Below are 54684 nucleotides of genomic sequence, written 5' to 3' on the forward strand. Positions count from 1 at the left end.
GCCTTGATCTCATATTCGCCGGCTTTGAGGCTACGGCGATTTTCGGCCGAACCAGCGTAACCGAGATTGACCGAGGTAACGTAACGGAAGACCCGTGCATCCTCGATGATCTCGTTGCGCTCCAGGCTTGTGGCGATCTCGGCAATACCTGCGCCTTCGCGCACGACGAAATTGGTATTGGCTGCAAGAGGGCCAGGGCTGTGATAGCTGGACAGCGCATAATAGAAGATCGCGGCACCGGCGAGGCACACAAGCACGATCATCGTCATCACGAAATTGAAGAAGATGATGACCTGGCTGCGGGCTTTCTTTGAACGTCGCGGCGGATCCGGCACGCGTTCCGGCTTCAGGGCTTCGTTCGGTGATTTGGGAATGATCGGGCCGCGGCTGCTGCCGTTGTTGGCTGCATTGCCACCGCTGGGCGGAAGCTCGCCACCATTATCGGAATTGCTCAACCGCACCCCCCTTTGCACTAATCGGAATCATTGCCCGCTGTTTGGCCAAGCAATACGGCAAAAAGCAGGTTCAGAATATGATGTCGGCTAGACGGTAATGTCCAGCCGACGATGGAGGCGATCACAATTACGCGTCGTAACGCTTCAAAACGAGCGACGCATTGGTGCCGCCGAAGCCGAAGGAGTTCGACAGCGCGACGTTGACGTCACGCTTGCGGGCCTGATGCGGCACGAGATCGATTGCGGTCTCGACGTCCGGATTGTCGAGATTGAGTGTCGGCGGCACGATGTTGTCGCGGATCGCAAGTGTCGCGAAGATCGCTTCAACGGCACCGGCGGCACCAAGAAGGTGGCCGATCGCCGATTTGGTCGACGACATCGAAACCTTCGAAGCCGCATTGCCGACCAGACGCTCGACAGCACCGAGTTCGATCGTGTCGGCCATGGTCGATGTGCCGTGGGCGTTGATGTAGTCGATATCGGAGGCAGACAGGCCGGCGCGCTTCAGAGCCATGGTCATGCAGCGGAACGCACCATCGCCGTCTTCCGACGGCGCGGTGATGTGATAGGCGTCGCCCGACAGACCGTAGCCGACAACCTCAGCATAGATCTTGGCGCCGCGGGCCTTGGCATGTTCAAGTTCTTCGAGAACCACGACGCCGGCGCCCTCGCCCATGACGAAACCGTCGCGATCGCGGTCATAGGGGCGCGATGCTTTTTCCGGATTGTCGTTGTGCTGGGTCGACAGCGCCTTGCAGGCGGCAAAACCTGCGAGACCGATACGGCTGACCGGAGATTCCGCGCCACCGGCGACCATCACGTCGGCGTCGCCGAAAATGATCAGCCTTGCGGCATCGCCAATCGCGTGGGCACCGGTGGAACAAGCGGTGACGACGGCATGGTTGGGGCCGCGAAGCTTGTGTTTGATCGAAACCTGTCCGGAGACGAGGTTGATCAGGCGGCCGGGAATGAAGAAAGGAGAGATACGGCGCGGTCCTTTGTCGCGGAGCGTATAACCCGCCTCGACAATACCTTCGAGACCGCCAATGCCCGAGCCGATCATCACGCCGGTCATGATCTGGTCTTCATCCGTCTGAGGATGCCAGCCGGCATCTTCCAGCGCCATATCGGCGGCGGCCATGCCGTAAAGAATATAGGGATCGACCTTGCGCTGTTCTTTCGGTTCCATCCATTGATCGGCATTGAATGTGCCGTTGGAACCGTCGCCGACCGGAATGCGGCAGGCAATCTTTGCCGGCAGATCGTCAACTTCGAATTCGGTGACTAGTCTCGCACCGCTCTGGCTGGCGAGAATGCGCTGCCAGGTAACTTCCGTTCCGCATCCAAGCGGTGATACCATGCCGGTACCGGTGATAACGACACGCCTCATCGCCAACAACCCACCCCGTATTTCATGATCAAATTGCTGAAACGGCCCGAACTAGCGGGCCGTCATGTGAGATCGATGCCCGCAAAACGCGGGCAATCGTCCCAGATATGTCGTCGATTAGGCCTGTGCCTTCTCGATGAACTTGACCGCGTCACCGACGGTCAGGATCGAGTCAGCAGCGTCGTCCGGGATTTCAACGCCGAACTCTTCTTCGAACGCCATGACCAGTTCGACGGTGTCGAGCGAATCCGCACCCAGATCGTCGATGAAGCTTGCGCCTTCAACAACCTTGTCGGCATCAACGCCGAGATGATCAATAACAATTTTCTTAACGCGTTCTGCGATATCGCTCATGTCGGTTTCCTCGACCTTTATCTTTCACCGGATACCCATTGAGGCATCCTCGTCCTGTTAAACCTTCAACTGCACCTTATCGGGTGCCGATGCCGGCAAACCCCGCCACCCCTTTTCCGGTTCCGTGCATCATTGCTCACGCAATATGACGACCTGAATTTCAGGGTGACTTTTCACAGTCATGGCCCGATTAACACGGTTTGACTGTTCCGAAAAGCCAGAATTTGTTCCCTCCCACAGCGCAGAACCCTTGTTCTCCACTGGTTTTACGAACAAAGCCCGGCAATCAGATCATTGCCATGCCACCATTGACGTGAAGCGTCTGGCCGGTGACGTAGCCTGCCTCGTCCGAAGCGAGATAGAGAACCGCCGCTGCGATGTCCGATCCGGCGCCCATGCGCTTCATCGGGATCGCGCCCATGATGGCTTCCTTCTGCTTGTCGTTCAGCTTGCCGGTCATGGCGCTTTCGATGAAGCCTGGAGCCACGCAGTTGACCGTGACGTTACGGGTGGCGATTTCCTGGGCGAGCGACTTGGAGAAGCCGATCATGCCGGCCTTAGACGCACAGTAGTTGGTCTGGCCAGGATTGCCGGTGACGCCAACGATCGACGTGATGTTGATGATGCGGCCGTGGCGGCGACGCATCATCGGATGGGTCAGCTCGCGCGTCAGGCGGAAAACCGAGGTGAGGTTGACTTCCAGGACCGCATCCCAGTCCTCGTCCGACATGCGCACGAACAGGCCATCCTTGGTGATGCCGGCATTGTTGACGAGAATATCGACGCCGCCGAGAACTTCCTCAGCCTTCTCGCCGAGCGCCTTGACCTCGGCACGATCGGAGAGGTTGGCCGGGAAGATATGGACGCGGTCGCCGAGTTCTGCGGCCAGTGCCTCAAGCTTTTCGACGCGGGTACCGTGGAGGCCGACGACAGCGCCCTGTTTATGGAGAAGGCGAGCGATCTCTTCGCCGAGGCCACCGGTAGCGCCGGTGACGAGTGCCTTGCGGCCGGTCAGATCAAACATATCGAAATCCTTTTCTTCAGCCGAGAATGGCAGCGATTGCCGCGTCGATATCGGCCGGGGTGTTGACGGCTACGCCAGAGATATTCTTGTCGATGCGGCGGGCAAGCCCCGTCAGCACCTTGCCGGAGCCGATTTCATAGAGAGTGGTCACGCCGTTCTGACCGAACCACTCGACAGTTTCGCGCCAGCGGACCTGGCCGGTAACCTGGGTAACAAGCAGCTGCGCGATTTCTTCAGCATCGGAAACCGGGGCGGCGCGCACATTGGCAACGACCGGCACGACCGGGCTCTTCTTTTCGACCTTGGCGAGCGCGTGACGCATGGCGTCGGCGGCCGGCGCCATCAGGTCGGAATGGAAGGGAGCGGATACGGGAAGCATGATGGCGCGCTTGGCGCCCCTTTCGGTCGCAAGGGCCGCTGCCTTTTCGACAGCTGCCTTGGAGCCGGAGATGACAAGCTGTCCGCCGCCATTGTCGTTGGCGATCTGGCAGACGCCTTCTGCCTTTGCTTCAGCGCAGATGGCGTCGACATCGGAGTGTTCGAGGCCGATGATCGCAGCCATGGCGCCCTGTCCGACCGGAACGGCCGACTGCATGGCATCACCGCGGATGCGCAGAAGCTTTGCCGTATCCGACAGCGAGAAGGTGCCGGCGGCACAGAGCGCCGAATATTCACCGAGCGAATGCCCGGCGACATAAGCGACCTTGTCGGCAAGGTTCAGCCCACGGGCTTCGAGCACGCGCATCGTGGCGATCGAAACGGCCATCAGCGCCGGCTGGGCGTTTGCCGTCAGCGTCAGCGTATCTTCCGGGCCATTCCACATGATATCGGAGAGCTTCTGGCCGAGAGCCTCGTCGACTTCCTCGAAAACCGCGCGGGCTTCCGGATAGGCTTCAGCGAGATCCTTGCCCATGCCGACGGCCTGGCTACCCTGACCCGGAAACGTGAATGCAATGCTCATTGGGATAATCCTTCCCTTATGTTTTGCCTCTCCATTCACATTTGAACCTTGAGAGTCAAGGGTAACACCCTGCGGCGGCCCTGCCATTCCAAAGCAAATCGGCCCGGAGCGGTGGTTTGTCGAAGCGGTTTGAGGCGAAATAGAGACCGGGGCGCGAAGTTGATCGCGTGATGCCCTTGCGATTCATCAACCGGGCGCTAAAGTCCCCCGCCTTGTCTTTACTCCCGGCCCCTCCCTCCCGGCCTCCTCATCCAGGACTGCATTGATGAAGTACAACAAACTCGGCCGCACAGACTTTTCCGTGTCCGAAATCTGCCTCGGCACCATGACCTGGGGCACCCAGAACACCGAAGCCGAAGCGCATGCCCAGATGGATTATGCCGTCGAACACGGCGTCAACTTTTTCGATACGGCTGAACTTTATCCGACAACGCCTGTCAGCGCCGAAACCTATGGCCGCACCGAACAGTATATCGGCACATGGCTGAAGAAACGGGCCAAGCGCGGGGATATCGTGCTTGCCACCAAGATCGCCGGCGCCGGTCGTCCGCATATCCGTGAGGGCCGCCCGATCGAGGCTGCGACCATTCGCGAGGCGGTCGATGCCAGCCTCAAGCGGCTGCAGACCGACTATATCGATCTTTACCAGATCCACTGGCCGAACCGCAGCCACTATCATTTCCGCAATTCCTGGACCTTCGACGCCTCGACCCAGGACCGAGAAAAGTCCATCGCCGACATTATCGAAAAGCTGCAGACGCTGGATGATCTGGTAAAGGCCGGAAAAATCCGCGCGCTCGGCCTTTCTAACGAGACCGCCTGGGGTACGATGCAATATCTACGCCTGGCGGAAGAAAAAGCGTTGCCGCGCGTCGCGTCGATCCAGAACGAATACAATCTGCTTTACCGTACTTTCGATCTCGACCTTGCCGAAGTCGCCCATCACGGAGATGTGGGCCTGCTCGCCTACTCGCCGCTGGCGGCCGGCCTGCTCACCGGTAAATATCTCAACGGAGCCCGCCCCGCCGGCACGCGCGCAACCGTCAATACCGATCTGGGCGGGCGGCTGCAGCCGAAGCAGGAACCAGCGGTCAAGGCCTATGTCGGTGTGGCAGCGAAACATGGGCTCGACGCCGCGCAGATGGCGCTGGCTTTCTGCCTCGCTCGCCCCTTTATGACTGCAGCCATCATCGGCGCCACCTCCATGGAGCAGTTGAAGATGGATATCGGCGCGGCAGATGTTTCGCTTTCCGATGAAGTGATGAAAGACATCGCCGAAATCCACCGGCAGTACCCGATGCCGATCTGATCCACCCCATGCCAACCTCCACGACAAGGTCGCCGGTCGTGTCGTGGAAGTGCCCGAGGACTACTCAACCCGCTACAATTGGCGACCCCTCTTTATGCAATCTATGATTGATTGCGCAAGCCATATGCAACCATTATCTATGATTGCATATAACGGGAGGATCACGCCATGGTAGACGTAAACGTCGAAATCAAAGCAGAAGATTCGCCGATTTCGAACGCGGTGGATCTGTATTACAGCCAACTATACGAGATCTTGAATCCGCAAACGGAACAAAAGATCGCGCTCAACAGCAGCCTCGTCACCTTCGACATCATTCCCCAGGCGCCGATGTTCACGGAATATGTTTTCCGCGCCTTTGCCGACAGGACGGTGACGATTTCCCCCACCGAATATGGTCCCGTCGCCCTAGGTGTAGCCAACACGAACGACAGGTATTCATTCTTCTTCACGGAAGTTCTGAAACAGGCCGTATTCAAGCTGGACACCGCGCTGCGGCAAGACATCGTCGACAAGATCGACCTTATAGACAGGGAAGTCCGCCAAAGCCGGCAGGAACTTCAGCTCTTCTACCAGACAATGTTCACCGCCTGGAACTCCTATGCCACGCAGAATGGCGTCGCCGCAGATGACGCCTACTACCTCGACAAACAAACGGCTTTTTTCAACACGAATAACTTCGCCGAACAGATCAGCTATTACAAGAACATCATCTCTGACGGCCTTGTCCGCATGCACATCCTGCGCGACGCACAATATCCGGATGTGGAGGCGAGGCACATATCCTCGCTGTTCAAATACGCAACGCTCGACCAATATCTGATGCCGCGGCCAAAAGATCCGATACTCGAAGAGATCAACAAATACGACCCGATCCGATTGGGGCAGGCATACATCTACAACAACCTGAACTATTTCGAGCCATCCGTCGAAATCCGTCCGTCCGGATATCTACCGAAATTCCTGACAAATATCGGCAAGCGCTCCGTGTCGATCGAAAAGACCGCGGCTGCGACCCACCAGCATGATGTCAGCTGGAGCGCCTCCGGAACGGCCCGGAAGTGGTTCTTTTTCAAGGCAAGTGCCAGTGTCTCGAGCGAGAGCCACCTCAAGGAAACCATTGCGGCGACCAACAGGGTCGGGATGGCTTTCGAGAATCTGGCGGAATACTGGGTCAATCGCGGCCCGTGGTTCTCGTCGGGCGTTTTTGCATACAAGAGGATCCGCGAGGTTCTTGCCGCAAATCCGATTTATGCCGGTCTCCTCGGACATGCCATCTCCTCCGTAATCCTTGGCCGCGGCCTGGAGCTGACCTTGCATTTCGACAAGGTGTCGACATTCTCCGAGTGGTCGAAATTCACGGCGTCGGCGAGCGGCTCATTTTCCGTTTTCGGCATGAATATTCCGGCTACGTCCGGTTCGATGTCGGATTACAAATTGAACACCCGCGAGTCCGAAGACAAGAAGAGCGTCACCTTTCTCGACGATCCAGCACATACCCGGCTGCTCGGATTTAGGGTCGACAAGCTCTTCGATGGGGCTGAAGAGTTTGCTCTTGCCGCATCCCCTTACATCGACGAGGTCGGCCCCGATGACAAGGCTATTTCATCCCTTGGAACGTGGAGTTCTGCAGTAGATACATCTGCCGAAAAAAGAAAAAACAAGCTGCTGAAAATCGCGACAGAAAAGCTCCTCGACTGAGGTTCGCAAAGATGCGTTTGCTGGCGAAAGTCGTTGTCTTGATATTGTCGGCCACCTCTGCGACCGAGGCGGCCGACATGCCCGAAGCGGGCAAAGGCACCCGTTGCTCCTGCGGCGAAAACACCGCGGCCCAGGCACCCGTTGTCACACGCTCCTATCCAATCTGCTATTTCAACAAGAAGCCCGGTGACGAGGAACTGGCCCGGCTGGAGCAGAAGCTGATCGAATTCATGAAGCCCTATATGCCAAGTGGCGTTCTGCAGACGGGAATGTCGCCAAACAATCGCTGGATCAGCGTGAAGGGAATGCAGTCGGGGCACGTCGCCCTGAAAAAGGTATGGCCCCAGATAGGCTGTTACGGTAACTACATAACCCAATCCGAATATGTACAGCACAAACGCTGCACGGGTTACCTTGAGCAGCTTCTGAAACAGAACTCCTATACGTTTTCAGGCGAAACAAGCGATGGAGAAGGCATTACCGGGCAGTTGTTTTGTGACGGAAAATGATCGCCCCTTGCCTTTCGCCTAAAAATCCGTATAAGCCGCCCTGTTCGAAACACCCGGTCTTCTGGCTGGTGGCTGTACGGAGGGCAGGTTCGCTCAGGCGAGCCTCAGGGACGAAAGCGTTCCGGCCTCCCGTGTCTCCGCTCTCGACCGTCTCGAAACAACAACTTTTCTTGCCGGCCTTTTGGCCATCAGGAGCAGTCGTTGAGGCTTAGCCGCCGAACCCGGGTGCAAAACAACCGCAAGAAAAGGCAAAGCTTACATGGCTCTTTACGAACACGTATTCCTTGCCCGGCAGGATATGTCCGCTCAGCAGGTTGATGCCCTCGTCGAACAGTACAAGGGTGTCATCGAAGCTAACGGCGGCAAGGTCGGGCGCGTCGAAAACTGGGGCCTCAAGTCCCTGACGTACCGCATGAAGAAGAACCGCAAGGCTCACTACGCCCTGATGGACATCGATGCTCCGGCTGCTGCCGTGCACGAAATGGAACGTCAGATGCGCATCAACGAAGACGTTCTTCGCTACATGACGCTTTCCGTCGAGAAGCACGAAGAAGGCCCGTCTGCCATGATGCAGAAGCGTGACCGTGACGACCGTCCGCGTGACGATCGTGGCCCGCGCCGTGACTTCGGCGATCGTGGCCCGCGCCGCGAATTCGGCGATCGTCCTCCGCGTGAAGGCGGCTTCGAGCGCGCACCGCGCCCGTCCGCTCCGCGCGAATCCTAATCTGGGCCTCAAGGAGAAAACACAATGGCTGACGTATCCTCGTCCCCGGCACGCCGTCCTTTCCATCGTCGTCGCAAGACCTGCCCCTTCTCGGGCGCAAACGCACCGAAGATCGATTACAAGGACGTTCGTCTCCTGCAGCGCTACATTTCCGAGCGCGGCAAGATCGTTCCTTCGCGTATCACCGCAGTTTCCCAGAAGAAGCAGCGCGAACTGGCCCAGGCCATCAAGCGCGCCCGTTTCCTCGGCCTGCTGCCGTACGTCGTATCGTAATTGATACCGGACCCGCTGATCAAAAATCAGCGGGTCTACTCCCTTCCGCGTTGGGCGCGGATCGGAAACGAACTACAAACCCCATGTTGGGGATGAAGTGCCTGTGAAAGTGATTCAGGCCCGTCCCCTAACTGCTTCATCCGGCAGGACAGCGAGAGCGTAATGAACAAGACACAGACAGTGCTGCCCACCGGCATTCTGGCCGGCGTCGTTGCCACCCTCCTCGTGATGGGTGCCGGCACGCAATCGTCTTTTGCCGCCGTTCTTTATGCCGCCTCTGCTCTTCCGATCTTCATCGCCGGCCTTGGCTGGGGTAACCGCGCAGCCATTACCGGCATCGTCACGTCGGGCATTCTCGGCGCAGTTCTCATCTCGCCGATCTTCGCCGTCACCATGGCGATCTTTACGCTGATCCCGGCCGGCTGGCTGTCGCATCTCGCCAATCTGGCGCGTCCGGCCTCCGAACTCGGTGGCCCCGACAATCTGCTCGCCTGGTATCCGATCTCCGACATCCTGCTGCATCTGTGCGGCCTCGTGACGATCGCCGTCATCGCGCTTGGCGTCGCCATCGGTTACGGACCGGAACTTGTCGGGCAGATCGTCGACGTGCTCGGCTCCGCGCTGCAGACGCAGGAACCCGGCCTGTCGCTTACCGCTGCCGATATCGGGCAATTGAAAAGCACGATGCTGCTCACGTTGCCGATGGTTCAGGGCGGCATATGGGTCATCCTGCTGTTTGCAGCCTTCTATTTCGCCATGCGCATCGTCTCGCGCTCGGGCCGCGCGCTTCGCCCGCGTGAAGACATGCCGTCGGCGCTGCGCATGAACCGCCATGCGATCTACATTTTCCTCGCCGGCATCGTCATGACCTTTCTGGGCGGCGTACCGGCAATGATCGGCGCCACAATCTGCGGTACATTCGGCGCAGGTTTCCTGATGTCGGGTTTCGCCGCCATCCATTTCCGCAGTCAGGGCAAGGACTGGCGCCTGCCGGTCCTCGTGCTCGCATACCTCTCCTCCATGCTCGTCATTCCTGCCTTCGCGATCCTCGCTCTCGGTCTCACGGACACCCGCCGGACCATCGCGCTGACGCCGGCAAAGGGCAGCACGGATCAGAACACAACCAATCCAGACAATTGAGAACTAGAAAGGAACTCCAACATGCAAGTCATCCTGCTTGAACGCGTACCGAAGCTCGGCCAGATGGGCGAAACCGTAAAGGTTCGCGATGGTTACGCTCGTAACTTCCTGCTGCCGCAGGGCAAGGCACTTCGCTCCAACGAAGCCAACAAGAAGCGCTTCGAAAACGAGCGCGCAACGCTCGAAGCTCGTAACCTCGAGCGCAAGGGCGAAGCCCAGACGGTTGCCGACGCACTCGCCGGCAAGACCTTCGTCATCGTTCGTTCGGCTGGCGAAACCGGTCAGCTCTACGGTTCTGTTGCTGCTCGCGACGTGATGGACGCACTGGCTGCAGAAGGCTTCAACGTCGGCCGCAACCAGGTCGACCTGAACCACCCGATCAAGGCAATCGGCCTGCACGAAGTAACGCTCCACCTGCATTCGGAAGTCGAGATCCAGATCTCGGTCAACGTTGCCCGTTCGGCCGAAGAAGCAGAACGTCAGGCACAGGGCGAAAGCCTCACCTCCGCTGACGCCATCTACGGCGTTGACGAAGACGCACTGCGCCCGGAAGACTTCTTCGATCCGGAAGCTGACCGCGACGGCGACGAAGAATAATAGACCTCTCGCAGATTCGTCTGCGACAGCGCCCGGCCTCACGAAGGCCGGGCGTTTTTTTGTCTCTTTTTGCGGGTAAGATAGCGTTTGCTCCGGTGAGTCGCGGCCTGTTCGCACCACTCCTGCGACGTCGGCCCGAATGAGGCACAGTCAACCGGATTTGTCGCTTCATTACGTTTTTTGTTTCGCGTAAATGACGCCCGCTGTGGATATCTGTGGGTAACATCCGAAGGCAAAATGCACGGTTTCGGTGCGGTCCAGTTATCACTAGAACCGAGGCCTTGAACGGACAGGACGGGTAGAAGATCATGAACGAAGTTCCGCGCAACATGGGGTCGCTCAGCAACAAGGATGCAGCGCCGCACTATCGCGAGGCGCCGAACAATATCGAGGCGGAACAGGCGCTGCTCGGCGCGATCCTGGTCAACAACGACGCCTATTACCGCGTCTCGGATTTCTTGAAGCCGCCGCATCTCTACGAACCGCTGCATCGCAAGATTTACGAGGTTGCCGGCGACATCATCCGCATGGGCAAGACTGCCAACCCGATCACGCTGAAGACCTTTCTTCCGGCCGATGACAAGGTGGGTGACCTGACTGTTGCGCAGTATCTCGCACGTCTTGCCGCCGATGCCGTCTCTATCATCAATGCGGAAGACTACGGTCGGGCGATCTACGACCTGGCGCTTCGCCGGGCGCTGATCACCATTGGCGAAGATGTCGTCAACATCGCCTATGATGCGCCGCTCGACATGCCGCCGCAAAGCCAGATCGAGGATACCGAACGCCGCCTTTTCGAACTGGCGGAAACCGGCCGTTACGACGGCGGCTTCCAGTCGTTCAACGATGCTGTTGCGATCGCCATCGACATGGCGGGCCAGGCTTTCGAGCGTGACGGCCAGCTCTCTGGTATCTCAACCGGCATCATGTCGCTCGACGGCAAGATGGGCGGCTTGCAGCGCTCCGACTTGATCGTGCTCGCAGGACGCCCCGGTATGGGCAAGACCTCGCTTGCCACCAATATCGCCTACAACATCGCCGCGGCTTACGAGCAGGAAATCGCCCCCGATGGCTCGTTCAAGGCCAAGAATGGCGGCGTCGTCGGCTTTTACTCGCTCGAAATGTCGTCCGAACAGCTGGCCACCCGTATCATCTCCGAGCAGACGGAAGTTTCGTCGTCAAAGATCCGTCGCGGTGACATTACCGAGGCCGATTTCGAAAAGCTGGTCGCCTGTAGCCAAATGATGCAGAAGGTGCCGCTGTTTATCGACCAGACCGGTGGTATCTCGATCGCCCAGCTATCGGCGCGCGCCCGCCGCCTGAAGCGCCAGCGCGGCCTCGATTGCCTGGTGGTCGACTATATCCAGCTGATGACCGGTTCGGGCAAGTCGGGTGAAAACCGCGTGCAGGAAATCACCCAGATCACCACGGGTCTGAAGGCGCTCGGCAAGGAACTCAACGTGCCGATCATCGCGCTGTCACAGCTATCGCGCGGTGTCGAAAGCCGTGAAGACAAACGCCCGCAGCTTTCCGACCTTCGCGAATCAGGCTCGATCGAGCAGGATGCCGACGTCGTGCTCTTCGTGTTCCGTGAGGAATATTATGTAAAGAACATGGAGCCCCGCGACTTGGCCGATCCGAAATACCCGGAATGGGAAGCACATATGGAGCGCGTCAAGGGTACGGCCGACGTCATCATCGCCAAGCAGCGTCACGGACCGACTGGCACGGTCAAGCTCGCCTTCCAGTCCGAATTCACGCGCTTTGCGGACCTCGCCGAGCCGAGCTTCACGCAATACGAAGAACCGTGATCGAACAGCCTCGCCGGCAGTACACCGGCGAGGCTGAGAGTCGCGGGCTAACTCAGGCCGCGTTGTAAAGCCGTCGCGTAACGAAGCCTGAACCGTTCAGAGCATTCAGGGTCTTGGCGATGGCAAGTACGGCCAGGTCCGCCAGCGGCTCGATCAGCACGATCGACATATAGGCAATACCGAACGTGCCGATCGCCACAAGATTTTCGCTTGCGAAACCGGCACCATAAAAGGCCCAGAAAGCCACCCAGGCGACGACACCGGCCTGATAGGCGGTCGATAGCTGGAGCGCCTGCCTATAGGTGAGATCGACATAGGCCGTGCCTGGCGAAATGATACGATCCGCCAGCGCTTTCACCGCAAACAACGGCACCAGCAGCGTCGTGACGTTCATTCCAAACTGCGGCAGGTCGGCCGGCGCAAAGAACAGTCCCTGTATCGCCAGACCAAGCGCCAGCCCGATTGCCGCCGGTGCTGCGCCGAACAGCAGGAACAATGTCGATCCGAGAATGAAATGCACCTCGGACACGCCGACCGCATAATGCGGCAGAAGTTCGAAGAAGGAAAAGACTGCTACAGCGGTGATGGCCGTACGCGCGGCCAATGATGCGAGACCCTGTTGCCGGATCGTGTCTCGCGCCAACTTCAACGTGAAAAGTCCCGCCCCTGCTGCAGTGGCGTAGCTCAGAATGATTTTGGCCCCGTCTACGAGGCCCGGTTCGATATGCATATGTGCTCCTGTCCGTCACACCCGACGGTCGTTGATTGATAAGATACACACGGTCGGTCTCCTGACTCGCGGGTCGATGCCTTGTCGAACCTTCCCATGGCGCGAGGCCACAGTGGTGTTTCGCAAAGCTCGCCGCTCACAGTCGCGGGGGCGGTCGGGTTCAACAGATGCTGCCCTTGTTCCCATGCGGTCAACGGATGTCGGCCGCACCATGTGCGGGAATGGGGTAGCAATTTCCCGCAGAGGCAGCAAACAACCGCAGCCGAAATCGCACCAATCTACCGCTGTCATAGGGTCGCATGCAGCAAGAATGGGTCATCGGCGTTGCTACGCGCACTCCTGGGCCTTCAGCCATTTGCGAATGCGCGCTCTTGCATTGGCATAGGGCGACGCGGTGTTGAACTGGATCATGCGCCCCTTGGTCCACTTGCCGTACCAGCCTTTGCCGTAAAGCTCGTCATCTGACCGGTTGCTGATTGTCGAGACCAGTTGCTCTTTCACCGTCCTCAGTCGTTCCAACCGCTCGGGCCAGTCCAGTGCGTCATGGTCTGCATAGAATTTTTGGGCAAGCGGCCCCAGTTCGTTCCACTTGAACCCCATCTCCGGAAAATCGACCGCTTCACCCCGGTCATCCCGATCGAGCCATTTCAGCACCAGTTCGTTCCAGCCGATGAGGTATGCGACGAGATCCGCCGGGCTCATCATCGAGCCTGCCATGTGGCCCTGCATGGATGCCTCTCTCGCCCGGACCTTCGGAACGCTGGCAAGATCGTCCCAAAGCCTGTTGAAGGTCGTGGAGATCGCCGCAAGAAGTTCCTGCCTGGAACCGGGTACAGCCATGGAGCGCCTTCAGATGCTGTTCGAATACAGCATCTAAGCTACGCTTCTGTCCACAGGATATGAAGCCGTCCGGCTGTCGCAGCCGGACACCGACCCTAGGATTGCTGCACTATTATTGTGGTGTCAAAAGCCTGTACGGAGAACCTTATTCTTCACCCGCGGCCTTTTTCCAGCCGGCAAAAAGGTTAGGATCGGCCACTCCGCCTTTCAAAAGCATATTCAATTGAGACCGCCATGACAGAACAGACCGATTTTGACAGCGACGAAACCTATCCGGATGATTTCGATATCGCGCCCGTGAGATTGACGGTCGATCTCGGCGCACTTGTCGACAACTGGAAGGAAATGGCGCGCCGCTGTGGAAAGGCTTCAACCGCCGCAGTCGTCAAGGCGGATGCCTATGGTCTCGGGCTTGAGGATTGCGGTACCGCGCTCTATGAAGCCGGCGCACGGGATTTCTTCGTTGCCGCGGTGCAGGAAGGCGTAACCTTGCGCACCTACGCGCCGGATGCCCGCATCTACGTGCTTTCCGGCATATGGCCGGGCCAGGAACGGATGTTTTACGAAAACGATCTGGTCCCGGTGATCATCTCCGAGGAACAGCTGGCCTTCTGGATGTCGGTCACCGCCGAACATGGCGACCATCCTTGTGCGCTACATATCGATACCGGCTTCAACCGGCTCGGCCTTCCCGCGGAAGAAGCGATCGCCTTTGCCGAGGATGTCTCGCGGCCGGCAAGTTTCTCACCCGTTCTCGTCATGTCGCATCTTCACAGCGGCGATTCGCCGGCCTCTCCGCTCAACCGATCACAGCTTGAGTCTTTCCAACGGGTTGCTGCGGCTTTCGAAGGCGTTCCGACAAGTCTGTCTGCTTCCGCAGGCATCTTTCTCGGCCCGGAATATCACTTCGACCTCACCCGTCCCGGCATTGCCGCCTATGGCGGCGAGGCGGTCAACGGCATGAAGGCGCTTAAACCCGTGGCCAAGGCGGAGGCACGCATCATCCAGATCCGTGATGCGCCGTCCGGTTCGACCGTCAGCTACGGCGCCACCCATCAGCTGTCGCGCAACAGCAGGCTTGCCGTTGTGTCGGCCGGTTATGCCGACGGCTACCTGCGTTCGCTGTCAGGTTCCGGCGTACCGCTTCGGGCTGGAGGCGCACCCGGCGCTTTTGGCTTCATCGCCAACAGGCGCGTGCCCGTGATCGGCCGGGTCACGATGGATCTGACGATCTTCGACGTGACCGACGTACCCGAAAACGAAATCCGCACCGGTGACTATATCGAACTGTTCGGCCCGAACATCGCACTCGACGACACCGCACGCGCCGGCGGCACGATCGGTTACGAACTTCTGACCGCGCTCGGGCTGCGTTATGAACGGCGCTACATTTATCCGGACGATTGATATCACCGCCGTCTTGTCATCACCCGCCAGTTTCGCTTAAAAGGCCATTGGTTCCGCTTTTGTTCTTGCGGGTATCCGAGATATTCAAGGCGGCGATCAAATCTATGGCAAAAACCAAAACCCAATTCGTGTGCCAGAACTGCGGCACGGTGCATAGCCGCTGGGCCGGCAAGTGCGACGGCTGCGGCGAGTGGAACACGATCGTCGAGGAAGACCCGATGGGCGGCATCGGCGGCGGTCCCGGCAAGGCCCCGAAGAAGGGCCGTGCCGTTGCGTTGACCACGCTGTCGGGCGAAACCGAACAGGCACCGCGTATTTTCACCGGCATCTCCGAACTCGACCGCGCCACCGGTGGCGGTTTCGTGCGCGGCTCCGCCGTGCTGATTGGGGGCGACCCCGGCATCGGCAAGTCGACGCTGCTGATGCAGGCGGCAGCAGCACTTTCACGCCGCGGCCACCGGATCATCTATGTCTCGGGCGAAGAGGCGGTGGCCCAGGTGCGCCTGCGCGCCCAGCGCCTCGGTGCAGCGGATTCGGACGTGCTGCTTGCTGCGGAAACCAATGTGGAAGACATCCTTGCCACAATTTCCGAAGGCAAACGCCCCGATTTGGTGATCATCGATTCCATCCAGACGCTCTGGAGCGATACGGCAGATTCGGCCCCTGGCACCGTCACCCAGGTGCGCACCGGCGTGCAGGCAATGATCCGCTTTGCCAAGCAGACGGGTGCCGCCATGGTTCTCGTCGGGCATGTGACGAAGGAAGGCCAGATCGCCGGTCCGCGCGTCGTCGAGCACATGGTCGATGCCGTGCTTTATTTCGAGGGCGATCGCGGCCATCACTATCGCATCCTCAGAACGGTCAAGAACCGTTTCGGGCCGACCGACGAAATCGGCGTGTTCGAAATGTCCGATAACGGCTTGCGCGATGTTTCCAACCCGTCCGAACTGTTTCTCGGCGAGCGCAATGCCAAATCTCCGGGTGCCGCCGTCTTTGCCGGCATGGAAGGCACACGGCCGGTTCTGGTCGAGGTACAGGCGCTTGTAGCAGCCACTTCGCTCGGCACGCCGCGCCGCGCCGTGGTCGGCTGGGACAGTTCGCGTCTGGCAATGATCCTTGCCGTGCTCGAAGCCCATTGCGGGGTCAGGCTCGGCCAGCACGATGTCTATCTCAATGTCGCAGGCGGCTACCGCATTTCGGAACCGGCAGCCGACATGGCGATCGCATCGGCGCTCGTCTCCTCGCTTGCCGGCGCGGCTTTGCCTGCCGATTGTGTTTTCTTCGGCGAAATCAGCCTTTCAGGCGCCGTACGCCCGGTGTCGCAGACATCCCAGCGCCTGAAGGAAGCGGAAAAACTCGGCTTTGCCGGCGCCATGCTGCCTGCCACCTCGGCGGAACTGCCGAAGAACGGCAGCGCCCGCTGGACGATGATCGAGGACCTTCCCGATCTTGTCGCCCGCATTGCCGGATCCGCCAAGAAACTGGGGAAAGGCCATGAAAATGCCGGAGAAGATGATTGATCTTCCGTTAATGAGTTGGCTGATGTAAGACACTGCGCCCAATGCTGGAATGCCGGGCGAAAATGCCGGTTCATCCGGCAGGTGTGGAACGGCAGGTTCTGGAGTAGAGTTTACATGCCCATTACGATCTTCGACGGTATTGTCATCGGCGTCACCCTGTTTTCTGCGGTGCTTGCCATGGTCCGCGGCTTTTCCCGCGAAGTGCTGTCGATCGCCAGCTGGGCCGGCTCGGTTGCCGCCGCCTATTATCTTTATCCGCTGGCTGTGCCTTATGCGGAAAAATACACGTCCGATCACCGTATCGCGATTGCCGCCTCTGCAGGCGTGATCTTTCTGATCGCGCTGATCGTGATCTCCTTCATCACCTCGCGGATTGCTGATTTCATCATCGACAGCCGCATCGGCGCGCTGGACCGTACGCTCGGCTTCCTCTTCGGGGCTGCCCGCGGCATCCTGCTACTCGTCATCGCAACGGCCTTCTGGAACTGGCTGGTGCCAGTCAAGGCGCAGCCGACCTGGGTGGTGGACGCCAAGTCGAAGCCTTTCCTCGATACGCTTGTCGGCCGTCTTGAAGCCGTATTGCCCGAGGATATCGAGCCGCAGATCCGCGCGCGCATCACCGGCAAGGAAGAAGCGCCGGCCGATGTTCAGCCCGGCCAGGAACTGCCGCCGGTAGGCGACGCACCTGCTACAAATAATTGACGCTGTGTTGCGCTTGATGCAGCGCAATTCGTCACCATTTGTGGTATGACTTGAATTCAGGTAGAGAGCGGGCTGGCACCGGGGACGAAAACTCCCCGGCCGGCCTTTCCATTTTAAGATCAAGGGCACAGGCTCACGATGGACCAGTCGGCTTCACAATCCTTCGACATCAACCACTCCAATGAGTGGGAAGACGATACGCTGCATGAAGAATGCGGCGTGTTCGGCATCCTCGGGCACCCGGATGCGGCAACGCTGACGGCGCTTGGTCTGCATGCCCTTCAGCATCGTGGCCAGGAAGCTGCCGGTATCGTTTCCTTCGACGGCCTGCGCTTCCATTCGGAACGCCGCATGGGCCTCGTCGGCGACCATTATACGGACCCGGCAACGCTCGCCAAGCTGCCCGGCAACATCTCCATCGGCCACGTCCGTTATTCGACGACCGGCGAAGTGGCGCTCCGCAACGTGCAGCCGCTGTTTGCCGAACTGGAAGTCGGCGGTATCGCGATCGCCCATAACGGCAATTTCACCAACGGCCTGACGCTTCGCCGTCAGCTGATCGCCGGTGGCGCCATCTGTCAGTCTACTTCCGATACCGAAGTCGTCCTGCACCTCATCGCCCGCTCCCGTTATTCCTCCACTGCCGACCGCTTCATCGATGCGGTCCGCCAGATGGAGGGCGGTTATTCGATGCTGGCGATGACCCGCACCAAGCTGATTGCAGCGCGCGATCCCACGGGCATTCGTCCGCTGGTCATGGGCGAACTCGACGGCAAGCCGGTCTTCGCCTCGGAAAGCTGCGCCCTCGACATTATCGGCGCCAAGTTCGTCCGTGACGTCGAAAACGGAGAAGTCATCATCTGCGAAACGCAGCCGGACGGTTCGATCAGCATCGACGCCCGCAAGGCCGGCAACGGTCAGCCGGAACGCCTGTGCCTGTTCGAATATGTTTATTTCGCCCGTCCGGATTCGGTCGTCGGCGGCCGCTCGGTCTATGTTGCCCGCAAGAACATGGGCATCAACCTCGCTAAGGAAGCTCCGGTCGATGCCGATGTCGTCGTGCCGGTTCCCGATGGCGGCACACCGGCAGCGCTCGGTTATGCTCAACAGAGCGGCATTCCGTTCGAATACGGCATCATCCGCAACCACTATGTCGGTCGTACCTTCATCGAGCCGACGCAGCAGATCCGCGCCTTCGGCGTGAAGCTGAAGCATTCCGCCAACCGGGCGATGATCGAAGGCAAGCGCGTCGTACTGGTCGACGATTCGGTCGTTCGCGGCACCACGTCTCTCAAGATCGTGCAGATGATCCGCGATGCCGGCGCAAAGGAAGTGCATCTGCGTGTTGCCAGCCCGATGATCTATTATCCCGACTTCTACGGCATCGACACGCCGGACCGGGAAAAGCTGCTCGCCAACCAGTATGAAAGCCTGGAAGCGATGTGCAAATATATCGGCTGTGACAGCCTCGAATTCCTGTCGATCAACGGTCTCTACCAGGCCGTCGGCGGCGAGGACCGCAACGACGCACGTCCGCAGTTCACCGACCACTATTTCACCGGCGATTATCCGACCCGCCTTCTCGACAAGGACGGCGAAGCGGTCGGTCGCAAGGTCTCGCTACTCGCCAGCAACGGTTGAGCCGGACGCGAAGACCGGTTTCCAACAACCGATAAACATTCTAGAAGGCTGCGGAAACGCGGCCTTCTTTTTTGGCCTCAAAATCAGATTGTCTAAGCGGGGCGGGAAACATGACCATCGATCTCAAAGGCAGGATTGCGCTTGTCACCGGCGCATCGCGCGGCATCGGCTATTTCACGGCGATTGAACTGGCAAAAGCCGGCGCGCATGTGATTGCCTGCGCTCGCACGGTCGGCGGGCTGGAAGAACTGGATGACGTGATCAAGGCCGCCGGCGGCTCGGCCACACTCGTTCCCTTCGATCTTTCCGACATGGACGCAATCGACAGGCTGGGGGCGTCGATCTATGAGCGCTGGGGCAAGCTCGACATTCTCGTCGCCAATGCCGGCATTCTCGGCGTCATCGCACCGGTCGCCCATGTTGAAGCGAAGACCTTCGATCGTGTCATGACCACCAATGTCACGTCCATGTGGCGGCTGGTCCGCTCTCTGGAGCCGCTGCTGGTCAAGTCTGATGCTGGCCGCGCCATCCTGCTTTCGTCGGGCGTTGCCACCAATCCGCGCGCGTTCTGGGGTGCCTATGCGATGTCGAAGGCCGCGGTCGAGACCATGGGCAGGATCTGGGCCGAGGAAATGGCGCACACGCCGCTCAAGATCAACATGGTCAACCCGGGCGCCACCCGCACCGCCATGCGCGCCCAGGCCATGCCTGGCGAAGACCCGGAAACCCTGCCGCATCCGTCAGAGGTCGCCGCAAAGATCCTTCCGCTCGCTTCACCCGAAACGATCGACAGCGGCCGGCTGTTCGTCGTGCGCGAAAACCGCTTCGTCGATTACCGGCTGCCGGAGTGAAGAAAGCACAGGGCGATAAGATCCGGCATGACTTTGGCTGCGGCTCCCCTAACTTGAAGGAGCAGACCTGAAGCATCGTGCCATGCCGGAGACTTGTCCTTGCCGTTCGAACATTTCTCGCTTGAACATCTGATTTCCCAATATGGCGTGCTCGCCGTGTTTTTAGGCGCAGCCTTCGAGGGCGAGACGGCGGTCTTTTTGGGCGGGGTCTTTGCGCACCGGCATTTCATGTCCTGGTGGGAAGCGGCGACGGCTGCAGCAATCGGTTCATTTGCGGCGGATCAGGCGTGGTTCTTCGCCGGGCGTTATGCCAACCGGCTGGCGCTGGTTCAACGCTTCCTGAAAACCGATGCGGCGCAGAAGGTCAGTCAGCTTCTCGAAGCCCATCCGACCGGCTTCATCCTCGCCTTTCGCTTCATCTACGGCATGCGAACGGTCAGCCCGATTGCAATCGGGCTAAGTTCGGTGCCGGCACTTCGCTTCGTTATCCTCAATTTCATCGCGGCCGTGGTCTGGGCCGTGCTGATCACCTCGATCGGTTATCTGTTCGGCAATGCGGTTGAGATGTTGTTCGGGCGATTGAAGCTGCATCTCCATATGCTTATCGCCATCGCCGCGATTGCAGTCATACTCACTGCTCTCGCCTATCTCATCCGCAGGCAGATGCGCGGAGGGTCGGTCACGCGCTGAAGACGGGCTTGTCTTTTCTTATCCGGTTTTCGTAAGGCCCGCCGCCACAAGCGGCTCGATCAGCAGGCAGGCATCGTCAATCAGCCGTTTAGACAGCGCCGGATGTTCCTGATCGAACTGCCTGATCGCTTTCAACGCATAAAGCAGCATCCAGGCGCGCTGGTCGATGTCGGCGGGCATAGGGCTGCCGTCGATCAACGCCAGGACCGCCGTCAGCTTTTCCAGCATCTGGCTGCGCAGGCCGGCGCGGCGAAGGGAACCATCCTCGCGGGCATCGGCCAGAACCAGGGCCGCCGCCCTCTCCGTCTGCAATCCGCGCATCATCGCCACCAGCGCCTGAGCCACGTCCCGCACCGATGCAGTTGAAGCGATCGCCACCACCTTTTCCAGCTCGTCGGTAAGATGCGCGCCATAACGGTCCATGATCGCCTGGGCGAGCGCATCCTTTGTCGGAAAGAAGCGGTAGAGCGAGCCGATCGCCGTGCCCGATTGCGCGGCCACTTCCGACATGGTCACGGCTCGATAGCCGTGCGTGGCAAACAGGCCGATCGCCGTCTCGACGATTGTCGCCACACGTTCATGACCACGTTTGCGCTTGGGTTCCACCGCCTTTGGCGGCTTCGCGGTTGACATTTGCGAGGCGATCCTCAAATAGGAGTTATGCGAGTACATCCTCGCATAACATGGTGCAGACCTCTCGTCATCCCGTCGCGGATTTCCCTCGCCGCCCTGCCGATCCGGCCTGCAGTTCATCTTGCACGCACTCGCGCTTCCTCGCCGAAAGACATCCTATGCTCGCACTCGATCCTAAAACCACCGCGCTCGTTCTCATCGATCTGCAGAAGGGTATTCTCGCCATGAACACGGCGCCGCATGCCAGCGCCGATGTTCTCGCCAAGGGCCGCCAACTGGCGGATGCCTTCCGCAAGGCGGATGCACCTGTGGTTTTCGTCAATGTCGATTTCGGCCCGGATTTTGGCGATGCGCCGCGCGGCCTCACCGATACCGCCGCCGGCCGCAACTATCCGGAGGACTGGACGGTGCTGGCCGAAGGCCTGCAGCAGCCGGGAGATCTCACCGTGACCAAGCATCAATGGGGCGCCTTTCACGGCACAGATCTCGACGTCAAGCTTCGTCGGCGTGGCATTCAAACCATCGTGGTCGGAGGTATCGCTACCAATTTCGGCGTTGAATCGACGGTCCGCGCCGGCTGGGAGCACGGCTACAACATGGTTGTCGTGGAGGACGCATCAACCGGCGTTGCCGCCGAATTGCATGACATGGCTTTCAAATTCATCTTCCCGCGCATCGCACGCGTAACCACCACGGCAGGCCTTTCACTTGACTGATCGCCCGATGTCCGAGGAGCCCGACGATGTGTCGTCAAACCACCGCTGGCTGAGGCGGGTCGCGGCGTTGCCGCCGGCGGCGCGCTGGCTGGTCCTTATTGCAGGTTCGCTGCTCCTCGGCTGGCTTCTCGAACTCATGCATCTGCCGGCCGCATTGCTGCTCGGCCCGATGGCAATGGCTATCGCCATGGCGCTTTCGGGCATGAGTTTCCGCATGCCGAAGGTGGCGTTCAACGGCGCGCAGGCGATCATCGGCGTGATGATCGCGGCCAACATGCCGCCGTCGATCTTCTCGGAGCTTGCGGCGCAGTGGCCGGTCTTCGCAGTCGGCATCCTCGCAACCGTGATCGCTTCTGCGTCGCTCGGCGCGCTGATGGTCAGGGCGCAGATCTTTCCGGGCACGACGGCAATATGGGGTTCTTCGCCCGGTGCCGCCTCGGTCATGGTGCTGATGTCCGAAAGCTATGGCGGCGACATGCGGCTCGTCGCCTTCATGCAGTATTTGCGCGTCGTCTGCGTGGCGCTTGCCGCGACCATGGTGGCGCGTCTCTTCGGCGTGACGCCGGCCGACTCGCAAAGCGTCGAGTGGTTCCCTGCCCTTTCGCCTCTTTCTGTCCTTGCGACGCTGGCTGTCGCCTTCGGCTCGGCCTGGATCTGCGGCCTGATGCGTATTCCCGGAGCAGCACTGCTCGGGCCGCTGGCCGGCTGTCTTGTCGCCAAGTTCGGCTTCGGCATGCCGCTGGTGCTTGCACCATGGATGCTTGCCATTGCCTATGCCCTGGTTGGCTGGGCGGTCGGCGGGCGGTTCACACGCGAGGTCGTCACTTACGCGGCACGCAACTTCCTGCGCGTGCTCGGCTCGATTGCCTGCCTTCTTCTCATCTGCAGCGGCTTTGCCGCCATGCTGGTATTTTTCGCCGGCATCGATCCACTGACGGCCTATCTGGCGACCAGCCCCGGTGGTGCCGATTCGGTCGCCATCATCGCCGCATCGACCAATGTCGACGTGCCCTTCGTGATGGCAATGCAGATCGGCCGCTTCCTGGTCGTGGTGCTGACCGGGCCGATGCTCGCCAAGGCGATCGTGCGCCATATGTCCCGCTGACCGCACGGCTCTTCCACTCTTGACCAAACAGCCGACGCACGCCATAACCGAGCCCATGAAAACGACGATTTCCATTTGTGGGAACATTATCCGCTAGCGTTCGCGCTGGTCCGGCCGTTTTCGTCTCTCGAAAAGCCTTGAAGACAAACGCCCCGGTCCGGTACCGGTTGCGGCATGTCTTGTTGACGTTGGGAGAATTTTTCGATGAGCGCCACGCTCAAGCTATACAATACCTTGATCCGCAAGAAATCGGCGTTCCAGCCGATCGATGCCGATAACGTGCGCATGTATGTCTGCGGTCCGACCGTCTATGATTTCGCCCATATCGGCAATGCCCGCCCGGTCATCGTGTTCGACGTGCTGTTTCGGCTTTTGAAGCATGTCTACGGCGACGCTCATGTCACCTATGCCCGCAACATCACCGACGTCGACGACAAGATCAACGCCCGTGCCCTGCGCGACTTTCCGCATCTGGCCCTCAACGAGGCAATCCATGCGGTGACGGAAAAGACGGCAAAACAGTTCCATGCCGATGTCGCGGCGCTGGGCTGCCTCGAGCCGACTGTCGAACCGCGCGCCACCGACAATATTTCACAGATGATCGAGATCATCGAAAAGCTGATCGCCCGCGGCCATGCCTATGTGGCGGAAGGCGAAGTGCTTTTCGACACCAAGTCGATGACCGATTACGGCCAGCTTTCCAAACGCCCGCTCGACGAGCAGCAGGCCGGCGCCCGCGTCGCCGTCGATGCGCACAAGAAGAACCCCGGTGACTTTGTCTTGTGGAAGCTTTCCTCCCATAACGAACCCGGCTGGGAGAGCCCCTGGGGTCGTGGGCGTCCGGGCTGGCATATCGAATGCTCGGCGATGAGCGGCCGTTATCTCGGCGAGGTGTTCGACATCCATGGCGGCGGCCTGGATCTGATCTTCCCGCACCACGAAAACGAGATCGCCCAGTCGCGCTGCGCCCATGGCACCGAAGTCATGGCGAATGTCTGGATGCATAACGGCTTCGTGCAGGTCGAAGGCAAGAAGATGTCGAAATCCGACGGCAACTTCATCACCATCAACCAGCTTCTGGAGACCGACACTTTCGGCGGCCGCAAGTGGCCGGGCGAGGTGCTGCGGCTTGCCATGCTGATGACGCATTACCGCGAACCGATCGACTTTTCGGTGAAGCGGCTCGAGGAAGCAGAAAGGCTTCTGGCCAAGTGGCCGGCGGTCGATCTGTCCGAGATCCCGGCAGGCACCGAGACCTGCCCGATCGTGCTCGAAGCGCTTGCCGATGATCTGAACACGGTGGCCTCCGTACAGCGCATCCACGCGCTGGCGCAGGAAGCCAATGCCGACAGGACGCTGTTGCCGATGTTTGCAGCCAGTGCCGCACTTCTCGGTGTGCTCCCGAAGAAAACGGAAGTCGATGAAGCGCTTGCGGGTGCCGTCGATGCGCTTGTCGCGATGCGGCTTGAAATGCTGAAGGCGAAGAACTTTGCCGAAGCCGACAAGATCCGCGATGAGCTTTCGGCCAAGGGCATCCAGCTGAAGGACGGCAAGGACGCGGCAACCGGCGAGCGGGTCACGACATGGGAGCTGAAGCGGTAGGCTTGCAGCTTCCGGGCGAGCGGCCCTATGCTGCAACCAAACGTCAAGGAGGAAGACATGGGTGCCGAACGGAATGCAGAGCGTCATGTAAAATTCTTCCGCAACGGCGGCGCTCAGGCGGTCGTGATCCCGGCGGAGTTCGAGATGGCTGGCGAAGAAGCAGTCATGCGCAAGGAAGGTGATCGGCTCGTGATCGAGCCGGTCAGCCAAAAAGATGACTTTCGCGAATGGCTGACAAGCATTGAGCCCTGGGATGAGGAATTTCCCGATGTCGATGAGGATCAGCCTCACGCGAAGGAAACCGACATCTTCAAGGATGCCGACCGGTGACCACGGACTGGCGCTACATGCTCGACACGAATATTGCTTCCGAGATCATCCGTCATCCGGATGGCCCTGTCGCGCAACGCATGTTCAACGTAAGTTCGTTGTGCTGCATCAGCTCGTTGGTAGCTTCCGAACTTCGTTACGGGGCCGAAAAAAGAGCCTCGGCAAGACTTATAGATCTTGTCGAGGCGCTGATCAGGCGGCTGGCTGTCGCTCCCTACGAGGATGTTTCAACTTTCCATTACGCGTCGATCCGCAACGATCTGACAGCAAAAGGCGCCTTGATCGGGCCAGTCGACCTCTTCATCGCCGCTCATGCAAGATCGCTCGACCTCACGCTCGTCACCAATAACATTCGCGAGTTTTCCCGCGTCGACGGACTAAGGGTTGAAAACTGGTTGGAGGAGGCTGCGCCATGACCCAGATCCATACCGGCGGCTGCCAATGTGGCGCCATCCGCTACCGCGCAGAAGGCGAGATCGGCTTTCCGCATGTCTGCCATTGCCGGATGTGCCAGAAGGCGGCCGGCAACTATTTCATGCCGTTCGGCGGGGTGAAGCATGAGAACTTCACGCTGACCCGCGGCGAGCCGGCATGGTTCCAGTCTTCCGACACCGTGCGGCGCGGTTTCTGTCGCGATTGCGGCACGCCGCTGTTCTATGACGGCGGGCACGATCATGTCAGCATCACGCTCGGCTCCCTCGATGCTCCGGAAAGCGTCAAGCCGGACATGCAGACCAACCTTGCGCGCAAGATGCCGTGGTTCGCAGAGCTTGAAAGCCTGCCCCATGAACCCGGCATGGATACGACGCCGCAACAGGCCGTCGAAATTGCCAGAAGCAGCCGGCAGCATCCCGACCACGATACGCAACATTGGCCGAAGACCGGATCGGAGTTCTGGATTTGACCCATCATCTCCATACCGGCGGCTGCCAGTGCGGTGCGGTCCGCTTCGTCATAGAAGGCAAGCCGAGCCAGTCGTCGATCTGTCACTGTCGCATGTGCCAGAAGGCGTTCGGCGCCTATTACGCGCCGCTGATCTCGACCCGCGGCGCAAGCTTTCGCTGGACGCGCGGAGCGCCGAAACAGTTTCCGTCGTCGAACCATGTCGTTCGCGGTTTCTGCGGCAATTGCGGCACGCCGCTCACCTATGAGGCTGCCGACGGGATTGCCGTATCGGCCGGTGCGCTGGACGATCCTTCGGCGCTGCCGCCATCGATCCAGTATGGCGTCGAGGCGAAGGTGCCGTTCGTCGATCACCTCGGCGCACTGCCGGCGCATCATACGATGGACGATATCGCGGAAGCCCCCTTCCTTGCCGATATCGTTTCCAACCAGCATCCCGACCACGATACGGACACATGGCAACCGGTTCCGGCCTCAGGTGGAACCACCAAGGAGGATGATGCATGAGCGAGACGACGAGATCAGACGCCCCGAGAACCGGCGGATGCCAGTGCGGCGCCGTGCGCTTCAGGATCCATGGCAAGCTTGGCCGTGCCTCGATCTGCCATTGCCGCATGTGCCAGAAAGCATTTGGCGGCTTTTTCGGGCCGCTTGTCTCGGCACCGCAGGATGGTGTCGAATGGACCCGCGGCGAGCCGACCTATTTCCAGTCGTCGGTCAATATCGACCGCGGCTTCTGCAAGCGTTGCGGCACGCCGCTGACCTATCGCCACCCGCAAGGCATCGAGATTGCCATCGGCGCCTTCGACGAGCGCGATGATCTGGCGCCGCAGGTTCAGGTCAACCACGCGTTCAAGCTGCCCTGGGTCGAAAAGATCTTCGACGCGCCGGTGCATGGCGACGTCGATTATTACGACCGGCAGGAGCAGATCATCTCCTTCCAGCATCCCGACCACGATACCGAGAACTGGCCCGAGAAAGGCTTGCATCTGTGACCGACATTCTGCGCACGCTCTATCCCGTCTCCATCCCATACGTCACCGGCACGCTGGATGTCGGCGACGGGCATGTGATCTACTGGGAACGCCATGGTCACAAGGGTGCAAAACCCGTCGTCTTCCTTCACGGCGGACCGGGCGGCGGGATCACTTCGATCCAGGCACGGCTGTTCGATCCGGAACTTTACGACATCCTCCTGTTCGATCAGCGCGGCTGCGGCCGCTCGACGCCGCATGCGGGGCTTGAAGCCAATACGACATGGCATCTGGTAGCCGATATCGAGCGGCTCCGCGAAATGGTCGGCGTCGACCAATGGCAGGTGTTCGGCGGCTCCTGGGGTTCGACACTGGCACTCGCCTATGCCGAAACGCATCCGGATCGCGTCACCGAGCTTCTTTTGCGCGGCGTCTATACGCTGACGAAGCCGGAGCTCGACTGGTACTATCAGTTCGGCGTCTCGGAAATGTTTCCCGACAAATGGGAGGCCTTCATCGCCCCCATTCCGGAAGCGGAGCGTCATGAGATGATGGCCGCCTATCACCGCCGCCTTACCGGCAATGACCGAGCCGAGCAGATCGCCTGCGCCAAGGCATGGAGCGTGTGGGAAGGCTCGACCATCACGCTTCTGCCGGAACCGGACCTCGCCTCGAAACACGACGAGGACCATTTCGCGCTCGCCTTTGCGCGGATCGAAAACCATTTCTTCATCAATGCCGGCTGGCTGGATGAAGGCCAGTTGTTGCGGGATGCGACGAAGCTTGCCGGCATTCCCGGCGTCATCGTGCACGGCCGCTACGACATGCCCTGCCCGCTCAAATATGCCTGGCAGCTGTCCAAGGTCTGGACGGATGCGGATTTCCACATCGTCGAAGGTTCCGGCCACGCCGTGTCCGAGCCGGGGATCACCGACCGGCTGATCCGCGCGACGGACCGGTTTGCGGGGAAGGTTTGAGCCATGTACCCGGTAGCCGACCCCCTCTGCCCTGCCGGGCATCTCCCCCACAAGGGGGGAGATCAGCTAGGCGCGCGGTCCCAACTCACAAATGATGTTTCTTCTGGGCGCTGTCGTGTTTCGGGAGCGGAGGTCCTGCCACTTGTGATCTCCCCCCTTGTGGGGGAGATGGTCGGCAGACCAGAGGGGGGTAACGCCGCCGCCAATATATACATACCGCTCTGGGAGGAGCATCCATGACGACCCGAGACCGCATATATCTCTTCGACACCACCCTTCGCGACGGGCAGCAGACGCCCGGGGTCGATTTTTCCGTCGAGGACAAGATCGCGATTTCGGCGATGCTGGACGAATTCGGCTTCGATTATGTCGAGGGCGGTTATCCCGGCGCCAATCCGACCGATACGGCCTTCTTCACCGAGAAGCGTACAATCAAAGCAAAATTCGTCGCCTTCGGCATGACCAAGCGCGCCGGCATTTCCGCGTCCAACGATCCGGGGCTTGCTACACTGCTGCAGGCGAAGAGCGATGCCGTCTGTTTCGTCGCCAAAAGCTGGGACTATCACGTCAAGGTGGCTCTCGGCTGCACCAATGAAGAAAACCTCGCCTCCATCCGCGATAGCGTCGAGGCTGCCAAGGCTGCGGGCAAGGAGCCGCTGGTCGATTGCGAACATTTCTTCGACGGCTACAAGGCCAATCCGGAATACGCGCTCGCCTGCGCCCGCACCGCCCATGACGCCGGCGCCCGCTGGATCGTGCTCTGCGACACCAATGGCGGCACGCAGCCGAACGAGGTGAGCGAGATCGTCTCCGCCGTCATCGCCACCGGTATTCCCGGCGCGTCGCTCGGCATCCATGCGCATGACGATACCGGCCAGGCGGTGGCCAATTCGCTTGCCGCCATCGAAGCCGGCTGTCGGCAGGTTCAGGGCACGCTCAACGGCATCGGCGAACGCTGCGGCAATGCCAACCTGATCACGCTGATCGGAACGCTCTGTCTGAAGGAGGCCTATGCCTCCCGCTTCGAGACGGCGATCGACCCGGAGCGGCTGTCGGGGCTGACGCGCCTGTCGCACGCCTTCGATGAGCTTCTCAACCGCTCGCCCAACCATCAGGCGCCTTATGTCGGGGCATCCGCCTTCGCCACCAAGGCGGGTATCCACGCCTCGGCACTCCTGAAGGATCCGCGTACCTATGAGCATGTGACGCCGGACAGCGTCGGCAACCTGCGCAAGGTCATGGTGTCGGACCAGGGCGGCAAATCAAACTTCATCAACGCGCTGAAGCGCCGCGGGATAGAGGTTGCCAAGGACGATCCGAAGCTCGATCACCTGATCTCGATCGTCAAGGAACGCGAAGCCTCCGGCTATGCCTATGAGGGCGCCGATGCGAGCTTCGAACTGCTCGCACGCCGCACGCTCGGCACGATCCCCGAATTTTTCTCGATCGACGGGTTTCGGGTGATGGTCGAACGCCGCTTCGACAGTCTCGGGCGCATCAAGATAGTGTCCGAGGCGGTGGTGAAGATCGTCATCGACGGCGAGAGCCATATGTCGGTGGCGGAAGGCGACGGCCCTGTCAACGCGCTCGATCTCGCGCTCAGAAAGGATTTCGGCAAATACCAGAACGAGATCGACGATCTGGTTCTCGCGGACTTCAAGGTGCGTATCCTCAACGGCGGCACCGAGGCCATCACCCGCGTCCTCATTGAATCCACAGACGGAAGCGGCGTGCGCTGGTGGACGGTCGGTGTTTCTGAAAACATCATCGATGCCTCATTCCAGGCGCTGATGGACTCGGTCATCTACAAGCTGATGAAGAACCGGGAACTGGCGGGCCGGATTGCTGCTGAGTGAACTCTATCGCCGCAGCACATCCGCCAGTGATGCCACCGCGATTGCCACTGTCGTATAGACTTTGTTCCAGTCCGGCGAGCGTTTGCCGAGTTCGAGCAGGCGCGACTGGGTAGCGTCGAGGGCCTTGAAGGCGTCGGCTCGGGTGCCGTCATGGCGGTCGGCTTTGGTGGCTACGTAATAGCGCCGTGTCTTGAAGCGCGGATTGGCGCCGGGTTTGACTTCCAGCCTGTCCTGATCGCCGTCAGCATGGGCGTTGATGATCGGCGCGACGGATCCGGCACCAGATCTCAGCGCCTCTCGCATCGGGCCGTAATCGCCGTGATAGGGTATGCGCCGCGAGGTCAATTCAAGCCCCTGGCGAATGCAATCCAGCCGATAGACGGGAGACGCCGCCATGCATTCGCTTCGCACCGAGGCCAGATCCCTCACGATGCTCTGTGTGACAAGACCGTTGAGGCTCTGGTCGTAATCCGACGCTCCGTCGCGGCCTTCGGCGCGGGCATCCTGCGCATGGACCGGTGGCGTAATGGACAGCGATTGAACCGACGCCATCACGATGAAAAACAGCAAGCCCCGAACACCCATTATCGCCCCTTCCGATTGCCATCGGAGCCTCATATTCGTGCCCTCGCACGTCAGTCGCCCCGCGCTTGATGCTAGCCTATCGGCGCGACAACCGGAACGGTTTTCGGGTGGTGGGAGAGGCGCCGCCCGAAAACAAGGGTTTCCTACTTGAGCAGGGTCCGGTCGAGGAAATCGTTCATCAGCGGCGCGATCTCGTCGAGCTTGTCTTCCAAGGCGAAATGGCCGGTGTCGAGTATATGCATCTCCGCATCCGGCAGATCCTTCAGATAGGGATGCGCACCTGCTTCCGGAAAGATCTTGTCATTCTTGCCCCAGACGATCAGTGTCGGCGGCTTGCGGTCGCGGAAGAATTTCTGGAACTGCGGATAAAGCGGCAGATTGGTGCGGTAGTCGTAGAACAGGTCGAGCTGGATCTCGTTATTGCCGGGCCGATCGAGCAGCGCCTGGTCTTGCAGCCAGTTGTCGGGGCTGATGCGAGAAACATCCCTCACCCCGTCGGTATACTGGAATTTGGTGGCGTCCAGCGTCAGTATGCCCTTCTGAACCTCGCGATCCTTTTCCGATCCGCTTGCCCAATAGGCCCTGATCGGGTCCCAGAATCCCTTAAGCCCTTCCTCATAGGCATTGCCGTTCTGGACGACGAGGGCCGTCACCCGCTCGGGGTGTTTCAGCGCCAGCCGGTAGCCGACCGGGGCACCGTAATCCATCACATACAGGGCGTAGTTCGTCGCGCCGATCTGGCCAAGGAGATCATCGACGATATCGGCGTAATGGGCGAAGCTGTAGGTGAACCGGGTGTGGTCCGGCGCATCGCTATAGCCAAAGCCCGGATAGTCCGGCGCGATCACCCGGTAGCGATCGGCAAGCAGCGGGATGAGGTTGCGGAACATGTGCGAAGACGTGGGAAAGCCGTGCAGGAGAAGCACGACCGGCGCATCCTTGCGGCCGGCCTCGCGATAAAAGACCTTGACGCCGTCCACCGTGGCGTAACGATAATGGATGACGGCGGGTGCAGGGCGCGCAGCCGTGATCATGTCTGCTGCAGTCGCAACGCCCGGGAGCGGCGCGAGACCGGCAAGAGACAATCCAAGGGCGATCACAAATCGATTCATTTCACTTCTCCAAGTGGTTGACATTACAATTGAAACTTTCGACGCTGCCGGATGTCCTTCGACCGGCTGCATGGGCGTCCGGCAAAGGCCGGCGGACGGGAAGACGATGGACCGCATAGAAGCGATGACGATGCTGATCAGGGTTGCCGACACCGGCAACTTTTCGGCGGCCGCAAGATCGCTCAACGTCCCTGTCACCACGCTTTCGCGCAAAATCTCGGATCTCGAAGCGGCGCTCGGAGCGAAGCTTCTCGTCCGCAGCACCCGCAGAACCGACCTGACGGATGCCGGCAGCAGCTATCTTGCGGCCGCCCGGCGGATCATCGAGCAGGTGGAGGAAGCCGAACGGGAGGCTGCAGGCGAGTTCACCGAACCGAAAGGCCGGCTGGTTGTCACCGCGCCGATCCAGTTCGGCCAGTTGCATGTGCTGCCGGTCGTCACCGACTTCCTCGCCCGCTTCCCTGAAATCGATATCCGCCTGCTGCTGCAGGACCGAAACCTGCAACTGGTCGAAGACCATATCGACATGGCCGTGCGTATCGGTCGGTTGCCGGACAGTTCGATGATCGCGACTTCAGTCGGATCGATCCGCATGGTGGTCTGCGCCAGCCCAAGGCTCATCGCGGCGCAAGGCATGCCGGAAACCCCGCTGGATCTTTCCCGTTTTCCCTCTGTCACGATCGAGACACCACTCTCCCAACCCGGCTGGCAATTTCGCGAAGCGGGCGACCGGTCGCCTTTCTCGGTCTCGCCTACCCCTCGCCTGTCGGTCACCACGGTCGAAGCGGCATTACAGGCGGCCATCCGCGATGCCGGCGTCATCCGCCTCTTCCACTATCAAGTGGCCGATGCCGTGAAGGCCGGCGACCTGAAGATCATCCTTGAAGATTACGAGACCGATCCTGTCCCGGTGAGCCTGATCCATGCATCACGGGGCCAGATGCCGCTCAAGATGCGCAGCTTTCTCGACTTTGCTCTTCCAAGGCTCAGGGCTGTCTTCCCGATCGAGGCTTAGGCTGGCCCAGCCTTGGCCCGAAGCGCCGCGTTTTCCTGTTCAAGTTCGGCGAGACGATCCTGCAGCGGCCGCACGGCGGCTGCGACTTCCTTTTCGGTGAAGCGCGGGGTGATATGCTGCGGGCAGTTCCAGTCGAAGGCTTCCAGCCGCACCTTGAAGATGCGCTCGGCCTTGCCGCGATAACCTGCGTCGGTAACGAGAGCGGTGATCGCCGGGTCTTCGTCCAGCGCCAGTTTTTCGACATGCGCATAGATCTTCAGCCGGGCGCGGCGCGGATAGTCCATCAGGAACAGGCAGGCCTTGTCGCTGGCGGCCAGATTTCCGGTGGAGATATACTGGCGATTGCCGCGGAAATCGGCGAAGGCGAGCGTTCGGTCGTCGACGACTTTCAGAAACCCTGCCGGTCCGCCGCGATGCTGGATATAGGGCCAGCCGGTCTCGGAAACCGTAGCCATGTAGAAGCTGTCGCGTTCACCGATGAAGGCCTTTTCGCCTTCGGTGAAGCGATCCATCGTGCGGTCGCCGGAAAAATCGGACCAGAAATGATCGATGCCCATTTCCGCCTGTGCTGCCCGCACGCTCGGTGTCGAGGCGATATCGAGAAATCCGTAGGACATGGCGTTCTCCCTTGAAACCTGAACCGGGGATCAATGGCGATCCCGTGCGGTTCGTTGGGAGAAATATGCCTCTTTTCATTCCTCGTAATAATCGGCCATTTCTGGAGATCATCTCTCCGGAAAATGGGCAGATGAAATCAGGGCTCGTCGAATGACAGGCCCCAGTCTTTCTCGCCATACCATTCCTCGCCTGTCGCCTCCGTCTTCCAGCGCAGGCTTCTTACCCTGCGCAGGCCACGCGCCCGGAAAGCGGCTTCCAGCCCGGCATGACGACCTTCCGGTACCGGCCTGGTACTTTCACCCCAGATGAAGGAGACGATCTGCAGGAAGCGCGCGCCAAAACCCTCAGCCTGACGGTCGATCATCAGGTAGCCCGCATGACGGGTGAAACCGATGCGGCTTTTTTCGATCGCCGGAATGCCGAGCGGGAAGATCAGGCGACCATAGGGCGCGAGTTTTTCGATCCAGGCTTCCGGCGGGTGGTCGAGGGCGAAATTGGCGTAGATGACATCGGCTTCTTCTCTCGGCCAGTCGAAGGCATCGCCCTGCACCACCTCGACATTTGCGTATGAGGCGAGATTCGCCGTTGCCCTTTGCGCCAGTGAGGCATCGTATTCCACACCGATCACCCGACCGGATGGGCCGACGAGTTCGGCCATGATCGCCGTATAATACCCGACGCCGGCGCCCATATGCACGACCGTCTCGCCCTCGCGGATCTTGAACGCGTCAAACGCCGCCGCATGCAGCGAGGGGGATCCGTTGTTGATGCCCTTTTCCGTCTTCAGCCCGACAAGCACATCCTGATAGAGCACAATGGGATCGGTCGAGGCGACGGGGCGGTATCCGCTACCGAAGATATCGTCGAATATCCAGGGCGGCGGGCCGACATAGTCCTCGCGCGGCACACGGGCAAAAGCGGCAAGCAGTCGCGCATTGTCGTCCACCCCGGCCTTGGCGAGGAGCTGGAGCGCATAGTTGCGACGATGCGCGGGCTGGTCTTCCAGGTTCATACGTCATTCTCCGGTCTGTTATCCATCATGCCGCGCTTTCCACCCGATCTGGCCTCTCGATCAGATTTGCGAAACAGCTTCGCGCGTGGGTGGCAGGATGGATGACTTGTCTCAATGCAAGGTTCAAAGAAATGAATTGGTAGCACAGGGCACGATCCTGTAATTGCGCCATGATAATTACAAACACAATTACAACAGAATGCCGGAAGCACCCCATGGCCACCGAAAACGCCGCGTCCCCCGCCAACACGCCTGTTGCGGTCAATGAAGATACGCCACGCGGTTTCGCCTTCGGCTTGACTGCCTATTTCATGTGGGGTTTTCTGCCCTTCTACCTGAAGGCGGTGTCTCATCTTCCGCCGATGGAGGTGCTGGCGCACAGGGCGATCTGGTCCGTCCCTGTGGCGGGTATCGTGCTCATCATTCTCGGCCGGCTGAAGGATGTCCGGGCAGCATTCGCCAATCCGCGCATGCTCGGCATGGCCTGCGTTACCGCGACATTCATCACCCTCAACTGGGGCGTCTATGTCTGGGCGGTTGCCGCAGGACACGCGCTCGACGCCGCTCTCGGCTATTTCATCAACCCGCTGTTCAGCATCTTTCTGGCCGCCGTCATTCTGAAAGAAAAGCTCGCACCGTTGCAGATGGCGGCAATCGGGCTTGCGGTCGTGGCGGTCGCCATTCTTGCCTGGGGCGCCGGCGGGCTTCCGTGGGTATCGCTGGCTTTGACCTTCACCTGGGGCATCTATGCGCTCTTGCGCAAGACGCTGCCGATCGGCCCCAACCAGGGGTTCTTTCTCGAAGTGCTTTTAATCAGCATCCCGATGCTGCCCTATGTCATCTGGCTCGAAGCGACCGGACAGGGCCACTTCCTTGGCGGAACCGGCTTCGACATGGGCATGCTGGCGCTTTCCGGTATCGTGACCGCGGGGCCACTGATGATCTATGCCAACGGCGCCAAGCTTTTGAAACTGTCAACCATCGGCATCATGCAATATATCGCGCCGACGATGATCTTCCTGATCGCGATCTTCGCCTTCGGCGAGCCGCTGAGCCCGATAAAGCTTACAAGTTTCGTCTTGATCTGGGCGGCGCTGGCGCTCTACACCGTCGCCATGCTGCGACAGTTGCGCGGCCGCTGATTTTCGCCACGGGTTCTCAAGGACAGACCTTCATGCAGATGTCAGACATTCCCTTCGGCACGACCGACTGGTCGGAGATCGAACCGACCGTGCACAAGGGCGACACGGGCCATTCGACCTGGCGGACGCAGCATTTCGGCGCCATTCGGGTGCGGATGGTCGAGCACTCGCCGGGTTATCTGGCCGACCGCTGGTGCGAAAAGGGTCATATCCTTCTGTGCCTTGAAGGCGAGATGACGACGGAACTCGCCGACGGGCGGGTGTTCGTGCTGAAACCCGGCATGAGCTATCAGGTTGCCGACAAGGCAGAGCCGCACCGCTCCTCGACGACGACCGGCGCAAAGCTGTTCATCGTCGACTGACTACGCGTTCAGACGTAGTCCTCCGGCCTGTCTTTCCATCATCCTCGGGCTTGTCCCCAGGACCTATCCACGTCGCAAAAGCCGATATGTAGCAGATGCTCGGGACAAGCCCGAGCATGACGCAGGATTGAGACTGCTACAGCTTTGAAATAACCGCCTCTTCCCCCTTTGAAGACGCCGTGATCTCGTCGCGTTCCAAAATTGCCGGCACGATGTCGTCGACCTCTGCGATGACCAGCGGCTGGACGAGATGGGCGCGGTGGATGAAGCCTTCGCCGCGCATGTGGTTTACGAGCGACAGCATCGGATCCCAGAAGCCGCCGATATTGGCAAAGACCATTGGCTTTTCATGGCGACCAAGCTGGCCCCAGGTCATGATCTCGACGATCTCCTCCAGCGTGCCGATGCCGCCGGGAAGCGTGACGAAGGCGTCGGAGCGCTCGAACATCTTGTGCTTGCGCTCATGCATGTCCTTGGTGATGATCAGTTCGTTCAACTGGCCGAGCGAATGGCGGGTCGCCTCCATGTCGACGAGAAATTCCGGGATGATGCCGGTCACCTGGCCGCCATTCGACAGGACGCCGGCAGCGACTGCCCCCATGATACCCTTGGTGCCACCGCCATAGACGAGCCGCAGACCATGTGCGGCAATCGATTTTCCAAGCGCGCGGCCGGCGGCGATATAGGCAGGGTCACGGCCGGGCTGGGAACCGCAGTAGACGCAGATGGATCGTATTGGCACAGTTTTCTCCATTGGGCATTCAAAGGTGCGTCAGTTGTGGTCGCACCACACAAAATTGACGGGAAAATCCCGCAAGAGCAAGGCTTTATGACGTGAAAAGCTTGTTAAGAAGGGTGGAAAGGGCTAATCGGTAAAGTAGCGGAAACTCAGGCCCTATGAGGCAAAAGACGATGAAGAACCGTGCCGGCTGGCTCGCACTGATTGTACTTGCAATTGCTTCGTTGCTGATGATCTTCGTTGTCATGCCGAGGATTAACCAGGAAAGCAAGCCAGTCGCAGCCGCGATCAATGCTGCCGGCGATGCGGTCAAGGATGCCGTTACCGAGGGTAACAAGCCTCAGGAGACAGCGAAGGTCGAGCCTCAGACGACAGCTCCATCCTCTGCCCCGGCCAATGCTCCTGCAGCAGCCGCTGCGCCTTCGGCTGCGTCCAACGATACACCGACATTCGACGTGCTTCGCGTCGAACCGGACGGCTCCGCAGTTATCGCCGGCCATGCGGCACCCAATTCCACCCTCGAGATCACCAACGGCACTTCCGTCATCGCCAAGGTCGATGTCGGCCCGAGCGGTGATTTTGCCGCCGTGCTGGACAAGCCGCTGCCGCCCGGCGACCATCAGATCGTGCTCAAGGCAACGGGCAAGGACGGCAAGGTCTTCACGTCGGAGGAGGTCGCAACGGTTTCCGTGCCCGCCGACAAGAACGGCAAGCTTCTCGCCATGGTGACGAAGCCCGGCAAGGCGAGCCGCCTGATCGCCGTTCCGGAAGAAGCCGGCAAGGCCGCGGCTGCACCGGCGGCGACACAGCCTGCGGCAGGCGTCGAGGTTTCGGCCGCCCCTGCTGCTCCCCAATCCACCGATGTCGCTTCCGCTCCGGCTTCCGGCACCACTGCTCCGGCAGCGGCGCCTGCCATGTCGAGCGAGCTGCAGATCACGGCGGTCGAGATCGAAGGCTCGAAAATCTTCATCGCCGGCGTCACCAAATCGGGCCGTCAGGTTCGCGGCTCTGCCGATGGCTCCGTCGTCGGCCAGGCACAGGCCGGGGGCGACGGACATTTCGTCATTGACGGAAGTGCAAACCTCACCGTCGGTGATCACCGTATCGCCGTCGAGGCGCTCGGCAGCAATGGACAGGTTCTGGTCCGCGTCGAGGTGCCGTTCAACCGGCCGGCCGGCGATCAGGTTGCAGCCGTCGCATCGCCCGCGCCGACAAGCCCGGTCACGGTTGCCGATGGTGGCGCCTTCGACAATTTGCGCGGACAGGTGGCCAAAGCATTCTCACTGCTCAAGGGCCTTTACGACGCAGGCAAGGTTCCCACCCTTGAAAGCATGACGGCAGCCCGTTCGGCAACCTCGATCGCGCTGCAGTCGCTTGGCGAATACAGGCTGCCGGCCGGTGCTTCCATCAATGCGACCGAGGCTGTCGGTGTCACGGCCGCCCATGCCAATGCGGCCCGCAAGGTGCTGGAAGACCTGCCGCGTGACGTGGCAGCGGTCGGTGCGGCCCTCGACAATCTGACCAAACTGATTGCCGATACGGTCGGCCCGGCACTGGCGCAGCAGTTCGGCGGCGCACCACAGACCATGGCTTCGTCCGACGGTACGCGCACGTTCCAGCAGGCTCCGCTGACCCAGAGCAGCAGCAACTCCGTCATCATCCGGCGTGGCGACACGTTGTGGCAGATCGCGCGGCGCGCTTATGGCCAGGGCGTGCGCTATACGACCATCTATCTCGCCAACGAGGAACAGATCGCCAATCCCGATGTCATCCAGCCAGGCCAGATCTTTGGCGTGCCAGAACAGTTCCGGCCGGATTCGGAAGAACTGCATCGTGAACGGCTGCAGCATCGCAAGGGCTGATTGTCCCGCATCATCCATTTCCCCGGCCGGCGGTCCCAACAGGACCGCCGGCCGAAGTGTTTCTGAGAGCATGCAGTGCAGAGACGGATTGAGGGTCGAAGTCTGGTGTGCGGAACTTTCGCACTGGCGTCTGCGCGGGAAAGCGGGGATGGCTGAAGGGTATTTGAAAAAATCTTCGGAGCACGCGCAATCGCTTAGCGGTTCCGTCGACGCCTCTTCATCCCCGCCCTCACCGACAGGCCGATAATCAAGTCGTCATCGGATGGGAACCGGGTTCGCGAACCGGCCTCCTTCACAACGGGTTGCCACTCGGTCTCCGGTGATGGTCGCGATTGCGATCGAACGGGAACTGACAAGTCCCGCAGGATCAAATGAGCCGGCCGGGGCAGGCGGAAAGCCTGAAATACCAAATACCCGATACCCCACCGCCTGCCCCTTCCCTTTTCACCGAACCGGTCTTGCCGGTGCGGCTGCTTGCCTTTGCCCCATTGATGGCGGCGGGAGGATTGCGAGCCTTGATCAGCTTCGCGCATGCCAGCCGCGGGACGCTTGCCTCATTGAGAATGCCCGAATCGATTGACGCCAAGCCGATATTCTTCGCGAGGACAAAATGATTTCCAGCATCAGCTCCAGCCGGATCTGGCCGCAACAGGTCGTGTTCAAGGCTTTTAACGACACGTCCGGTAATCCGGACAATCCGACACCCGGCTCGTCCGCCGCATCGCTTTCGCGGCTGTTCTATTCCGAAGCCGCCGATGAGGACGAGGATTATGGATATGAAAACGAACTGTCGTCGCAGTTCGGATCGATTCAGCGAACGGCAACGGAAAACAGCGCGGATCGATATACTGATGGCGCAATCGATGACATATCCTCGAATGCGTTCATGAAGGCTCTGCAGCAGAAGCTCGATCTATTGAAGGCAAACGAAGATACATCCGCCATGGCCGAAACGATGCAGGCGGCGCTTGGAGATGGCCGGCTGACCGTCACCGATGTCGTTACCGGCGAGCAGGTCATCGCCCGCGATGTGGCGGGTGGCGACACGACATCCGGTGAGATCATCCAGGTCGCGACATCCGAATGGAGCAGCTTTCTCAGGGACACGCTCTTGCGCGACTCCTACGGCCGGTTTGTCCGCAACCAGGATTCCAGCCATATAGATAAGGCAAGCGGGGCCAGTTCGTATTTCGGTATGATCGGTGAAACGCATTACTATCTCACATGGATGGCAACGTCGAATTCCTGACGCCGAGCACATACGCGCACTCGGATTGACAACTCCGGCATCGGCTGGAACACAGGTTCCGTCGCCTGCCTGAAACAGAGCCTATGGGAGTCGTCGTCATGCTGCGCTCGCTCTTTCTCTCGATCGCGTTCTTTTTGAGCGCCACGAATGCACTTCAAGCGCAAGAAGCGCAGGAGAACGTTGTTCTCTCCGTGGAACGGGACGTGGTGCGATGGGCCGCTGTCTACAAGATGCAGCCGGCACGAGAGGATGATCCCTATTTCCACGTTCGTGTCTTCGAACATAGGAAAGGTTGGCAGCCTTGGAAATTCAGGCAGCTCATCTTCCATATGGCCGTTACACCAGAGGCGCTGCAGGCGAGCCGCATTGACAGGCGGGCAACAATCTACAACTACAAGGATGTTGAGATCCGCGCAGCTTATCGCCGCTGGCTGAATGGTTCTGAAGCGCGTACCGAAGTTCCCATCTGCGATACGGATATCCTGAACTGTATCGCAAGGCTGCAATAACACTCACGCAGCGCTTCATCGGCTCCATAGTACGTGCCCTTTATCCCCGATCGCCGCCCTCACTTCTGCGACTTTTTCTCATGCCGCAAGCGGCGCCGGGAAAGAAACCGTTTCGACGGGCTGGGGAATAGCGCTTTTACAAGCGCCACCAATCAGTGAGCGTATAAACCGGAAGCCAGCAAAACGACGGCGAAGAGAAAAACCGGGACCGACCAGTATTCCATCCGGATGAAAAACAGGTCGTGCCGCGCGCCCGGCAATCCTGTCCTGTTGAGAAAACGCCCGAGCTTCCAGTTGAGCAATCCGGCCACGAGAAAGATTGCCGCGAACTCGAAAATCTTCGCCCAGTCCGACAGCTGCAGCGCTTCCGTCACCCAAAGCGCGGCAAAGATTGCAACTCCGATGAGAGGGATGGTGAGACCCCCCCATCCGCGCCAAATAAAAACCATTTCAGTCCATCCAATTCCATCAAATCCGGTTTCCGTGCCCCTCGTATGTGCAAATCGCCTCCGGCCGGCAAAGCAGCGTCTAAGGCATTGCCGGTGCTTCGGCGGCTCATTGAAGCTCTGCGAGAATATCGTCGTAGAGCTTGCAGGCGCCATTCGGATCGGTTGCAGTCTGAGCCTGTCCCTCCGTCATCTTCTGGGCTACGGCTGCAGCTCTCTGCGGGTCCTTGGCTGCCAGTTCCTGCATCTTTTGAGAGACTTCAGTCGCCTTGGCGGTCAGATCTTCTGCGGTGCAGGCAAATGAGGGAGTTGCCGCGATAATGAGAGCGGCGGTCAGGAGGTAAGTTTTCATGTTATTCCTTATCAAATCCCCCGGTTGCGAACGGGGCGCCGCGGTGGAATTCACGCGGTCATTTTCGGTCCAAGTGCGGAGACTAGGCCGCCGAAGCCCATATGGGGCTGCAATCGTTATGGGATCGTAGCCACAGCTGGGCCAATTCTTGTGGTCATGAATGCGCTCGATAAAGGCTCCGTATGGCATTCGCACCTGCGACCCACACCCTCCCCGATCCATAACCACCCTATTTCCAGCGGAAACACCCGGCCTGACATTGCATCCGCCTCCTTTGCCGCCTATGTGCCGGGTGGCGCTTCTTTCGCGCGTCCCGGAGACCTGCATGTCGAACAAGAAGAAGATCGTTTCCGCGGATGACGGCAATCCGCTCGGAACACTCGTCAACCTGTGGCCCTATATGTGGCCGACGGGGCGTGCGGACCTCAAGGCGCGGGTGCTCTGGGCCACGTTCTTCCTCATCCTCGCCAAGCTAGTGCTTCTCTCGGTTCCTTATTTCTTCAAATGGGCGACCGATGCGCTGAACGGCAAGCTGGATATGGCTGGGCTTCTGCCGGCCTTCCTGCTCGGCGCCGTGGTGCTGGTCATCGCCTACAATTTCACCCGCATCCTGCAGGTGGGCCTGAACCAGCTGCGTGACGCGCTGTTTGCCTCGGTCGGCCAGCATGCGGTGCGCCAGCTTGCCCACAAGACCTTCGTGCACATGCACCAGCTTTCGCTGCGCTTCCATCTGGAGCGCAAGACGGGCGGGCTTTCGCGCATCATCGAGCGTGGCACCAAGGGCATCGAAACGATCGTCCGCTTCACCATCCTCAATTCGGTGCCGACGCTGATCGAGTTCGTGCTGACGGCCATCATCTTCTGGGCGGCTTACGGTTTTGCCTATCTCGCGGTCACGGCGATCACCGTTGCCGCCTATATCTGGTTCACCATCAAGGCCAGCGACTGGCGCATCGCCATTCGCCGGACGATGAATGACAGCGATACCGACGCCAATACCAAGGCGATCGACTCGCTTTTGAACTTCGAGACGGTCAAATATTTCGGCAACGAGGAGATGGAGGCCAGGCGCTTCGACGTGTCGATGGCGCGTTACGAAAAGGCCGCCACACAGGTCTGGACCTCGCTCGGCTGGCTCAACTTCGGCCAGGGCGTTATCTTCGGTCTCGGCCAGGCCGTGATCATGATCATGTCGGCGCTGGCAGTACAGCGCGGCGAACAGACGATCGGCGATTTCGTCTTCGTCAATGCGCTTTTGATGCAGCTTTCGGTGCCGCTCAATTTCATCGGCTTCGTCTACCGCGAAATCCGCCAGGGTCTGACCGATATCGAGCAGATGTTCGAGCTTCTGGAAGTCGAGGCGGAAGTGACCGACCGGCCGGATGCAAAGCCGCTCGTCCTCAATGCTACGAGCAACGAAAAAGGCGCCATCGCCTTCAAGGATGTCCGTTTTTCCTACGATCCCGAGCGGCCGATCCTCAAGGGCATTTCCTTCGAGGTGCCGGCCGGCAAGACGGTTGCGATCGTCGGCCCGTCGGGCGCCGGCAAATCGACGATCTCCCGCCTGCTCTATCGCTTCTACGATATTCAGGACGGCTCGATCACCATTGACGGCCAGGATGTGCGCGACGTGACGCAGAAGTCGCTGCGCGCGGCGATCGGCATGGTTCCACAAGATACGGTGCTGTTCAACGATACGGTCGCCTATAACATCCGTTACGGCCGACCGGGTGCCGATGACACGGAGGTGCAGAAGGCAGCCGAGATCGCGCAGATCGACACTTTTATCAAGCAGCTTCCTGACGGTTATGAAACCAGGGTTGGCGAACGCGGCTTAAAACTTTCCGGCGGAGAAAAGCAGCGGGTGGCGATCGCCCGCACGATTTTGAAGGCCCCGCCGATCCTCATACTCGACGAGGCGACGTCTGCGCTCGACACGACGACTGAACATGAGATCCAGTCGGCGCTGGACAAGGTTTCGGAAAATCGCACGACTCTTGTCATCGCCCACAGGCTTTCGACCGTGATCGGCGCCGACGAGATCATCGTGCTGCGCGCAGGAGAGATCGCCGAACGCGGCACGCATGCCGGCCTGCTTGCAGAAAACGGTCTCTACGCCTCGATGTGGAACCGTCAGCGCGAAGCCACACAGGCGGAAGAACATCTGCGCCAGGTGCGCGAAAGCGACGATCTGGGTGTCGTCACGCGCGGCACGCCGGCGGCGGAATAACGAGTTCCAACAGAAAGTTAGGCCGAAGCGATGAAACGACGGATGAACTATTCCTGGAAACGGATGGCGGTGGCGGGCAGCCTCGTGCTCGCCTACCTTCTCGTGCTGACCTTCTGGGGCTCACCGCTTCTGGCGCTGACGACCTGGCTCGGTCTCGTCGACCCGGCAAAAATCTGAAACCCCAGCAAGCCGAGGGGCGCCCGCCGGGCAACGGGACCAATGCTGTGAAGGCCACTTGCCGGATGGCAATCTACCAGCCAAGACATGGAACACCTGCCTTAGGCTGCGTCTTGCCAACCGGAATGCTTTCGCGTCGTTCCGGCGCAAACTCCGCCGTCTCGCACAACACGAATGTCGTCTTGTCGGAGCGGCGCGGAGATTTGCCGACACCGTAGATTTCCGCTGCCGCATGCAGCAGCTGCGCAAACTCCGGCGTGGAAATGCCATCTGCCCGCCGAAGCTGGGCGATTAATGGGTCAGATACGACATCTTCGATGGTCAGGTCGCGTTTCATGGTTTTGCTCCTCTATCAAAACCTGTACACGGGGTGGACTACAGTCACATTGCAAAACTACGGCCAAAAAGGGGCATTTTCGATGTGGCAAATTCTCCTTATGCGAGAAATCGCGCGTCAAATTCACGCAGGCGATCCCATCTCAAACATCGCCCATATCTGACCGCGGAACGCTGGTATCTGAACACTGCGATAAAACGCAAAAAGCCGCCAAACGGGCGGCCTTGCTCAAGGCAGAGCGGTGGCGGCAATGGCGGCGGAAGACAAATCCACCTGACAGAAAGGCGTGGTCGAAGCGACGAAGAAACCTCGAGTAAGCCTTTCCACCTGCGCATCAGAGCATGCTTGTGCGTCCATTCGGGCGCAGGGCGCTCTAGCGGCGCGACGAACCGAAACGCATGCGTTCGCGATAGCGACGCTGGCTCCAGACCGTATAGGCCACTGCGGCGATCACGATCGCAATATCCGCCGCTGCTATCAGGCACCAAGTAACGCTCATTTCTCCAACTCTTCCGTGTTCCAGCCGAAGCGAATATACGAAAAGTGCTCCCAACAATGGTTTAAGCGCATCCGTAACATTCGACTTTGATGTAAGTCAGCTGCCTCCTGACCGACTTTTGTGACAACCATATGAAAATCGAAGCAAAAGCCATGCCATTTTGCTGCATTGCAGCAAAAATCTGATTCACATTCACATGTGCCAACGTATCCGTCGCGTGATGGTTGCAATCCCCATACGGTTTGGTGAGGAACACGGAACCGCATTGCCGCGAATACCGTTTTTCGATAGTCAGTGCCGCTAACACAGGCCTTACGCCCCAGGGAGAAACAGTTGATCAACCTCTTCGACACCATCCGCAACACGCTCGTGCCGATCCACAAGGAAGGCTACGTCTTCGTTGCGATCTTTTTTGTCGTGTCACTGATCCTTGGTTATTTCGCCGAACCGCTATTCTGGATCGGTTTGGTGCTGACGCTCTGGTGTGCCTATTTTTTCCGCGATCCCGAGCGCGTCGTGCCGCAGGATGACGATCTGATCGTCAGCCCGGCCGATGGCCGCATCAGCCACGTCGCCATGGTAGTTCCGCCGTCGGAACTGGGTCTCGGCTCAGAACCCATGCTGCGCATTTCCGTTTTCATGAACGTCTTCAACTGCCATGTGAACCGCTCGCCGGTCCGCGGTGAAGTCAAGGTGATCGAATATCGCGCAGGACAGTTCGTCAACGCGGAACTCGACAAGGCAAGCTCCGACAACGAGCGCAACGGCCTCGTCATCGAAAGCCGCCATGGCAATGTCGGCGTCGTGCAGATCGCCGGCTTCGTTGCGCGCAGGATCGTCTGCTGGGTCAAGCCGGGCGAGCCGCTCAATGCAGGCGAACGCTTTGGCCTGATCCGCTTCGGTTCGCGCCTCGATGTGTTCGTACCGAATGGCGGACAGGCGCGTGTGTCGATCGGACAGCTTGCCATTGCCGGCGAGACGGTGCTGGCTGAGTTCGGCTCGACCAAAGGCCCGTCGCTCGGCCGTCGCAGCTGATAGATAGCATCAAGGAGAAAACGGATGATGGATATGCCCCCAGGAGAGCCGAACCGCTCGACCGACGAGGCCCGCGGTCCACGTCTGAGGGAAATCCCCATCCGGTTGATGGTGCCAAACCTCATCACGGTTCTGGCCATCTGTGCGGGCCTGACGGGTATCAGGCTCGCATTCGAGGCACGCTACGAGCTGGCCGTCGCCATGGTTTTGCTGGCTGCCTTTCTCGACGGCATTGACGGGCGGATCGCCCGTCTCTTGAAGGCCACGTCGAAATTCGGCGTGCAGATGGATTCGCTTGCCGACATCATCAATTTCGGCGTCGCCCCAGCGCTAGTCTCCTACGCCTTCCTGCTCGACGGTGCCCGTTCGCTCGGCTGGATTGCGGCGCTGCTCTATGCGATCGCTGCGGGCCTGCGACTGGCACGTTTCAACGTCATGGAAGACCGCGGCATCAAGGCGCCCTGGCAGTCGGAATTCTTTGTCGGCGTGCCGGCCCCGATGGGAGCCCTCCTGATGCTGCTGCCGGTCTATCTCGGCTTCCTCGGCGTCGAGCGCACCCCGTTGTTCATCTATGGCAGCGTCGCCTATACGGTCGGCATCGGTTATCTGCTGGTCAGCCGGCTGCCTGTCTGGTCCGGCAAGTCGAGCAAGATCCGCCGGGACATGATGTTTCCGATCATGCTTCTCGTCGTTCTCTATGTCGCGCTCCTGATGAGCTACACATGGGAAGTTCTCTCGGTCACCGTCGTCGCCTATCTTTGCGTGCTGCCATTCAGCGCAAGGGCATGGAAGCGACGCTACGGCACGATCACCATCGAAGACGAACGTACGCACGTCTGACGCGTACTTAGGCAATACGGCACCCGCTGCAATGCACTGAAATTGCTGCATTGCAGCTCCTGCCTGCGGCAAGTTGCCACGCGTAGACTCACCTCATCGAAAAGCAGCGGATAAGCCTTTATTCCGCCCCTATTGCCGGTGATTTCCCGGCGCCCCGCAGCACAGAAGAATCATGCGGGTGAAGTGATGAGGATAAAGACGTGAGCAATACCCAAAAGACCGAAAAGCCGGAACAGAAGCCCGACTTCACTGCACATTTCCGTCCGCTCGGCATCAAGGCCGTTGCAGCAGCAGCCATGATGCTGAAGCGGAAGCCGAAGCTGACGCCGGTCCGGTAAGTCGCTCAGAAGTCGCTGAACGCACTCCACAAAAGACCGAGCGCCAGCGCGCTCATGACAAGGCCGATCAGGCCGTCCAGAACCCGCCAGGCGGCGGGTCGGGCGAAGATCGGCGCCAGAAGACGGGCGCCGTAACCCAGCCCGAAGAACCAGACGAACGAGGCGGTGGCGGCACCTGCCCCGTAAGCGAAACGTTCACGTCCTTCGAAGCCGGCAGACAGGCTGCCGACGAGCAGGACGGTGTCGAGATAGACATGCGGATTGAGGAAGGTGAAGGCAAGGCAGGTCAGGACCGCCGCTTTCAGCGACAGGCCTTCCGTTTTCTCCGCCACCATGGCCGCGGGCCGCAAGGCGCGCTTGAAAGCCAGCGCCGCATAACTTCCCAGAAATATCGCGCCACCGATCGTGACCAGCAGGATCAGCGTTTTCGATTGCGACACGATCGTGCCCATCCCACCGACTCCGGCTGCGATCAATGTCGCATCCGACAGGGCGCAGATCAGGCAGAGCACGAAGACATGCCGGCGCAGCAGGCCCTGGCGCAGGATGAAAGCGTTCTGGGCGCCGATCGCAACTATCAGCGACCCGCCGAGGGCAAAGCCGGACAGACCGGCAGACAGAAGATTCATTTGGGAAGCATTCCGGTGGGAGAAGAAACAGTGAGAGCGGAATCCGCCTAGAACAGCGACATCTGAGATGTGTCTTTGCCGGGTTTCGGAGGTTTGTCCTCAAGCTCCGCGACGGCAACCGGTTTCTGCACATCAGGCCCCATGTTGGAGACCTTGTTGACCAGATCCGAGACGGGGATCGCCTCGAAGAAATCGTCTTCGGCGGGCTTCAGGAGATCGGCGACCTGGCGCGGTTCCTGGGTCTTGCATTCCAGCCAGCGCTCGAAATCATCGGGCCGGATGACGACCGGCATCCTGTCATGAATGCCCCGGATCGCCCGATTGGCTTTGGTCGTCATGATCACCGCGGTATCGACTTCCGATCCGTCGGCCGACGCGTAGGTTTCCATAAGCCCGGCAAACGCTATGACACCGCCGCTCTTCGGCCTGATCCAGTAGGCCTGCGAACTCATGCCGCTTTCCTTCGGCGGACGCTTCCACTCATAGAAACCGGAGGCCGGAACGAGGATGCGGCGATGGCGCATGGCGGCGCGGAAGGAAGCCTTGTCGATCGCCGTTTCCGAGCGGGCATTGATCAGCAGCGGAAAGTCGCGCATGTCCTTGACCCAGCCGGGGATCAGCCCCCAGCGCGCAAGCGTTGCTCGACGATCCGGCAGGTTGCTGCCCGGCTGGCGATCGGCCTGGCCGACCACGAGGACGGGCTGCGTCGGCGCGATGTTGAACCGCGGCGGAAAATCATCCTCGAAATCTGCGACACCAAGAATGCCGAGAACCTCGTCCGGCTTGTGGGTCAGGGCGTAACGTCCACACATGGGCTCTAGATGGCACCGCGTTTGAGAGCGGTCAAGAAATTCGACTGGACGCCATCAGGCGCTGCGCGGTCCGAACAGGATGATCGCCCCGCCGACGAGGCAGACGATGGCCCCCGTTACATCCCAGCGATCGGGCGAACGGCCCTCGACACCCCAGAGCCAGAGCACCGAAGCGACGATATAGATGGCGCCGTAAGCCGCATAAGCGCGCCCCGCAGCTTCCGCCGGCACCAGCGCCAGCGCCCAGGCGAAGGCTGCCAGCGAAACCATTCCCGGCGCCAGCCAGAGCGCCGACTTGTCGAGTTTCAGCCAGGCCCAGAAGGCAAAACAGCCGGCAATTTCGGCAAGGGCAGCGAAGGCGTAAAGGAGATAGGTCTGCATGGGATTTTATTCGAAATCCTGTCGTTTGACGTCCTGTGCCATGTGCAGCACGCGCAGAATCACGATCCGATCTGCGTAGGAACGATAATAAATATAGCGCTGCCGATAGGGAAAGGCTCGCAACCCCGCAGAGATATCGTCGCGCGGTGAACCGGTAAAATCAGCCTCCGCAATCCAGATGATCTTCGCAGTCAGGTCCGTCAGGAATTCCTCTGCATAATAAGGGCTGGTCGCAGCAATAAAGCGACGAATGCCACGCAGGTCCGCACGCGCCAGCGGAGAGACGATAAGCCGTTTCGCCCTTTTACCGCCCTTCGTCGTCATTCATGACATCCGCAAGCAGGGATTCATGAGTATCATATTCTATCCCGAGGCCTTCTGCGATCTGGCTCTCAGCTGACTGGATTGCCTGACGAAGAGACTGCACGCGCATCTCGTAGTCGGCAAGCATACGTATGCCCGCCCGAACGGCTTCAGTTTCCGTTCCAAAGCGGCCATGTTTTACGAGATCCGCCAGGATGCCATCATAAGCGTCACCAAGGGAAAAGGTCTTCGCACGCGCCATGGGATGCTCCTTAAAGATCGACAATACGGTATTTTGCAATACTTTTACAATATCGCGATGTGAGGTTAGGATTTGGCAGCCGCACAACCTCCCTGTTACCGAGTAATATCAAAACATGCCCCTCTCCCCCCAGGCCGCCTCTTCCGCAATCCTTGAACGTGATGGTCGCTTTCTGCTAATCCGACGGAAGAACCCGCCGATGGCCGATCTGTTTGCCTTTCCCGGCGGACGGGCGGAGCCGGGCGAGACGCCGGCAGAAACGGCGCTAAGGGAATTCTTCGAGGAAACCGGGATCCAGGCGCGCAATCCGACGCTCTTTGCCACTTATGACCTGAAGAGCGAGAAGGATGGCGGAAGCCATTTCTTTCTCTCCGTCTTCAGGATCGAGGCCGATCGGCATGTCGAGGCTGTTGCCGCCGACGATGCGGCCGATCCCGGCTGGTACACCGCGGAAGAAATCCGCCGCCTGCCCTGCCCGCCGAGCGTTCGCGATTGCGCCGAAAAGCTGGCGGCGCTTGCAGCCGACCGGTAAGATTGGCGCGTCGGATCGCTGCCGAATCACGAGCATCCGAATCGACTTCGGACGCCAACCCAAGGAATTCCGTTTGAAATCCGCCGCCTGCCTCGCCCTGCCGCTTTTTCTTGTCATCGCGTCCCCGCTTGCAGCGCAGGGAACGAAGAAGCCTGCGGCGGATACAAAGGCTCCGGTTCAGCAACCGGCACCGGCGGAAACCTCCCTTCCTGCCCCTTATGATGCCCAGCTTTTGCGGCTTTCCGAGGTCCTGGGCTCGATCAGCTACCTGCGCGAATTGTGCGGTGCACCGCAGGAGGACTGGCGCCGGACGATGCGGCAGCTGCTCGATTCCGATGCGGCAAACGAGCCAGCGCGGCGGGAGCGGTTGACGGCCGCCTATAATCGTGGATACCGCTCCTTTGCTGCCGTGCACACATCCTGCACGCTTGCGGCGCGCACGGCTGAGGAGCGATACCGTAACGAAGGCGCAACACTTGCGACGGAAATAACCTCGCGTTTCGGAAATTAGCGGATTATTTACCTCTTTCGTCAGGAAGGCGTGTCGTTTCGATAAAAGGCTGATAAAGTTCTTAACGGCGCAGTAATCAAATCGGCCTCATTGGCCGGCACCGAGGAAAGTTCAGTATGCAGTCAGGCCGCAACGAAATCGATGACATGATCGTCCACGAAAAGATGCAGGTCGCGCTCGAGTATCAGAACGACGCCTGGGCAGACGGACGCGCAGACGGTATCGAGCCGGAAATCATCGCAGACGCAGCAATCGCCTTCGCCATGCGCGAAACGATCCGCCAGCGTGGCGAGGAAGGTGCGGAAGCCCTGCTCGAATCACTTCGTCAGCGCATGCTGGCCGGCGAGTTTTCTCCCGAACGCAACATCCAGTAATATTCGAGCTTCCCATGCGGAACGCCATTTTCAAATCCGTCACGACAAGGCTGCTGGCAACGGCGGCGATATTCTGCGTTTCAGCAAACGCGTTTGCGCTTTCGGATGGACGCATGGCGCCTGCCGCCGAGGATATTCGCCCGCAGGAAACGCCCCTGCTTCAGGCGTTTGAAGGCGCAACCCAGACGCGCCCCGGACTTTCGCTGGAAGGTGACGCGCGCCAGCAAGACGCGGAGAATACGGCGCCAGCTGCCGACGACAAAACCGCTCCCAAGAGTGATGGGACGAATGCCAATCCGGGTGGAGCCGGATCGACATCTGCTGCCGATCAGCCCTCGGCAGAAATCATCCGCGATCTCTCCGCCCTGCCCGCGCCGGTGAAAGCCATGCGCGAAAGGCTGGTGGAAGCAGCCGCGTCCGGTGATATCGAACGGCTGCGCCCGCTGATCGAAGGCACGCCGAAACCGCCGCAGATCATGAATAATGAGAGCGACGATCCGATCGATACGCTCAAAAACTTTTCCGGGGATGCGGAAGGCCAGGAAATCCTCGCAATCATGCTCGATCTTCTGGCAACGGGTGCTGCAAGGGTCGATGCGGGAACGCCGGACGAAGCCTATGTTTGGCCCTATTTCATCGGCAAGCCGCTTTCCGAACTCACGGCGCCGGAACGGGTCGAGCTGCTGCGCATCGTTACCGCAGGCGACCTGATGGGCATGGAAGAGGCCGGTAATTACAATTTCTACCGTCTGGGCATTTCGCCGGACGGACAATGGAAGTTCATGGCCGGCGGCGACTGAGGTCCTCGCTCTAGGCCTCGCATGCTCGCATCGTACGCTCTGAGAGCGGATAGACGCCTTAACGCAACACCATGAGCAGTTTCGGCCTGCCCTCGCGGATATTTGGACTTTCCGAACCCGTTCATTTTCGAATATGGAGGATGCGGCTCAAGTTTGGCTACTTCCTTGCTGGCGTTCTGTCGCCGAACCACATTCCAGAGATGCCGTAATGCTTTCCCGTTTCTTTGCCTATTACCGCCCCTACAAGGGATTGTTCATTCTCGATTTCAGCTGTGCGGTTCTTTCCGGCCTGCTGGAACTCGGCTTTCCCATGGCGGTCAAGCTGTTCGTCGACCGGTTGCTGGTGACACAGGAGTGGTTCCTGATCGTGATCGCCTCGATCGCGCTTCTCATCTGCTATGCGATGAACACCGGTCTTATGGTTGTCGTCACCTATTGGGGCCACATGCTTGGCATCAATATCGAGACCGATATGCGCCGGGAAGCCTTCAACCACATGCAGAAGCTTTCCTTCCGTTATTACGACAATCACAAGACCGGGCATCTGGTCGGGCGGCTGACCAAGGATCTGGAAGAGATCGGCGAGGTTGCACATCATGGGCCCGAAGACCTGTTCATCGCCATCATGACCTTCATCGGCGCGCTGGCGCTGATGATCTCGGTCAACTGGAAGCTGGCCTTGATCACCGCGCTGGTGGTGCCGCTGACGGCCTGGGTGACCAGCCGCTACGGTGCGCGGATGAGCGCCAATTTCCGCCGACTTTTCGACCGGGTGGGCGATTTCAACAGCCGCATCGAGGAAAATGTCGGCGGCATGCGCGTCGTGCAGGCCTTTGCCAACGAACCGCATGAGCGGGCGTTGTTCGAACGCGACAACCAGAATTATCGCCGCGTGAAGCTCGAAGCCTACAAGATTATGGCCGCCAGCACCTCGCTCAGCTACATGAGCATGCGCCTGACGCAGATGATCGTGATGATCAGCGGCGCCTGGTTCGTGCTGCAGGGCGAACTGACCGCCGGCGGCTTCATCGGCTTCCTGCTGCTCGTCACCGTGTTCTTCCGTCCTGTCGAGAAGATCAATTCGGTTATCGAGACCTATCCGAAGGGCATTGCCGGTTTCCGCCGTTTCACCGAGCTTGTCGATACCGAGCCGGATATCGCCGATGCGCCGGATGCGGTCGCTGTCGGTGCGCTCAAGGGGGCGATCGACTATAACGGCATTTCCTTCGGCTACAGCGCCGACAAGCCGATCCTGAAAAATGTCAGCCTGTCGATCCAGCCCGGCGAGACGATCGCCTTTGTCGGCCCCTCGGGTGCGGGCAAGACGACGATGTGCTCGCTTCTGCCACGCTTCTACGATGTCACGAGCGGCTCGATCACGATCGACGGTATCGACATTCGCCAAATGACCAAGGCGTCGCTGCGCCAGCAGATCGGCATTGTGCAGCAGGACGTGTTCCTGTTCGGCGGCACGATGCGGGAAAACATCGCGTACGGTCGCCTCGGCGCCAGCGATACAGAAATCATGGATGCAGCGCGCCGAGCGCGTCTTGAAGATATGATCGCCGACCTGCCGGAGGGTCTGGACACCGTTGTCGGCGAACGTGGCGTCAAGCTTTCCGGCGGCCAGAAACAGCGCGTGGCGATCGCCCGCATGTTCCTCAAAAACCCGCCGATCCTGATCCTCGACGAGGCAACCTCGGCACTCGATACCGAGACGGAACGGGCGATCCAGCGGTCGCTGTCGGAGCTTGCCGTCGGGCGCACCACGCTGATCATCGCCCATAGGCTTGCCACTATCCAGGGTGCTGACCGTATCGTCGTGATCGATGAAAGCGGCATTCTGGAACAGGGCACGCATCAGGAACTGATCGCACGTCGCGGCGCCTATAACCGCCTGCATTCGGCCCAGCACGGCGGTTGACGAAAAAACCGTAAAGATCGGCGTCATGTTCGCCACGGTTGAAGATGCGCAATAAACTTGATAAAATAAGAATAGTTTTCTCGTGGTCATTTGCACGAGGGTGGAGCCGCGGGGTCGGAGCATGACGTTTCAGCCGAGAATGCGTAATCAGATCGAGGGTTTTTCGGTTCTGGGCGGATTGCGTAGGCGATACTGGAACGGAATTACCGCCGATCTGTGGGACGTGGAATGCGCCGCTTATGCCGGCGGCTATTACGTTGCGCGCGATCCGCGTCTGTTCATCCTTTTAGACCAGCGCGGCCAGGGCCGCCCGGCGCTGAAACGCTCTCCGCGGGAAACCGGGTTGATGCAGGATGCAAGCCTCAGCCCGATCTCCTACATCCCCGCCGAGATGGATCTGTGGATCGATATCAAGGACGTGCAATATGTCCGGCATCTCGACATCCATTTCGAAGCAGACACGATGAGCCGGCGGCTGGGCGACAATCTCGATCCGCGCCGGCTGAAGGACCCGCAACTGGTCTTCGCGGATAGCCGTGTCATGGCGCTTGCCGAACTGATCGCCGCCGAGATCGCCAATCCCGATCCGCTGCACGATCTTTACGGCGACGGGCTGGCGCTGGCGCTTCTGATCGACGTGCTGAAGCTCGCCAAGTCGGAGCCACGCAAGCGCGGTGCATTGGCACCCTGGCAGTTGAAGCGGGCGAGCGAGTTCATCGAACAGCATTGCCTGCGCAATATAAGGCTGGAAGAACTGGCGGTGTTGACCGGCCTGTCACAGTCGCATTTCTCGCATTCATTCAAGGCTTCGACCGGCATGGCGCCGCACGAATGGCAGATGAATGCGCGGCTTTCGCGCGCCAAGGACATGCTCAAATCCGGTGACCAGCCGCTGACGGAAATCGCTGCCGAGACGGGGTTTTCGGACCACGCGCATTTTTCCCGCGTGTTCCGCAAGCATATGGGGCTGGCGCCATCGCAGTGGAAAAAGTCACAGTCGGAATAAAACATCCGAGCAAACGCGCGAGGGGTGAGAACTTTGCCCAATATCGTTCAAGTCCCGCACATCAGAACAAGCGCCGACAAGAAATCTGAGTTAACCACTCACCTTATTATTTTACCGCAGGAAAAGCGGCGCGAGTGGGGCAAAAATGAAGAAAACCGTCAAGTCTTCCGCAATGAGAGCGGGTGTCGTAAAGGCCAGCCTTTGGGCGGGTGTGGCTGCCATCGGGCTTGCTGCCGCCTGGAGCGCACAGGCACAAGAGGCTGAGAGCCAGAACAGCACGACGCTTGCACCGATCGTGCTTCAGGGCGAAGGCGAACAGGGCGGCACCGGCCCGGTCAAGGGCTATGTCGCCAAGCAGACGACGACCGGTTCCAAGACGGATACGCCACTGAATGAGCTTCCGCAGGCTGTCTCAGTCGTCGGCCGCAGCGAGCTTGATGACCGCGCTGTCGTCAACAAGGTCGATGAGGCGCTTCGCTACACGCCAGGCGTCGTCGCACAGCCCTATGGTACAGACCCGGATACGGACTGGTTCTACGTGCGTGGCTTCGATGCCAGCCAGACGGGTCTCTACATGGACGGCCTTAACCTGTTCGGTTACGCCTTCGGCAATTTCCAGATCGACCCGTTCATGCTGGAGCGCGTCGAAGTGCTAAAGGGGCCTGCCTCGGTTCTCTACGGCGGCGCCAATGCCGGTGGCGTCATAAATCTGGTGCGCAAGCAGCCGACGGACACCCCCTATTATTACACCGAGATCGGCATCAACAGTAACGGCAATGCCTTCACCGGCTTCGACTTTTCCGACAAGCTGGGCGACAGCGGCATATACAGCTACCGCCTGACCGGCAAACTGGCCGGTGGTGAGGGCTATACGGACTATACCAACGACATCCGCGGCTTCATCATGCCGCAGCTGACCATTTCACCGGACGACGCTACCAAGCTGACCGTCTTTGCCTATGCTGC

At 59.8% G+C, this 54684-nt stretch carries 65 protein-coding genes and 1 riboswitch (2 of these 66 running past the window's edge); of the genes, 42 read left to right on the top strand and 23 right to left on the bottom strand.

Features of this window, described 5'->3' with window-relative positions; translation table 11 throughout:
* The 5 genes from mltG to fabD form a co-directional block, all read right to left on the bottom strand.
* Positions 1-455 carry the 5' portion of an endolytic transglycosylase MltG gene (gene mltG / locus GGE33_RS20620; protein WP_183827324.1) on the bottom strand. The gene continues 802 nt to the left of window position 1, outside the view, so the window shows 455 of its 1257 coding nt (coding positions 1-455); its start codon is at positions 453-455; its stop codon lies beyond the left edge, outside the window.
* Between the two features lie 127 nt (positions 456-582).
* Entirely contained in the window at positions 583-1845 is a 1263-nt protein-coding gene (gene fabF, locus GGE33_RS20625) for a beta-ketoacyl-ACP synthase II (RefSeq protein WP_183827327.1), read from the bottom strand.
* 117 nt (positions 1846-1962) lie between these two features.
* On the bottom strand, positions 1963-2199 hold the full coding sequence (locus tag GGE33_RS20630) for an acyl carrier protein (protein WP_003502080.1): 237 nt from the start codon (positions 2197-2199) through the stop codon (positions 1963-1965).
* Between the two features lie 286 nt (positions 2200-2485).
* Complete coding sequence (gene fabG, locus GGE33_RS20635) at positions 2486-3223, bottom strand: 3-oxoacyl-[acyl-carrier-protein] reductase (RefSeq protein ID WP_148145404.1); 738 nt, start codon at positions 3221-3223, stop codon at positions 2486-2488.
* A 16-nt stretch (positions 3224-3239) separates the two neighbouring features.
* Complete coding sequence (gene fabD / locus GGE33_RS20640) at positions 3240-4184, bottom strand: ACP S-malonyltransferase (RefSeq protein WP_183827330.1); 945 nt, start codon at positions 4182-4184, stop codon at positions 3240-3242.
* Positions 4185-4449: 265 nt separating this feature from the next.
* Here fabD and GGE33_RS20645 point away from each other — a divergent pair, with 265 nt between their 5' ends.
* The 8 genes from GGE33_RS20645 (at position 4450) to GGE33_RS20680 (ending at position 12248) form a co-directional block, all read left to right on the top strand.
* A complete protein-coding gene (locus GGE33_RS20645) occupies positions 4450-5493 on the top strand; it encodes an aldo/keto reductase (protein WP_183827333.1) in 1044 nt (347 codons plus the stop codon).
* A 168-nt stretch (positions 5494-5661) separates the two neighbouring features.
* Complete coding sequence (locus tag GGE33_RS20650; RefSeq protein ID WP_183827336.1) at positions 5662-7194, top strand: hypothetical protein; 1533 nt, start codon at positions 5662-5664, stop codon at positions 7192-7194.
* Positions 7195-7205: 11 nt separating this feature from the next.
* Positions 7206-7703 carry a hypothetical protein gene (locus tag GGE33_RS20655; protein ID WP_183827339.1) on the top strand — a complete coding sequence of 166 codons (498 nt, stop codon included), beginning with the start codon at positions 7206-7208 and terminating at the stop codon, positions 7701-7703.
* 259 nt (positions 7704-7962) lie between these two features.
* Positions 7963-8427: a 30S ribosomal protein S6 gene (gene rpsF / locus GGE33_RS20660; RefSeq protein ID WP_148145409.1), complete on the top strand. Its 465-nt coding sequence runs from the start codon at positions 7963-7965 to the stop codon at positions 8425-8427.
* A 24-nt stretch (positions 8428-8451) separates the two neighbouring features.
* Positions 8452-8700: a 30S ribosomal protein S18 gene (gene rpsR, locus GGE33_RS20665; protein WP_112457119.1), complete on the top strand. Its 249-nt coding sequence runs from the start codon at positions 8452-8454 to the stop codon at positions 8698-8700.
* A gap of 162 nt (positions 8701-8862) precedes the next feature.
* Positions 8863-9840, top strand: coding sequence for a DUF2232 domain-containing protein (locus GGE33_RS20670; RefSeq protein WP_183827342.1), 978 nt, complete (start codon positions 8863-8865; stop codon positions 9838-9840).
* A 21-nt stretch (positions 9841-9861) separates the two neighbouring features.
* A complete protein-coding gene (gene rplI, locus GGE33_RS20675) occupies positions 9862-10437 on the top strand; it encodes a 50S ribosomal protein L9 (RefSeq protein WP_148145411.1) in 576 nt (191 codons plus the stop codon).
* Positions 10438-10745: 308 nt separating this feature from the next.
* Complete coding sequence (locus GGE33_RS20680) at positions 10746-12248, top strand: replicative DNA helicase (protein ID WP_183827345.1); 1503 nt, start codon at positions 10746-10748, stop codon at positions 12246-12248.
* Positions 12249-12300: 52 nt separating this feature from the next.
* Here GGE33_RS20680 and GGE33_RS20685 read toward each other — a convergent pair whose 3' ends face one another.
* Together GGE33_RS20685 and GGE33_RS20690 are read right to left on the bottom strand one after the other, a co-directional pair.
* Positions 12301-12978, bottom strand: a complete 678-nt coding sequence (locus GGE33_RS20685; RefSeq protein WP_183827348.1) for an energy-coupling factor ABC transporter permease — start codon at positions 12976-12978, stop codon at positions 12301-12303.
* Between the two features lie 34 nt (positions 12979-13012).
* Positions 13013-13207, bottom strand: a riboswitch (cobalamin riboswitch).
* 98 nt (positions 13208-13305) lie between these two features.
* Positions 13306-13818, bottom strand: coding sequence for a ClbS/DfsB family four-helix bundle protein (locus tag GGE33_RS20690; protein ID WP_183827351.1), 513 nt, complete (start codon positions 13816-13818; stop codon positions 13306-13308).
* A 234-nt stretch (positions 13819-14052) separates the two neighbouring features.
* Here GGE33_RS20690 and alr point away from each other — a divergent pair, with 234 nt between their 5' ends.
* The 6 genes from alr (at position 14053) to GGE33_RS20720 (ending at position 20629) form a co-directional block, all read left to right on the top strand.
* A complete protein-coding gene (gene alr / locus GGE33_RS20695; RefSeq protein ID WP_183827353.1) occupies positions 14053-15225 on the top strand; it encodes an alanine racemase in 1173 nt (390 codons plus the stop codon).
* Positions 15226-15329: 104 nt separating this feature from the next.
* The gene (gene radA / locus GGE33_RS20700; RefSeq protein WP_183827356.1) at positions 15330-16745 is read left to right on the top strand and encodes a DNA repair protein RadA; all 1416 of its coding nucleotides are present in this window, start codon (positions 15330-15332) and stop codon (positions 16743-16745) included.
* A gap of 114 nt (positions 16746-16859) precedes the next feature.
* Positions 16860-17447 carry a CvpA family protein gene (locus GGE33_RS20705; RefSeq protein WP_148145417.1) on the top strand — a complete coding sequence of 196 codons (588 nt, stop codon included), beginning with the start codon at positions 16860-16862 and terminating at the stop codon, positions 17445-17447.
* Positions 17448-17585: 138 nt separating this feature from the next.
* Positions 17586-19088 carry an amidophosphoribosyltransferase gene (gene purF / locus GGE33_RS20710; protein WP_183827359.1) on the top strand — a complete coding sequence of 501 codons (1503 nt, stop codon included), beginning with the start codon at positions 17586-17588 and terminating at the stop codon, positions 19086-19088.
* Between the two features lie 110 nt (positions 19089-19198).
* Positions 19199-19939: an SDR family NAD(P)-dependent oxidoreductase gene (locus GGE33_RS20715; RefSeq protein WP_148145419.1), complete on the top strand. Its 741-nt coding sequence runs from the start codon at positions 19199-19201 to the stop codon at positions 19937-19939.
* A gap of 99 nt (positions 19940-20038) precedes the next feature.
* Positions 20039-20629: a DedA family protein gene (locus GGE33_RS20720; RefSeq protein WP_246436308.1), complete on the top strand. Its 591-nt coding sequence runs from the start codon at positions 20039-20041 to the stop codon at positions 20627-20629.
* 18 nt (positions 20630-20647) lie between these two features.
* Here GGE33_RS20720 and GGE33_RS20725 read toward each other — a convergent pair whose 3' ends face one another.
* On the bottom strand, positions 20648-21262 hold the full coding sequence (locus tag GGE33_RS20725) for a TetR/AcrR family transcriptional regulator (protein ID WP_183827362.1): 615 nt from the start codon (positions 21260-21262) through the stop codon (positions 20648-20650).
* 158 nt (positions 21263-21420) lie between these two features.
* Between GGE33_RS20725 and GGE33_RS20730 the strand changes: the two genes are divergently transcribed.
* The 10 genes from GGE33_RS20730 to cimA all read left to right on the top strand — a co-directional run bounded on the left by GGE33_RS20730 (position 21421) and on the right by cimA (position 29725).
* The gene (locus GGE33_RS20730; RefSeq protein WP_183827365.1) at positions 21421-21978 is read left to right on the top strand and encodes a hydrolase; all 558 of its coding nucleotides are present in this window, start codon (positions 21421-21423) and stop codon (positions 21976-21978) included.
* Between the two features lie 7 nt (positions 21979-21985).
* Complete coding sequence (locus GGE33_RS20735) at positions 21986-23083, top strand: AbrB family transcriptional regulator (protein ID WP_183827368.1); 1098 nt, start codon at positions 21986-21988, stop codon at positions 23081-23083.
* 204 nt (positions 23084-23287) lie between these two features.
* Entirely contained in the window at positions 23288-24685 is a 1398-nt protein-coding gene (cysS, locus tag GGE33_RS20740) for a cysteine--tRNA ligase (RefSeq protein WP_183827371.1), read from the top strand.
* A gap of 57 nt (positions 24686-24742) precedes the next feature.
* Positions 24743-25015: an antitoxin gene (locus tag GGE33_RS20745; RefSeq protein WP_183827375.1), complete on the top strand. Its 273-nt coding sequence runs from the start codon at positions 24743-24745 to the stop codon at positions 25013-25015.
* A complete protein-coding gene (locus GGE33_RS20750) occupies positions 25012-25431 on the top strand; it encodes a type II toxin-antitoxin system VapC family toxin (RefSeq protein ID WP_343062587.1) in 420 nt (139 codons plus the stop codon). Before GGE33_RS20745 ends, GGE33_RS20750 begins: the two co-directional genes overlap by 4 nt.
* On the top strand, positions 25428-25919 hold the full coding sequence (locus GGE33_RS20755; RefSeq protein ID WP_183827378.1) for a GFA family protein: 492 nt from the start codon (positions 25428-25430) through the stop codon (positions 25917-25919). The genes GGE33_RS20750 and GGE33_RS20755 overlap by 4 nt, the downstream gene beginning before the upstream one ends.
* Entirely contained in the window at positions 25916-26425 is a 510-nt protein-coding gene (locus tag GGE33_RS20760) for a GFA family protein (RefSeq protein WP_246436310.1), read from the top strand. Before GGE33_RS20755 ends, GGE33_RS20760 begins: the two co-directional genes overlap by 4 nt.
* On the top strand, positions 26422-26913 hold the full coding sequence (locus GGE33_RS20765) for a GFA family protein (RefSeq protein ID WP_183827381.1): 492 nt from the start codon (positions 26422-26424) through the stop codon (positions 26911-26913). Before GGE33_RS20760 ends, GGE33_RS20765 begins: the two co-directional genes overlap by 4 nt.
* Complete coding sequence (pip, locus tag GGE33_RS20770) at positions 26910-27869, top strand: prolyl aminopeptidase (RefSeq protein WP_183827384.1); 960 nt, start codon at positions 26910-26912, stop codon at positions 27867-27869. Before GGE33_RS20765 ends, pip begins: the two co-directional genes overlap by 4 nt.
* 236 nt (positions 27870-28105) lie before the next feature.
* A complete protein-coding gene (gene cimA / locus GGE33_RS20775) occupies positions 28106-29725 on the top strand; it encodes a citramalate synthase (protein ID WP_183827387.1) in 1620 nt (539 codons plus the stop codon).
* 3 nt (positions 29726-29728) lie between these two features.
* Here the strand turns inward: cimA and GGE33_RS20780 are convergent, their stop codons facing one another.
* Both GGE33_RS20780 and GGE33_RS20785 read right to left on the bottom strand, forming a co-directional pair.
* Complete coding sequence (locus GGE33_RS20780) at positions 29729-30310, bottom strand: hypothetical protein (protein WP_183827390.1); 582 nt, start codon at positions 30308-30310, stop codon at positions 29729-29731.
* Between the two features lie 143 nt (positions 30311-30453).
* Positions 30454-31422 carry an alpha/beta fold hydrolase gene (locus GGE33_RS20785; protein ID WP_183827393.1) on the bottom strand — a complete coding sequence of 323 codons (969 nt, stop codon included), beginning with the start codon at positions 31420-31422 and terminating at the stop codon, positions 30454-30456.
* 106 nt (positions 31423-31528) lie between these two features.
* On the opposite strand from GGE33_RS20785, the gene GGE33_RS20790 reads away from it, so the two are divergent.
* Positions 31529-32437, top strand: coding sequence for a LysR family transcriptional regulator (locus tag GGE33_RS20790; RefSeq protein WP_183827396.1), 909 nt, complete (start codon positions 31529-31531; stop codon positions 32435-32437).
* Here the strand turns inward: GGE33_RS20790 and GGE33_RS20795 are convergent.
* Positions 32434-33054, bottom strand: coding sequence for a pyridoxamine 5'-phosphate oxidase family protein (locus GGE33_RS20795; protein ID WP_183827399.1), 621 nt, complete (start codon positions 33052-33054; stop codon positions 32434-32436). The two genes, GGE33_RS20790 and GGE33_RS20795, sit on opposite strands and share 4 nt — an antisense overlap.
* Before the next feature lie 137 nt (positions 33055-33191).
* Positions 33192-34067, bottom strand: coding sequence for a protein-L-isoaspartate O-methyltransferase family protein (locus GGE33_RS20800; protein WP_183827402.1), 876 nt, complete (start codon positions 34065-34067; stop codon positions 33192-33194).
* 215 nt (positions 34068-34282) lie between these two features.
* Between GGE33_RS20800 and rarD the strand changes: the two genes are divergently transcribed.
* Both rarD and GGE33_RS20810 read left to right on the top strand, forming a co-directional pair.
* Positions 34283-35209, top strand: a complete 927-nt coding sequence (gene rarD / locus GGE33_RS20805) for an EamA family transporter RarD (protein WP_148145434.1) — start codon at positions 34283-34285, stop codon at positions 35207-35209.
* A gap of 32 nt (positions 35210-35241) precedes the next feature.
* Positions 35242-35571 (top strand): DHCW motif cupin fold protein, encoded by a 330-nt coding sequence (locus GGE33_RS20810; RefSeq protein WP_183827405.1) that lies wholly within the window; start codon positions 35242-35244, stop codon positions 35569-35571.
* A 136-nt stretch (positions 35572-35707) separates the two neighbouring features.
* Here the strand turns inward: GGE33_RS20810 and GGE33_RS20815 are convergent, their stop codons facing one another.
* Entirely contained in the window at positions 35708-36325 is a 618-nt protein-coding gene (locus GGE33_RS20815) for an LOG family protein (RefSeq protein WP_148145436.1), read from the bottom strand.
* 158 nt (positions 36326-36483) lie between these two features.
* On the opposite strand from GGE33_RS20815, the gene GGE33_RS20820 reads away from it, so the two are divergent.
* Complete coding sequence (locus GGE33_RS20820; protein WP_183827408.1) at positions 36484-38172, top strand: LysM peptidoglycan-binding domain-containing protein; 1689 nt, start codon at positions 36484-36486, stop codon at positions 38170-38172.
* A 367-nt stretch (positions 38173-38539) separates the two neighbouring features.
* Here the strand turns inward: GGE33_RS20820 and GGE33_RS20825 are convergent, their stop codons facing one another.
* Complete coding sequence (locus GGE33_RS20825) at positions 38540-38758, bottom strand: hypothetical protein (protein ID WP_183827411.1); 219 nt, start codon at positions 38756-38758, stop codon at positions 38540-38542.
* Positions 38759-38782: 24 nt separating this feature from the next.
* On the opposite strand from GGE33_RS20825, the gene GGE33_RS20830 reads away from it, so the two are divergent.
* Together GGE33_RS20830 and GGE33_RS20835 are read left to right on the top strand one after the other, a co-directional pair.
* On the top strand, positions 38783-39421 hold the full coding sequence (locus GGE33_RS20830; RefSeq protein WP_183827414.1) for a hypothetical protein: 639 nt from the start codon (positions 38783-38785) through the stop codon (positions 39419-39421).
* A 98-nt stretch (positions 39422-39519) separates the two neighbouring features.
* Positions 39520-39930 (top strand): DUF5086 family protein, encoded by a 411-nt coding sequence (locus tag GGE33_RS20835; protein WP_183827418.1) that lies wholly within the window; start codon positions 39520-39522, stop codon positions 39928-39930.
* A gap of 152 nt (positions 39931-40082) precedes the next feature.
* Here the strand turns inward: GGE33_RS20835 and GGE33_RS20840 are convergent, their stop codons facing one another.
* On the bottom strand, positions 40083-40379 hold the full coding sequence (locus GGE33_RS20840; RefSeq protein ID WP_183827421.1) for a hypothetical protein: 297 nt from the start codon (positions 40377-40379) through the stop codon (positions 40083-40085).
* Positions 40380-40485: 106 nt separating this feature from the next.
* A complete protein-coding gene (locus GGE33_RS20845; protein ID WP_148145442.1) occupies positions 40486-40728 on the bottom strand; it encodes a hypothetical protein in 243 nt (80 codons plus the stop codon).
* A gap of 325 nt (positions 40729-41053) precedes the next feature.
* Between GGE33_RS20845 and GGE33_RS20850 the strand changes: the two genes are divergently transcribed.
* Entirely contained in the window at positions 41054-42958 is a 1905-nt protein-coding gene (locus GGE33_RS20850; protein WP_183827424.1) for an ABCB family ABC transporter ATP-binding protein/permease, read from the top strand.
* Between the two features lie 42 nt (positions 42959-43000).
* Positions 43001-43135 (top strand): hypothetical protein, encoded by a 135-nt coding sequence (locus GGE33_RS27740; RefSeq protein ID WP_280518249.1) that lies wholly within the window; start codon positions 43001-43003, stop codon positions 43133-43135.
* Between the two features lie 73 nt (positions 43136-43208).
* On the opposite strand, the gene GGE33_RS20855 is transcribed toward GGE33_RS27740, so the two are convergent.
* Both GGE33_RS20855 and GGE33_RS27745 read right to left on the bottom strand, forming a co-directional pair.
* Positions 43209-43472 (bottom strand): hypothetical protein, encoded by a 264-nt coding sequence (locus GGE33_RS20855; RefSeq protein ID WP_183827556.1) that lies wholly within the window; start codon positions 43470-43472, stop codon positions 43209-43211.
* A gap of 373 nt (positions 43473-43845) precedes the next feature.
* Positions 43846-43971, bottom strand: coding sequence for a hypothetical protein (locus tag GGE33_RS27745; RefSeq protein ID WP_281388852.1), 126 nt, complete (start codon positions 43969-43971; stop codon positions 43846-43848).
* A gap of 336 nt (positions 43972-44307) precedes the next feature.
* Here GGE33_RS27745 and GGE33_RS20860 point away from each other — a divergent pair, with 336 nt between their 5' ends.
* The 3 genes from GGE33_RS20860 to GGE33_RS20870 all read left to right on the top strand — a co-directional run bounded on the left by GGE33_RS20860 (position 44308) and on the right by GGE33_RS20870 (position 46184).
* Positions 44308-45006 (top strand): phosphatidylserine decarboxylase, encoded by a 699-nt coding sequence (locus tag GGE33_RS20860; protein ID WP_183827538.1) that lies wholly within the window; start codon positions 44308-44310, stop codon positions 45004-45006.
* A gap of 27 nt (positions 45007-45033) precedes the next feature.
* Entirely contained in the window at positions 45034-45846 is an 813-nt protein-coding gene (locus GGE33_RS20865; protein ID WP_148145582.1) for a CDP-alcohol phosphatidyltransferase family protein, read from the top strand.
* A 200-nt stretch (positions 45847-46046) separates the two neighbouring features.
* Positions 46047-46184, top strand: a complete 138-nt coding sequence (locus tag GGE33_RS20870; protein ID WP_183685015.1) for a hypothetical protein — start codon at positions 46047-46049, stop codon at positions 46182-46184.
* Between the two features lie 5 nt (positions 46185-46189).
* Here GGE33_RS20870 and GGE33_RS20875 read toward each other — a convergent pair whose 3' ends face one another.
* From GGE33_RS20875 to GGE33_RS20895, 5 genes are read right to left on the bottom strand one after another with little or no spacing between them, the layout of a single operon-like run.
* Complete coding sequence (locus GGE33_RS20875; protein ID WP_183827427.1) at positions 46190-46813, bottom strand: LysE/ArgO family amino acid transporter; 624 nt, start codon at positions 46811-46813, stop codon at positions 46190-46192.
* A 47-nt stretch (positions 46814-46860) separates the two neighbouring features.
* Positions 46861-47625, bottom strand: coding sequence for an SOS response-associated peptidase (locus tag GGE33_RS20880; RefSeq protein ID WP_183827430.1), 765 nt, complete (start codon positions 47623-47625; stop codon positions 46861-46863).
* A gap of 54 nt (positions 47626-47679) precedes the next feature.
* The gene (locus tag GGE33_RS20885) at positions 47680-48006 is read right to left on the bottom strand and encodes a YnfA family protein (RefSeq protein WP_183827433.1); all 327 of its coding nucleotides are present in this window, start codon (positions 48004-48006) and stop codon (positions 47680-47682) included.
* Between the two features lie 6 nt (positions 48007-48012).
* Entirely contained in the window at positions 48013-48330 is a 318-nt protein-coding gene (locus GGE33_RS20890) for a type II toxin-antitoxin system RelE/ParE family toxin (protein ID WP_148145448.1), read from the bottom strand.
* Positions 48311-48571, bottom strand: coding sequence for a type II toxin-antitoxin system ParD family antitoxin (locus tag GGE33_RS20895; protein ID WP_148145449.1), 261 nt, complete (start codon positions 48569-48571; stop codon positions 48311-48313). The genes GGE33_RS20890 and GGE33_RS20895 overlap by 20 nt, the downstream gene beginning before the upstream one ends.
* A gap of 115 nt (positions 48572-48686) precedes the next feature.
* Here GGE33_RS20895 and GGE33_RS20900 point away from each other — a divergent pair, with 115 nt between their 5' ends.
* From GGE33_RS20900 to GGE33_RS20930, 7 genes are all read left to right on the top strand, one after another.
* Positions 48687-49103 carry an NUDIX hydrolase gene (locus GGE33_RS20900; protein WP_148145450.1) on the top strand — a complete coding sequence of 139 codons (417 nt, stop codon included), beginning with the start codon at positions 48687-48689 and terminating at the stop codon, positions 49101-49103.
* 73 nt (positions 49104-49176) lie between these two features.
* Positions 49177-49614: a TIGR02301 family protein gene (locus GGE33_RS20905; RefSeq protein WP_246436312.1), complete on the top strand. Its 438-nt coding sequence runs from the start codon at positions 49177-49179 to the stop codon at positions 49612-49614.
* A gap of 116 nt (positions 49615-49730) precedes the next feature.
* Positions 49731-49988 (top strand): hypothetical protein, encoded by a 258-nt coding sequence (locus GGE33_RS20910; protein ID WP_112457080.1) that lies wholly within the window; start codon positions 49731-49733, stop codon positions 49986-49988.
* Between the two features lie 14 nt (positions 49989-50002).
* Positions 50003-50788, top strand: a complete 786-nt coding sequence (locus GGE33_RS20915) for a hypothetical protein (RefSeq protein WP_183827436.1) — start codon at positions 50003-50005, stop codon at positions 50786-50788.
* A gap of 208 nt (positions 50789-50996) precedes the next feature.
* On the top strand, positions 50997-52712 hold the full coding sequence (locus tag GGE33_RS20920) for an ABC transporter ATP-binding protein (RefSeq protein WP_183827439.1): 1716 nt from the start codon (positions 50997-50999) through the stop codon (positions 52710-52712).
* A 121-nt stretch (positions 52713-52833) separates the two neighbouring features.
* Positions 52834-53718: an AraC family transcriptional regulator gene (locus GGE33_RS20925; protein ID WP_183827442.1), complete on the top strand. Its 885-nt coding sequence runs from the start codon at positions 52834-52836 to the stop codon at positions 53716-53718.
* 145 nt (positions 53719-53863) lie between these two features.
* Positions 53864-54684: the start of a TonB-dependent siderophore receptor gene (locus GGE33_RS20930; protein WP_246436314.1), read on the top strand. It continues 1378 nt past the right edge of the window; 821 of the gene's 2199 nt are visible here — the first part of the coding sequence; its start codon is at positions 53864-53866; the stop codon falls past the right edge of the window.

Source organism: Aliirhizobium cellulosilyticum, assembly GCF_014198105.1.
In the GTDB taxonomy this organism is placed as follows: Bacteria; Pseudomonadota; Alphaproteobacteria; order Rhizobiales; family Rhizobiaceae; genus Neorhizobium; species Neorhizobium cellulosilyticum.

Coding starts and splice junctions, on each gene's coding strand:
- fabF (WP_183827327.1), bottom strand. CDS start 1,845: ATGAGGCGTGTCGTTATCACCGGTACCGGCATGGTATCACCGCTTGGA.
- GGE33_RS20630 (WP_003502080.1), bottom strand. CDS start 2,199: ATGAGCGATATCGCAGAACGCGTTAAGAAAATTGTTATTGATCATCTC.
- fabG (WP_148145404.1), bottom strand. CDS start 3,223: ATGTTTGATCTGACCGGCCGCAAGGCACTCGTCACCGGCGCTACCGGT.
- fabD (WP_183827330.1), bottom strand. CDS start 4,184: ATGAGCATTGCATTCACGTTTCCGGGTCAGGGTAGCCAGGCCGTCGGC.
- GGE33_RS20645 (WP_183827333.1), top strand. CDS start 4,450: ATGAAGTACAACAAACTCGGCCGCACAGACTTTTCCGTGTCCGAAATC.
- GGE33_RS20650 (WP_183827336.1), top strand. CDS start 5,662: ATGGTAGACGTAAACGTCGAAATCAAAGCAGAAGATTCGCCGATTTCG.
- GGE33_RS20655 (WP_183827339.1), top strand. CDS start 7,206: ATGCGTTTGCTGGCGAAAGTCGTTGTCTTGATATTGTCGGCCACCTCT.
- rpsF (WP_148145409.1), top strand. CDS start 7,963: ATGGCTCTTTACGAACACGTATTCCTTGCCCGGCAGGATATGTCCGCT.
- rpsR (WP_112457119.1), top strand. CDS start 8,452: ATGGCTGACGTATCCTCGTCCCCGGCACGCCGTCCTTTCCATCGTCGT.
- GGE33_RS20670 (WP_183827342.1), top strand. CDS start 8,863: ATGAACAAGACACAGACAGTGCTGCCCACCGGCATTCTGGCCGGCGTC.
- rplI (WP_148145411.1), top strand. CDS start 9,862: ATGCAAGTCATCCTGCTTGAACGCGTACCGAAGCTCGGCCAGATGGGC.
- GGE33_RS20680 (WP_183827345.1), top strand. CDS start 10,746: ATGAACGAAGTTCCGCGCAACATGGGGTCGCTCAGCAACAAGGATGCA.
- GGE33_RS20685 (WP_183827348.1), bottom strand. CDS start 12,978: ATGCATATCGAACCGGGCCTCGTAGACGGGGCCAAAATCATTCTGAGC.
- GGE33_RS20690 (WP_183827351.1), bottom strand. CDS start 13,818: ATGGCTGTACCCGGTTCCAGGCAGGAACTTCTTGCGGCGATCTCCACG.
- alr (WP_183827353.1), top strand. CDS start 14,053: ATGACAGAACAGACCGATTTTGACAGCGACGAAACCTATCCGGATGAT.
- radA (WP_183827356.1), top strand. CDS start 15,330: ATGGCAAAAACCAAAACCCAATTCGTGTGCCAGAACTGCGGCACGGTG.
- GGE33_RS20705 (WP_148145417.1), top strand. CDS start 16,860: ATGCCCATTACGATCTTCGACGGTATTGTCATCGGCGTCACCCTGTTT.
- purF (WP_183827359.1), top strand. CDS start 17,586: ATGGACCAGTCGGCTTCACAATCCTTCGACATCAACCACTCCAATGAG.
- GGE33_RS20715 (WP_148145419.1), top strand. CDS start 19,199: ATGACCATCGATCTCAAAGGCAGGATTGCGCTTGTCACCGGCGCATCG.
- GGE33_RS20725 (WP_183827362.1), bottom strand. CDS start 21,262: ATGTCAACCGCGAAGCCGCCAAAGGCGGTGGAACCCAAGCGCAAACGT.
- GGE33_RS20730 (WP_183827365.1), top strand. CDS start 21,421: ATGCTCGCACTCGATCCTAAAACCACCGCGCTCGTTCTCATCGATCTG.
- GGE33_RS20735 (WP_183827368.1), top strand. CDS start 21,986: ATGTCCGAGGAGCCCGACGATGTGTCGTCAAACCACCGCTGGCTGAGG.
- cysS (WP_183827371.1), top strand. CDS start 23,288: ATGAGCGCCACGCTCAAGCTATACAATACCTTGATCCGCAAGAAATCG.
- GGE33_RS20745 (WP_183827375.1), top strand. CDS start 24,743: ATGGGTGCCGAACGGAATGCAGAGCGTCATGTAAAATTCTTCCGCAAC.
- GGE33_RS20755 (WP_183827378.1), top strand. CDS start 25,428: ATGACCCAGATCCATACCGGCGGCTGCCAATGTGGCGCCATCCGCTAC.
- GGE33_RS20765 (WP_183827381.1), top strand. CDS start 26,422: ATGAGCGAGACGACGAGATCAGACGCCCCGAGAACCGGCGGATGCCAG.
- cimA (WP_183827387.1), top strand. CDS start 28,106: ATGACGACCCGAGACCGCATATATCTCTTCGACACCACCCTTCGCGAC.
- GGE33_RS20780 (WP_183827390.1), bottom strand. CDS start 30,310: ATGGGTGTTCGGGGCTTGCTGTTTTTCATCGTGATGGCGTCGGTTCAA.
- GGE33_RS20785 (WP_183827393.1), bottom strand. CDS start 31,422: ATGAATCGATTTGTGATCGCCCTTGGATTGTCTCTTGCCGGTCTCGCG.
- GGE33_RS20790 (WP_183827396.1), top strand. CDS start 31,529: ATGGACCGCATAGAAGCGATGACGATGCTGATCAGGGTTGCCGACACC.
- GGE33_RS20795 (WP_183827399.1), bottom strand. CDS start 33,054: ATGTCCTACGGATTTCTCGATATCGCCTCGACACCGAGCGTGCGGGCA.
- GGE33_RS20800 (WP_183827402.1), bottom strand. CDS start 34,067: ATGAACCTGGAAGACCAGCCCGCGCATCGTCGCAACTATGCGCTCCAG.
- rarD (WP_148145434.1), top strand. CDS start 34,283: ATGGCCACCGAAAACGCCGCGTCCCCCGCCAACACGCCTGTTGCGGTC.
- GGE33_RS20810 (WP_183827405.1), top strand. CDS start 35,242: ATGCAGATGTCAGACATTCCCTTCGGCACGACCGACTGGTCGGAGATC.
- GGE33_RS20815 (WP_148145436.1), bottom strand. CDS start 36,325: ATGGAGAAAACTGTGCCAATACGATCCATCTGCGTCTACTGCGGTTCC.
- GGE33_RS20820 (WP_183827408.1), top strand. CDS start 36,484: ATGAAGAACCGTGCCGGCTGGCTCGCACTGATTGTACTTGCAATTGCT.
- GGE33_RS20830 (WP_183827414.1), top strand. CDS start 38,783: ATGATTTCCAGCATCAGCTCCAGCCGGATCTGGCCGCAACAGGTCGTG.
- GGE33_RS20835 (WP_183827418.1), top strand. CDS start 39,520: ATGCTGCGCTCGCTCTTTCTCTCGATCGCGTTCTTTTTGAGCGCCACG.
- GGE33_RS20840 (WP_183827421.1), bottom strand. CDS start 40,379: ATGGTTTTTATTTGGCGCGGATGGGGGGGTCTCACCATCCCTCTCATC.
- GGE33_RS20845 (WP_148145442.1), bottom strand. CDS start 40,728: ATGAAAACTTACCTCCTGACCGCCGCTCTCATTATCGCGGCAACTCCC.
- GGE33_RS20850 (WP_183827424.1), top strand. CDS start 41,054: ATGTCGAACAAGAAGAAGATCGTTTCCGCGGATGACGGCAATCCGCTC.
- GGE33_RS27740 (WP_280518249.1), top strand. CDS start 43,001: ATGAACTATTCCTGGAAACGGATGGCGGTGGCGGGCAGCCTCGTGCTC.
- GGE33_RS20855 (WP_183827556.1), bottom strand. CDS start 43,472: ATGAAACGCGACCTGACCATCGAAGATGTCGTATCTGACCCATTAATC.
- GGE33_RS27745 (WP_281388852.1), bottom strand. CDS start 43,971: ATGAGCGTTACTTGGTGCCTGATAGCAGCGGCGGATATTGCGATCGTG.
- GGE33_RS20865 (WP_148145582.1), top strand. CDS start 45,034: ATGGATATGCCCCCAGGAGAGCCGAACCGCTCGACCGACGAGGCCCGC.
- GGE33_RS20875 (WP_183827427.1), bottom strand. CDS start 46,813: ATGAATCTTCTGTCTGCCGGTCTGTCCGGCTTTGCCCTCGGCGGGTCG.
- GGE33_RS20880 (WP_183827430.1), bottom strand. CDS start 47,625: ATGTGTGGACGTTACGCCCTGACCCACAAGCCGGACGAGGTTCTCGGC.
- GGE33_RS20885 (WP_183827433.1), bottom strand. CDS start 48,006: ATGCAGACCTATCTCCTTTACGCCTTCGCTGCCCTTGCCGAAATTGCC.
- GGE33_RS20890 (WP_148145448.1), bottom strand. CDS start 48,330: ATGACGACGAAGGGCGGTAAAAGGGCGAAACGGCTTATCGTCTCTCCG.
- GGE33_RS20895 (WP_148145449.1), bottom strand. CDS start 48,571: ATGGCGCGTGCGAAGACCTTTTCCCTTGGTGACGCTTATGATGGCATC.
- GGE33_RS20900 (WP_148145450.1), top strand. CDS start 48,687: ATGCCCCTCTCCCCCCAGGCCGCCTCTTCCGCAATCCTTGAACGTGAT.
- GGE33_RS20910 (WP_112457080.1), top strand. CDS start 49,731: ATGCAGTCAGGCCGCAACGAAATCGATGACATGATCGTCCACGAAAAG.
- GGE33_RS20915 (WP_183827436.1), top strand. CDS start 50,003: ATGCGGAACGCCATTTTCAAATCCGTCACGACAAGGCTGCTGGCAACG.
- GGE33_RS20920 (WP_183827439.1), top strand. CDS start 50,997: ATGCTTTCCCGTTTCTTTGCCTATTACCGCCCCTACAAGGGATTGTTC.
- GGE33_RS20925 (WP_183827442.1), top strand. CDS start 52,834: ATGACGTTTCAGCCGAGAATGCGTAATCAGATCGAGGGTTTTTCGGTT.